General features: G+C 61.3%; 52 protein-coding genes and 1 riboswitch (1 of these 53 cut by a window edge). Of the genes, 29 read left to right on the top strand and 23 right to left on the bottom strand.

All coding sequences use genetic code 11. The features are described from left to right. The 5 genes from ACP2AV_RS03830 to ACP2AV_RS03810 form a co-directional block, all read right to left on the bottom strand. A partial coding sequence (locus tag ACP2AV_RS03830; protein WP_426371323.1) for a precorrin-8X methylmutase occupies positions 1–193 on the bottom strand: 193 nt, incomplete at its 3' end. Continuing rightward, complete coding sequence (locus ACP2AV_RS03825; RefSeq protein ID WP_426371322.1) at positions 194–1,339, bottom strand: cobalamin biosynthesis protein CobG; 1,146 nt, start codon at positions 1,337–1,339, stop codon at positions 194–196. It lies immediately after the preceding gene. Further along, positions 1,336–4,635, bottom strand: a complete 3,300-nt coding sequence (cobN, locus tag ACP2AV_RS03820; protein WP_426371321.1) for a cobaltochelatase subunit CobN — start codon at positions 4,633–4,635, stop codon at positions 1,336–1,338. The genes ACP2AV_RS03825 and cobN overlap by 4 nt, the downstream gene beginning before the upstream one ends. A gap of 15 nt (positions 4,636–4,650) precedes the next feature. Further along, positions 4,651–5,706 carry a cobalamin biosynthesis protein CobW gene (cobW, locus tag ACP2AV_RS03815; RefSeq protein ID WP_426371320.1) on the bottom strand — a complete coding sequence of 352 codons (1,056 nt, stop codon included), beginning with the start codon at positions 5,704–5,706 and terminating at the stop codon, positions 4,651–4,653. Between the two features lies 1 nt (position 5,707). Next, positions 5,708–6,106 carry a DUF1636 family protein gene (locus ACP2AV_RS03810; protein WP_426371319.1) on the bottom strand — a complete coding sequence of 133 codons (399 nt, stop codon included), beginning with the start codon at positions 6,104–6,106 and terminating at the stop codon, positions 5,708–5,710. 92 nt (positions 6,107–6,198) lie between these two features. Continuing rightward, positions 6,199–6,405: riboswitch (cobalamin riboswitch) on the bottom strand. Positions 6,406–6,443: 38 nt separating this feature from the next. On the opposite strand from ACP2AV_RS03810, the gene cobO reads away from it, so the two are divergent. Further along, positions 6,444–7,055: a cob(I)yrinic acid a,c-diamide adenosyltransferase gene (gene cobO, locus ACP2AV_RS03805; RefSeq protein WP_426371318.1), complete on the top strand. Its 612-nt coding sequence runs from the start codon at positions 6,444–6,446 to the stop codon at positions 7,053–7,055. 3 nt (positions 7,056–7,058) lie between these two features. Then, complete coding sequence (locus tag ACP2AV_RS03800; RefSeq protein WP_426371317.1) at positions 7,059–8,507, top strand: cobyric acid synthase; 1,449 nt, start codon at positions 7,059–7,061, stop codon at positions 8,505–8,507. A gap of 3 nt (positions 8,508–8,510) precedes the next feature. Here the strand turns inward: ACP2AV_RS03800 and bluB are convergent, their stop codons facing one another. From bluB to ACP2AV_RS03775, 5 genes are read right to left on the bottom strand one after another with little or no spacing between them, the layout of a single operon-like run. Further along, a complete protein-coding gene (gene bluB, locus ACP2AV_RS03795; protein WP_426371316.1) occupies positions 8,511–9,134 on the bottom strand; it encodes a 5,6-dimethylbenzimidazole synthase in 624 nt (207 codons plus the stop codon). Next, positions 9,131–10,102 (bottom strand): threonine-phosphate decarboxylase CobD, encoded by a 972-nt coding sequence (cobD, locus tag ACP2AV_RS03790; protein ID WP_426371363.1) that lies wholly within the window; start codon positions 10,100–10,102, stop codon positions 9,131–9,133. The genes bluB and cobD overlap by 4 nt, the downstream gene beginning before the upstream one ends. 16 nt (positions 10,103–10,118) lie before the next feature. Beyond that, positions 10,119–11,054 carry an adenosylcobinamide-phosphate synthase CbiB gene (gene cbiB / locus ACP2AV_RS03785; RefSeq protein WP_426371315.1) on the bottom strand — a complete coding sequence of 312 codons (936 nt, stop codon included), beginning with the start codon at positions 11,052–11,054 and terminating at the stop codon, positions 10,119–10,121. Beyond that, positions 11,051–11,827, bottom strand: coding sequence for a hypothetical protein (locus ACP2AV_RS03780; protein WP_426371314.1), 777 nt, complete (start codon positions 11,825–11,827; stop codon positions 11,051–11,053). The genes cbiB and ACP2AV_RS03780 overlap by 4 nt, the downstream gene beginning before the upstream one ends. Beyond that, positions 11,824–12,390, bottom strand: a complete 567-nt coding sequence (locus ACP2AV_RS03775) for a histidine phosphatase family protein (protein WP_426371313.1) — start codon at positions 12,388–12,390, stop codon at positions 11,824–11,826. Before ACP2AV_RS03775 ends, ACP2AV_RS03780 begins: the two co-directional genes overlap by 4 nt. Before the next feature lie 65 nt (positions 12,391–12,455). On the opposite strand from ACP2AV_RS03775, the gene cobU reads away from it, so the two are divergent. From cobU to ACP2AV_RS03760, 3 genes are read left to right on the top strand one after another with little or no spacing between them, the layout of a single operon-like run. After that, positions 12,456–12,989 (top strand): bifunctional adenosylcobinamide kinase/adenosylcobinamide-phosphate guanylyltransferase, encoded by a 534-nt coding sequence (gene cobU, locus ACP2AV_RS03770; RefSeq protein WP_426371312.1) that lies wholly within the window; start codon positions 12,456–12,458, stop codon positions 12,987–12,989. Continuing rightward, positions 12,973–13,989: a nicotinate-nucleotide--dimethylbenzimidazole phosphoribosyltransferase gene (gene cobT / locus ACP2AV_RS03765; protein WP_426371311.1), complete on the top strand. Its 1,017-nt coding sequence runs from the start codon at positions 12,973–12,975 to the stop codon at positions 13,987–13,989. Before cobU ends, cobT begins: the two co-directional genes overlap by 17 nt. Next, entirely contained in the window at positions 13,986–14,720 is a 735-nt protein-coding gene (locus ACP2AV_RS03760; protein WP_426371310.1) for an adenosylcobinamide-GDP ribazoletransferase, read from the top strand. Before cobT ends, ACP2AV_RS03760 begins: the two co-directional genes overlap by 4 nt. Before the next feature lie 584 nt (positions 14,721–15,304). On the opposite strand, the gene ACP2AV_RS03755 is transcribed toward ACP2AV_RS03760, so the two are convergent. The 3 genes from ACP2AV_RS03755 to ACP2AV_RS03745 all read right to left on the bottom strand — a co-directional run bounded on the left by ACP2AV_RS03755 (position 15,305) and on the right by ACP2AV_RS03745 (position 16,994). Continuing rightward, positions 15,305–15,565, bottom strand: coding sequence for a DUF6455 family protein (locus ACP2AV_RS03755; protein WP_426371309.1), 261 nt, complete (start codon positions 15,563–15,565; stop codon positions 15,305–15,307). A 1-nt stretch (position 15,566) separates the two neighbouring features. Beyond that, positions 15,567–15,869 carry a DUF6455 family protein gene (locus tag ACP2AV_RS03750; RefSeq protein ID WP_426371308.1) on the bottom strand — a complete coding sequence of 101 codons (303 nt, stop codon included), beginning with the start codon at positions 15,867–15,869 and terminating at the stop codon, positions 15,567–15,569. A 429-nt stretch (positions 15,870–16,298) separates the two neighbouring features. Further along, positions 16,299–16,994, bottom strand: coding sequence for a M48 family metallopeptidase (locus tag ACP2AV_RS03745; RefSeq protein WP_426371307.1), 696 nt, complete (start codon positions 16,992–16,994; stop codon positions 16,299–16,301). Between the two features lie 111 nt (positions 16,995–17,105). On the opposite strand from ACP2AV_RS03745, the gene ACP2AV_RS03740 reads away from it, so the two are divergent. Then, positions 17,106–17,348, top strand: a complete 243-nt coding sequence (locus ACP2AV_RS03740; RefSeq protein WP_426371306.1) for a hypothetical protein — start codon at positions 17,106–17,108, stop codon at positions 17,346–17,348. A gap of 3 nt (positions 17,349–17,351) precedes the next feature. On the opposite strand, the gene ACP2AV_RS03735 is transcribed toward ACP2AV_RS03740, so the two are convergent. Then, positions 17,352–17,612, bottom strand: a complete 261-nt coding sequence (locus ACP2AV_RS03735; protein WP_426371305.1) for a DUF167 domain-containing protein — start codon at positions 17,610–17,612, stop codon at positions 17,352–17,354. Positions 17,613–17,741: 129 nt separating this feature from the next. Here ACP2AV_RS03735 and ACP2AV_RS03730 point away from each other — a divergent pair, with 129 nt between their 5' ends. Continuing rightward, entirely contained in the window at positions 17,742–18,320 is a 579-nt protein-coding gene (locus tag ACP2AV_RS03730) for a nitroreductase family protein (protein ID WP_426371304.1), read from the top strand. Further along, the gene (locus tag ACP2AV_RS03725; protein WP_426371303.1) at positions 18,317–19,015 is read left to right on the top strand and encodes an EI24 domain-containing protein; all 699 of its coding nucleotides are present in this window, start codon (positions 18,317–18,319) and stop codon (positions 19,013–19,015) included. Before ACP2AV_RS03730 ends, ACP2AV_RS03725 begins: the two co-directional genes overlap by 4 nt. On the opposite strand, the gene ACP2AV_RS03720 is transcribed toward ACP2AV_RS03725, so the two are convergent. Continuing rightward, positions 19,012–19,296, bottom strand: a complete 285-nt coding sequence (locus ACP2AV_RS03720; RefSeq protein WP_426371302.1) for a DUF1467 family protein — start codon at positions 19,294–19,296, stop codon at positions 19,012–19,014. The genes ACP2AV_RS03725 and ACP2AV_RS03720 overlap by 4 nt on opposite strands. Further along, positions 19,296–19,700 carry a methylmalonyl-CoA epimerase gene (gene mce, locus ACP2AV_RS03715; RefSeq protein ID WP_426371301.1) on the bottom strand — a complete coding sequence of 135 codons (405 nt, stop codon included), beginning with the start codon at positions 19,698–19,700 and terminating at the stop codon, positions 19,296–19,298. Before mce ends, ACP2AV_RS03720 begins: the two co-directional genes overlap by 1 nt. Positions 19,701–19,842: 142 nt before the next feature. Here mce and ACP2AV_RS03710 point away from each other — a divergent pair, with 142 nt between their 5' ends. From ACP2AV_RS03710 to ACP2AV_RS03700, 3 genes are all read left to right on the top strand, one after another. Continuing rightward, on the top strand, positions 19,843–20,562 hold the full coding sequence (locus ACP2AV_RS03710; RefSeq protein ID WP_426371300.1) for a response regulator: 720 nt from the start codon (positions 19,843–19,845) through the stop codon (positions 20,560–20,562). 140 nt (positions 20,563–20,702) lie between these two features. Further along, positions 20,703–20,882 carry a Flp family type IVb pilin gene (locus ACP2AV_RS03705; protein ID WP_426371299.1) on the top strand — a complete coding sequence of 60 codons (180 nt, stop codon included), beginning with the start codon at positions 20,703–20,705 and terminating at the stop codon, positions 20,880–20,882. 451 nt (positions 20,883–21,333) lie between these two features. Continuing rightward, positions 21,334–21,483, top strand: a complete 150-nt coding sequence (locus ACP2AV_RS03700) for a hypothetical protein (protein ID WP_426371298.1) — start codon at positions 21,334–21,336, stop codon at positions 21,481–21,483. Between the two features lie 136 nt (positions 21,484–21,619). On the opposite strand, the gene ACP2AV_RS03695 is transcribed toward ACP2AV_RS03700, so the two are convergent. Beyond that, positions 21,620–21,898: a GNAT family N-acetyltransferase gene (locus tag ACP2AV_RS03695; RefSeq protein ID WP_426371297.1), complete on the bottom strand. Its 279-nt coding sequence runs from the start codon at positions 21,896–21,898 to the stop codon at positions 21,620–21,622. Positions 21,899–22,140: 242 nt separating this feature from the next. Then, complete coding sequence (gene aspS, locus ACP2AV_RS03690) at positions 22,141–23,919, bottom strand: aspartate--tRNA ligase (RefSeq protein WP_426371296.1); 1,779 nt, start codon at positions 23,917–23,919, stop codon at positions 22,141–22,143. Positions 23,920–24,222: 303 nt separating this feature from the next. Between aspS and ACP2AV_RS03685 the strand changes: the two genes are divergently transcribed. From ACP2AV_RS03685 to ACP2AV_RS03675, 3 genes are all read left to right on the top strand, one after another. Further along, entirely contained in the window at positions 24,223–25,455 is a 1,233-nt protein-coding gene (locus tag ACP2AV_RS03685) for a class I SAM-dependent methyltransferase (protein WP_426371362.1), read from the top strand. Between the two features lie 190 nt (positions 25,456–25,645). Then, positions 25,646–28,921 (top strand): carbamoyl-phosphate synthase large subunit, encoded by a 3,276-nt coding sequence (gene carB / locus ACP2AV_RS03680; protein WP_426371295.1) that lies wholly within the window; start codon positions 25,646–25,648, stop codon positions 28,919–28,921. Between the two features lie 309 nt (positions 28,922–29,230). Further along, positions 29,231–30,535, top strand: a complete 1,305-nt coding sequence (locus ACP2AV_RS03675) for a DEAD/DEAH box helicase (protein ID WP_426371294.1) — start codon at positions 29,231–29,233, stop codon at positions 30,533–30,535. On the opposite strand, the gene ACP2AV_RS03670 is transcribed toward ACP2AV_RS03675, so the two are convergent. Further along, the gene (locus ACP2AV_RS03670; RefSeq protein ID WP_426371293.1) at positions 30,532–31,332 is read right to left on the bottom strand and encodes a DUF4198 domain-containing protein; all 801 of its coding nucleotides are present in this window, start codon (positions 31,330–31,332) and stop codon (positions 30,532–30,534) included. The genes ACP2AV_RS03675 and ACP2AV_RS03670 overlap by 4 nt on opposite strands. 28 nt (positions 31,333–31,360) lie before the next feature. Here ACP2AV_RS03670 and ACP2AV_RS03665 point away from each other — a divergent pair, with 28 nt between their 5' ends. Further along, a complete protein-coding gene (locus ACP2AV_RS03665; RefSeq protein ID WP_426371292.1) occupies positions 31,361–32,479 on the top strand; it encodes a HupE/UreJ family protein in 1,119 nt (372 codons plus the stop codon). Positions 32,480–32,483: 4 nt separating this feature from the next. Here ACP2AV_RS03665 and ACP2AV_RS03660 read toward each other — a convergent pair whose 3' ends face one another. Next, positions 32,484–32,939, bottom strand: coding sequence for a hypothetical protein (locus ACP2AV_RS03660; protein ID WP_426371361.1), 456 nt, complete (start codon positions 32,937–32,939; stop codon positions 32,484–32,486). Between the two features lie 372 nt (positions 32,940–33,311). Between ACP2AV_RS03660 and ACP2AV_RS03655 the strand changes: the two genes are divergently transcribed. After that, a complete protein-coding gene (locus ACP2AV_RS03655) occupies positions 33,312–33,947 on the top strand; it encodes a thymidine kinase (protein WP_426371291.1) in 636 nt (211 codons plus the stop codon). Positions 33,948–34,144: 197 nt separating this feature from the next. On the opposite strand, the gene ACP2AV_RS03650 is transcribed toward ACP2AV_RS03655, so the two are convergent. Next, positions 34,145–34,810 carry an SDR family NAD(P)-dependent oxidoreductase gene (locus ACP2AV_RS03650; protein ID WP_426371290.1) on the bottom strand — a complete coding sequence of 222 codons (666 nt, stop codon included), beginning with the start codon at positions 34,808–34,810 and terminating at the stop codon, positions 34,145–34,147. Positions 34,811–35,062: 252 nt separating this feature from the next. Here ACP2AV_RS03650 and ACP2AV_RS03645 point away from each other — a divergent pair, with 252 nt between their 5' ends. The 7 genes from ACP2AV_RS03645 to ACP2AV_RS03615 all read left to right on the top strand — a co-directional run bounded on the left by ACP2AV_RS03645 (position 35,063) and on the right by ACP2AV_RS03615 (position 43,425). Next, positions 35,063–36,643 (top strand): 2-isopropylmalate synthase, encoded by a 1,581-nt coding sequence (locus ACP2AV_RS03645; RefSeq protein ID WP_426371289.1) that lies wholly within the window; start codon positions 35,063–35,065, stop codon positions 36,641–36,643. A 301-nt stretch (positions 36,644–36,944) separates the two neighbouring features. Further along, a complete protein-coding gene (locus ACP2AV_RS03640) occupies positions 36,945–37,982 on the top strand; it encodes a rod shape-determining protein (protein WP_426371288.1) in 1,038 nt (345 codons plus the stop codon). A 33-nt stretch (positions 37,983–38,015) separates the two neighbouring features. Further along, positions 38,016–38,906: a rod shape-determining protein MreC gene (mreC, locus tag ACP2AV_RS03635; protein ID WP_426371287.1), complete on the top strand. Its 891-nt coding sequence runs from the start codon at positions 38,016–38,018 to the stop codon at positions 38,904–38,906. Next, complete coding sequence (locus ACP2AV_RS03630) at positions 38,899–39,438, top strand: rod shape-determining protein MreD (RefSeq protein ID WP_426371286.1); 540 nt, start codon at positions 38,899–38,901, stop codon at positions 39,436–39,438. Before mreC ends, ACP2AV_RS03630 begins: the two co-directional genes overlap by 8 nt. Next, the gene (gene mrdA, locus ACP2AV_RS03625) at positions 39,435–41,354 is read left to right on the top strand and encodes a penicillin-binding protein 2 (RefSeq protein WP_426371285.1); all 1,920 of its coding nucleotides are present in this window, start codon (positions 39,435–39,437) and stop codon (positions 41,352–41,354) included. The genes ACP2AV_RS03630 and mrdA overlap by 4 nt, the downstream gene beginning before the upstream one ends. Then, a complete protein-coding gene (gene rodA, locus ACP2AV_RS03620) occupies positions 41,351–42,499 on the top strand; it encodes a rod shape-determining protein RodA (protein ID WP_426371284.1) in 1,149 nt (382 codons plus the stop codon). The genes mrdA and rodA overlap by 4 nt, the downstream gene beginning before the upstream one ends. Continuing rightward, complete coding sequence (locus ACP2AV_RS03615) at positions 42,496–43,425, top strand: 2-hydroxyacid dehydrogenase (protein WP_426371283.1); 930 nt, start codon at positions 42,496–42,498, stop codon at positions 43,423–43,425. Before rodA ends, ACP2AV_RS03615 begins: the two co-directional genes overlap by 4 nt. Here ACP2AV_RS03615 and ACP2AV_RS03610 read toward each other — a convergent pair. Together ACP2AV_RS03610 and ACP2AV_RS03605 are read right to left on the bottom strand one after the other, a co-directional pair. Continuing rightward, positions 43,422–44,198 carry an SseB family protein gene (locus ACP2AV_RS03610; protein ID WP_426371282.1) on the bottom strand — a complete coding sequence of 259 codons (777 nt, stop codon included), beginning with the start codon at positions 44,196–44,198 and terminating at the stop codon, positions 43,422–43,424. The two genes, ACP2AV_RS03615 and ACP2AV_RS03610, sit on opposite strands and share 4 nt — an antisense overlap. A 1-nt stretch (position 44,199) precedes the next feature. Beyond that, on the bottom strand, positions 44,200–44,778 hold the full coding sequence (locus tag ACP2AV_RS03605) for a uracil-DNA glycosylase family protein (protein ID WP_426371281.1): 579 nt from the start codon (positions 44,776–44,778) through the stop codon (positions 44,200–44,202). A 72-nt stretch (positions 44,779–44,850) separates the two neighbouring features. Between ACP2AV_RS03605 and ACP2AV_RS03600 the strand changes: the two genes are divergently transcribed. The 6 genes from ACP2AV_RS03600 to ACP2AV_RS03575 all read left to right on the top strand — a co-directional run. Continuing rightward, positions 44,851–45,195 carry an ArsR/SmtB family transcription factor gene (locus ACP2AV_RS03600; RefSeq protein WP_426371280.1) on the top strand — a complete coding sequence of 115 codons (345 nt, stop codon included), beginning with the start codon at positions 44,851–44,853 and terminating at the stop codon, positions 45,193–45,195. Then, entirely contained in the window at positions 45,188–46,213 is a 1,026-nt protein-coding gene (locus ACP2AV_RS03595; RefSeq protein ID WP_426371279.1) for a permease, read from the top strand. Before ACP2AV_RS03600 ends, ACP2AV_RS03595 begins: the two co-directional genes overlap by 8 nt. A 312-nt stretch (positions 46,214–46,525) precedes the next feature. Beyond that, on the top strand, positions 46,526–47,185 hold the full coding sequence (locus ACP2AV_RS03590; RefSeq protein WP_426371278.1) for an ABC transporter ATP-binding protein: 660 nt from the start codon (positions 46,526–46,528) through the stop codon (positions 47,183–47,185). Between the two features lie 136 nt (positions 47,186–47,321). After that, a complete protein-coding gene (locus ACP2AV_RS03585) occupies positions 47,322–48,851 on the top strand; it encodes a capsule biosynthesis protein (protein ID WP_426371277.1) in 1,530 nt (509 codons plus the stop codon). Further along, positions 48,851–49,684, top strand: a complete 834-nt coding sequence (gene kdsA / locus ACP2AV_RS03580) for a 3-deoxy-8-phosphooctulonate synthase (protein ID WP_426371360.1) — start codon at positions 48,851–48,853, stop codon at positions 49,682–49,684. Before ACP2AV_RS03585 ends, kdsA begins: the two co-directional genes overlap by 1 nt. A gap of 18 nt (positions 49,685–49,702) precedes the next feature. Beyond that, positions 49,703–50,434, top strand: partial view of a phosphomannomutase/phosphoglucomutase gene (locus tag ACP2AV_RS03575; RefSeq protein WP_426371276.1) — the start only. The gene runs 771 nt beyond the window's last position; the window shows 732 of its 1,503 coding nt (coding positions 1–732); it begins with the start codon at positions 49,703–49,705; its stop codon lies off the right edge, out of view.

Below are 50,434 nucleotides of genomic sequence, written 5' to 3'. Positions count from 1 at the left end.
CCCGGGCCGCGCGGGCAAAGCCGGGTGAAAAGCGGATGTGCTCCTCTAGCCCTACCAGCCCGGCGGCGTGGATCATGCGCACGGCGATCTGCTCTTCATCCGGATCGAAGCGTGACAGGTTGGCTTCGGCGCGGATGGTGGCAAAGCTTTCGGCATAGATGGCCGCGCCGTCTTTTTCGTATTGGTATGGCATTCAGGCGATTCCGCTCAGGTCATGAAGGTCGTGGGGGGCCAACCCTGTGGCTGTAGGCTCTTCCCACGGAGCGCCGTTTGTCACAAGATCAAAGCGCCCGTTTCGCCCCGTCAGGGTCACATCTGCGCGCCGGGGCAAGGCGCAGCCCTTGGCACAGCCCGACACATGCAGGGTTCCGGGCACCTGATCTGCCAGCCGCTCAGCCAGCGCGCGCGTTTCCACCGTGGCTTGCGGGCACAGCGGCGCGCCGGGGCAGGCATGGGCGGTCAACAGCGCCGATCCGGGTGTTGCGATGAACCCTTGCACATCCGCGGCGCGGGCGCCGCGCAGCCAGAAAAGCCGCCCCAGCATGAGCCGCATTTCAGTGACACCGGGGGCCTGCATCGCTTGGTCCAGAGCTTCGGCGGAAAGGCTGCCAAAAGGCGCGCCAAGAATTACGCCGTCATGCGTCGGGCCGGGCGTTGGTGGCGGTGCGCATGTGCGCGGCGCGGTGACTTGCCACGCCTGCGGAAGCGGGGTGTTGCGCAGATGCCGGGCCATCCGACCGGCCGCTGGCCCGCCGGTCGCGACAAACCACGCCACCATGTCCGACAAGGCCGCGATCGCAGAGGATTCGTCGATGCGAAGGCCTGTGACCGCGCCATCAGCGCGCAGCAGCAGCCCGCCGTCAGCATCCAGTTCAAAGCGGAAATCTGCCGATCCGCCCGCCAGCCACGGCGCGGCACCGGTGTCGATCGCATAGCCCATCTTTTCTGGCAGCTCGGGCAAGGTCGGCAAGGTGTCCTGCAGCGCCCCGTAGAGCCTGTCGGTCAACCCGCCCGCAACCCAGTCCGGGGCCATAAGGATGTTGCGATGGCCTTCGACAGCGGGATCAGCGTCCAGCAGGCCCAACGCCCCCAGCGCCGCCAGAACAGCGGGAAAATCGGGTTCGGCCACAGCACGGATCTGCAGATTTGCCCGCGAGGTCAGATCCAGCGTGCCATTTCCATAGCGTCGCGCCAGATCGCAGAGCCCGCCCACCTGGGCCGGCGACAGCGTCGCGCGAAATGGGCGCACCCGCACCACCAGCCCGTCGCCCGACATCATCGGGCGATGCGCGCCGGGACACCAGCCTTGCACGATGGGGGGCGCTGCAGTGCTGCTCATGTGTGTGTCCTGTCCTGAAGTTCGGCCAGAATGGAATTGCGCCGCGTCTGCCACAGACCGGACTCATGCAAAGCGCGAAACGTATCGCGCATTGCGGCGTGGGCCTCGGGGTTGGCGTCTTGCAGAAAGGCGTCTGTCTCTGGATCGCCCAGTGTGGCTTCGTGATAGGCATCAAACAAATGGGGGCCAACCGCATCGGCAAGATGCGCAAAACTGGCCAGGTGATCGAGCGTGGCGGCAATTTCTGCCGCGCCGCGAAAGCCATGCGCGCGCATGCCGGCAATCCAGCGCGGGTTCGACGCACGCGCCTGCACCACCCGGGCGATCTCTTCGGGCAGCAGGCGGGCGCGGGGCGTATCCGGGTTCGTCACGTCCAGATGATACAGCGTGGCGCGACCGCCCGTGATCGCCTGGGCCGCGGCAAAGCCCGCCTCATGCGCGGCATAGTCCGAAGCCAGCAGCAGATCGGTTTCGGGCAGATCCTGCAAATGCACAAAGCTGTCCGCCTGAGCCACGCGTGCGCGCAGCCCGCGCATGTCATGGGTCGCGTTGTCGCCGTCCAGCGCCCAGGCCGACGCATCCAGCCAGGCCTGCCCGGCCTGCGCGCGGGCCTCGGGGGTGAAACTGTCCAACGCGGCGCCCATGCCAAGGCCGAACTGGCCCGGCGCCGGCCCATAGACCCGCGCCGCCGGGGCCTGGCCGACATAGGGGTTCCAGTCGGGGGCTTCATCGCGCATGGCCAGCGCGCGGATGGCCTGGGCAAAAAGCGACGAAAGTGCCGGGAACACATCGCGAAACAAGCCCGAGACCCGCAGCGTCACGTCGATGCGGGGCCGGTCCAGTTCGGCGATCGGCAGCACCTCTACCCCCGACACCCGCTCAGACCCCTTGTCCCAAACCGGGCGCACCCCCAGCAGATGCAGCGCCATGGCAAATTCTTCGCCCGCGGTGCGCATGGTGGCAGAGCCCCACAGATCAACGATCAACCCGCGCGGCCAGTCGCCTTCTTCTTGCAGATGCCGGCGCACCAGTTCTTCGGCCAGCTTCACCCCCTGGGCATAGGCGGCGCGGGTGGGCACGGCGCGCGGATCCGTGGTGAACAGGTTGCGCCCGGTGGGAAGCACGTCGCGCCGCCCGCGATAGGGCGAACCTGCGGGCCCAGCCGCAATGCGACGCCCGTCCAGCGCGGCCAGCAAGGCGCGGCGCTCGGCCCCGGCCGACTCGGTTGCATCAAACGCCCCGACCGTTTGCGGGGCACGGCCCCAGATATGCAGCCCTTCGCCGAACTGGCTTTCCTTGATGTCGCAAACAAAGCGATCGATCCGTGCGATCGCCTCAGCTGTGGACGCGGCGCGGTCAAGCCCCAGGTCATCCTCGACCCCCAGCACTTGCGCTTCGGTTCGGATATCCGCCTGGAGCCGGTCGCGGCGCTTTGGGTCCAGCCCATCGGCGTTCGAAAATTCGTCGAGCAGCGCCTCAAGACGGGACAGCCTGTCAGGCGTCTGGCTCTGGCGCATCGGCGGGGGCACATGCCCCAGGGTCACAGCGCCGATGCGGCGTTTGGCCTGTGCGGCTTCGCCCGGGTCGTTGACGATAAAGGGATAGATCACCGGCAATGCGCCGGTCAGCACTTCGGGCCAGCAATCGCCGGACAGCGCCACGGATTTGCCCGGCAGCCATTCCAACGTGCCATGTGCGCCGATATGCACCAGCGCGTCCGCCTGACGCTGTAGCCACAGGTAGAAGGCCACATAGGCGTGGCGCGGGGTGCGCGACAGGTCATGATATTCATCGTCACGCAGCTTTGGCGTGCCGCGCTCGGGCTGAAGCGCCACAATCGTGCGTGCAAGGCGCAGCGCAGCAAAGTGAAAGGCACCGTCAGTGACACTGTCATCGTCTTCCGGCGCGCCCCACGCCGCGTGCAAATCATCAATTAGACGTTCGGGCAGCTGGGTCAGATAGCGCTGGTATGTTTCAACAGGCAGGGTCATCTCACGCGCCAGCAGCCGTGTTTCAAGATCGGGCACGGCCGGGTCCACATCATATCCGGCCTGCGCCAGATCCGACAGGATCGCACGGGCCGACGCCGGGGCATCCAGCCCAACCGCGTGACCCATATTCCAATCCTTGCCGGGATAGGTCGAGAGCATCAGCGCCACGCGCCGCTCACGCGCCGGTTTTGCCGCCAGATCCAGCCAGCCGCGCACACGGGCCACCACGGCGCTGATACGCTCGGCATCGGCGATATGCGCGAAACGCGAGAATTGCAGATCCGGGTCGCGTGGGCCTGGCTCTTTGAAGGACACGACACCGCCCATCAGCCGGCCGTCAACCTCGGGCAGGACGACATGCATCGCCAGATCAGCGGGCGACAGGCCCCGTTCCGCTTCGCGCCAGGCCGCGCGCGTCGAGGTGGCCAACGCGACCTGAAACACCGGCGCATCACCCGCATCCAGCGGAGAGTTCACCGCCGCGCCCTTGCCGCTGAAGGCGGTGGCGTTCACGATGGCATCGGGCGCATAGGCGCGCGCCTGCCGGGCCAGCCACCCCCCGACATCGGGGGCTTTCAGCGACGGCACGAAAAGCGCGCGCACGTGATAGCCCTGCGCACGAAAGGCATCAACCAAGGCTGTGACCGGCGCAAGATCTGCCGCCACCAGATAGGACCGGTAAAAAACGATCAGGACGCGCGGATCGTCACTGACGGGCATGTCCGCCAGCGGGCAGGCCACACCATCGTGCGGGGTCCAGGCGCCAACAGGCGGGACAGACTTGGCCCCGCGCACCGGCGCGCCATAGAGCCCCGCCGCCAGCGCCATTTGCGCCAGCGCGGCCTGCGCTGCGACCGCCCCGCCCGCATCACACAAATCTGCCAAGCGGCGCAGGGTCGACACGGGCAAGGTTGAAAACGCGTCAAGCCGCGTGTCTTCCCGCCCGTCTGCGGGCAGCACGGCCACGGCAATCGCGTTACGCCGCGCCAGCGCAAGGACCTGCTGCACGCCGTATTCCCAATAGGATACCCCGCCGATCAGCCGGATCAGGATCCCCTTGGCCCCGACCAGTGTATTTTCGACATAGGTATCGACGGACAGCGGATGGCGCAGCGCGGCCAGGTTCGCCAGACGCAAGGACGGCAGCCGCCCCTCGGGCCCGCCACCCCGCCGCCACCCTTCCGCGAACGCGCCAAGGTCACTGTCGGAAAAGGACAGAACCACCAGATCCGCCGGGTCCTGGCCCAGGTCGGTCGGGGTGTCTAGCTCTTCCAGACCGTGGCTTTCGCGGAACACGACATGCATGGCAGGTGTTTCCGCTTACTCGGCGGCCTGCGCGGCGGGATTGAGTACCGCAAGGATGGCATCGCGGTCGATGTCGTCATGTTCGCCAATGACCACCAGCCGCCCGGTGCGCGGCTCTTCTACCTTCCATGGGCGATCATATTGATGGCGCACCCGCGCGCCCACGGCTTGCACCAGAAGACGCATCGGCTTGCCGGACACGCTTGCATAGCCCTTGACGCGCAGAATGTTGTTCGCCTTGGCCAAGGTCTCGATGGCCCGCACCAGGTCTGCCGGATCGGTCAGTTCGGGAATGTCCACGACAATGGATTCGAAATCGTCGTGTTCATGGTCATCGTGATCATCGTGATGTGACGGGCGGGCGTCCATGTCATCCTCGGCTGCGGCTTCCAGCCCCAGGATCACGCGGGGGTCGACCACGCCTTCGGCCACTTCCACGACGGGCAACGGGCGGGGCGCCTCGGCGGCAATGATCTCTTTGGCCTTGGCCACGCCGTCGGGGCCGGCCAGATCGGGTTTGGTCAATAGAATGATATCGGCGCAGGATATCTGGTCTTCGAACACTTCCGAGAGCGGCGTTTCATGGTCCAGGCTGTCATCGGCGGCGCGCTGCGCATCCACCGCCGCCACGTTGGGCGCAAAGCGGCCCGCCGCCACCGCTTCGGCATCGGCCAGCGCGATCACGCCGTCCACGGTGATTTTCGAACGGATATCGGGCCAATCGAACGCCTTCAGCAGGGGCTTGGGCAGGGCAAGGCCAGATGTTTCGATCAGGATGTGGTCCGGGCGCGGATCAAGCGCCATCAGCGCCTCGATCGTAGGGATGAATTCGTCCGCGACGGTGCAGCAGATGCAGCCATTGGCCAGTTCCATGATGTTTTCCGCCGGGCAATCGGGGATGGCGCAGCCCTTGAGGATCTCTCCGTCAACGCCCACGTCGCCGAATTCATTGACCACCACGGCCAGCCGTTTGCCACCGGGGTTTTGCATCAGATGCGAGATCAACGTGGTCTTGCCCGACCCGAGAAAGCCCGTGATCACCGTGACCGGCAGTTTCGCAAGATTGGTCATGTCAGGACTCCTGGGATTGGGTGACTGGGGGAATGCGCGCAACGCAGTTGCGTTTGAAATGTTCGGGGCGCTCGCGCCAGGGAATGACACCATCGGCGCTGTCGTGATACTGGGTCGCCCCCATAAGTATCATTTCGGGATGCGACATTTCATCGACGTTTGCAAAGACATATGTCCATTTCGCATCGCCGCCGCGCAGCGCAACCGTGCAACCGTGATCGCAGTTCTGCAGGCATTCGACAGGGGTGATGCGCAGGTCTTCGATGCGATCGAGCCCGGTGAGCCCGTCATAAAGTGCCTGCCCCGGCCGACGCGCATCTGACGGGATTTCTTGCCCGCGCCGGCATTTGACACAAACGAGCAATTCGGTCTGTGGCTGGCTTTTCGCCTTGGCTTCCATATCCTCGGTCCCATGGTCATGGGACGCGGGTAAGATGGCGGAACAGACCCGAACACCGGGCAGCATCCCGTCACCGAAACACCCCGTCCGGTTTCAAGCGGTTCGTGCTGGCAGGTCTCCCGGCTTCCGGATCTCGGGCGATTGCCCAGTGGCGGCTCATCCTTCCCGGCCTTTGCCAGTGGTTCTGAGCTGCCGTCTCCGGTCACGGTCGCGGGGGCGGCTGTGCTTGACCGCAAATATCGCGGCTGCACATTCCCTATTCACCTGTTTACACAGGCACCAACACCGCGCCAGATGGTCCGAATCCCCGGGGCTTGTCAAGAAAGAGGATGTCAAAATGAGCAAAGACGAAAACGCCCGCCACACCGAGAAGATGCGCAAAATCAAGGCCGCGCGCGACAAGATGATGGAAACCAAGACCGAGGAAAAAGGACTGATCATCGTCCATACCGGAACGGGCAAAGGGAAATCATCCGCTGGGTTTGGCATGATCATGCGCTGCATCGCCCACGGGATGCCCGCCGCTGTCGTTCAGTTCATCAAGGCGAACTGGGACACAGGTGAAAAGACCTTTCTGCGGGAACGATTTGCGGACGAATGCCGTTTTTTCGTATCCGGCGAAGGCTTTACCTGGGAAACGCAGGATCGCGAGCGCGACATCGCAGCGGCACAAAACGGCTGGAAGATCGCCAAGGAACAGATCCTGGATCCGCAAATCCGGTTTGTACTGCTGGACGAGATCAATATCGCTTTGCGCTATGATTATCTCGATATCGACGAGGTCGTGGATTTCCTGCTGCATGAAAAACCTGACATGACACATGTCTGCCTGACAGGGCGCAACGCCAAGCCCGAGTTGATCGAAGCCGCAGATCTGGTGACCGAGATGTCGTTGATCAAACATCCGTTCCGCGACGGGATAAAGGCACAGGCGGGCGTGGAGTTCTGAGTCATGGCGCGCGCGTTGATGGTCCAGGGCACCGGGTCCAATGTGGGCAAGTCCATGCTTGTCGCTGGGCTGTGCCGGGCGGCGCGGCGGCGCGGTATTTCTGTTGCGCCGTTCAAGCCGCAGAACATGTCCAACAACGCCGCTGTGGCGCAAGAGGGCCATGAAATCGGGCGGGCGCAGGCGCTGCAGGCGCGGGCCTGCGGGCTGGCCCCGCATACGGACATGAACCCGGTACTTCTCAAGCCCGAAACAGACACTGGTGCCCAGGTCATTGTTCAGGGCAAGCGGCTGACAACGGCGCGCGCGCGCGATTATGCCCGGCTGAAACCGCAGCTTTTGAATGCGGTTCTGGACAGCTTCCACCGGTTGCGCGCCGCCCATGATCTGGTGATCGTCGAAGGCGCAGGCAGCCCTGCCGAGGTGAATCTGCGCAAGGGCGACATCGCCAACATGGGTTTTGCCGAGGCGGCAGAGGTGCCGGTCGTACTGTGCGGCGATATCGACCGTGGCGGCGTCATTGCCCAAATCGTCGGAACACAAGCGGTGATGGCGCCCCAAGATGCGGGCCGCGTCCAGGGGTTTCTGGTCAACAAGTTTCGCGGCGATCCAAGCCTGTTCGACGATGGCTATGCCATGATTGAACAGCATACCGGCTGGCGGGGGTTTGGTGTGGTCCCGTGGTTTAGCGACGCCTGGAAACTGCCGGCCGAAGACGCGCTCGACATCGGCGCGCCAGTTCGGGCCAACGGGTTTCACATCGCGTGTCTGCGCCTCAGCCGGATTGCCAATTTCGATGATATTGATCCGCTCACGCAGGAACCGGACATGCGGATGACAATGCTGCCCCCTGGTCAGCCGATTCCCGCAGATGCGGATCTGGTAATCCTGCCCGGCACGAAATCAACACGCGGCGATCTGGCTTTTCTGCGGGCACAGGGGTGGGATATCGATCTGATCGCCCATTATCGGCGCGGCGGACATGTGCTGGGCATCTGCGGCGGATACCAGATGCTGGGCCATGAGGTGGCCGATCCGGACGGTATCGAAGGCCCGCCCGGCGCGACGCGCGGACTGGGTCTGCTGGACATCCGAACCCGGATGGGCGGGGACAAAAACCTGCGCGAGGTCTGCGCGCGCCATACGGACACGGATTTGCCGTTTCGCGGATACGAAATCCACATCGGGCAGTCCGAAGGGCCCGATCGCGCGCGCCCCTTTGCCGATGTGGACGGCGAACCCGAAGGCGCGGTCGCGCCTGATGGGCGCGTGTCCGGCAGTTACCTGCATGGAATGTTCGCCGATGATGCCTTTCGGGCCGCATGGCTGCGCCGGTTGGGCGCCACGCCGTCCGGCGTCAACTATGAAGAGACGCTGGAGCAAACGCTGGATGCGCTGGCCGATCATCTGGAAACACACCTGGATGTTGCGGGGCTGCTGGCCCTTGGGCGATGAGCGTTAGCGTATTTGCCAGCGGGTCGGCGTGTTCTCTTGCCAGCCCACCCGATGCAACAACGGGGTGTCATCGTCGAACTCAGGGTAACCGATACAAAGATAGGCCGTAAAACGCCAGGTTTCGGGCACCTCGAACAATGCCGCGATACGATCGGGGTCGATGATCGACACCATGCCGACGCCGACATTGCAGGCCCGCGCCATGAGCCAGAGCGCGTGGATCGCCATCGCCGTCGATTGCTCTAATGTTTGCGGCATGGTTTGCCGCCCCAAACCCCGGCCTTCGATCGGCGCGGTTTCGGTGAAAATGGCCAGATGCTCGGGGGCTTGGTTCAGCCCGGCAAGTTTCAGCGCCATGTAGGCCTCGCGCGAAGCGTCCTCATAGCCTTGGGCAGCCGCTGCATTGCTGCGCTCAAAATCTGCGCTGACCTTGGCCCGCAGGGTCTTGTCCACGACGCGCAGAACACGCCAGGGCCTTGAATTGCCGACCGAGGGCGCGCTGTCCATCGCCTGGCGCAGGGTATCCAGCACTGTGGGCGCAAGCGGATCGGTGCGGAAATGGCGTGTGTCGCGCCGCCATGCCAGGATCGTCTGCAGGGTGTCCTGATGGGCTTGGGTCAGTTTCATCCTTCGGCCGCCATCGCCTTGGCCAGCTGGTCCCATTGCCTATCCCCGTCGGGCAGACCCAAGCGTATCCAGCTGTCTGAATAGGGAAAGATCCGGCTCCAGACCCGGTGCGCGGCCAGTGCTTGCTGCGCTGCTGCGGCGTTGCCGGTCTGATAGGTGCGAAACAGCGTGGTTCCGCCAACCAAGCGCCATCCAGCACGGCTGGCCAATGTGTCGAGTCTGCTTGCCCCCGATTGCAGCAACGCGATTGTCCGGTCCTTCCAGGCGCGGTCCATCAGGGCGCGGCTGGCGATCTGGATCGCTGGGCCGGAAACCGGCCAGGGACCCGCGTGTTCAGCCAAACGGTCTGCCAGACCGCCGTTGGCAAGCGCAAATCCCAACCGCAGCCCCGCCAGACCATAGAATTTCCCGAAAGAGCGCAGCACCACGATGTTGTCTTCCACAAGCTGCGGCGCAAAGGACAATTCCGGTTCAGGATCGGCAAAGCTTTCGTCAATGATCAGCACGCCGACCTGGCCCGCAAGCTGGCGCAGGGTCTCGGGTGCGGTCCGGCGACCATCGGGGTTGTTGGGATTGACCACCACCGCCAGATCCGCCCCGGCCAGCGCCGTGTACTCGCCCACCTCATCCACTTGCCAGCCACAGGCGCGCAATGTCGCAGCATGTTCGTTATAGGTTGGGGCCAGAACGCGCGCGCGCCCCGGCGCACGCAGCCATGGCACGATCTGAATTGCGCCTTGCGCGCCGTTCATCGCAATGACTCGGGCCGACGTGCGATAGGCGTGCGCCGCGGCCTGGCACAGGCGGGCCATGTCGGCTTTGCGCGGCAGCACCGCCCAGGACTCGGCGGCAATCGCGGGCAGCGGGTATGGCGCCGGATTGATCCCGGTAGAAAGGTCCAGCCAGTCTTCAGGCGCGCCGCCCAGACGGGCCATCGCCGCATCAAGATTGCCGCCGTGATCTCGTATCTCATCCATGCGCGTCTTAGAGCAGCGCCAGGCCGGCCAGCGCAACCCCGCAAAGACCCATGACCCTGCGATAGAGCGAAAGCGCGCGCTGCAGGTCGTGCGGCTGCGGGTCGGGGGCGCCTTCGTTCAACCACGGTTCGTGCGCGACGTCACCGTCATACATCCGCGGGCCTGACAGGCGAACGCCCAGCGCGCCAGCCATGGCGCTTTCGGGCCAGCCGGCATTGGGCGACCGATGCTTGGGCGCGTCCCGGAACATGACCAAAAGGGCGCGCCGAAGATGGCGGGACACGCAGGCGAACGCAAGCCCCGTCAGTCGCGCGGGCAACCAGTTCACCAGATCATCCAGCCGCGCTGCCGTCTTGCCGAAGGCTTCGTAACGGTCGTTACGGTGAGCGATCATCGAATCCATCGTGTTGATCGCCTTGTAGGCATAAATCCCCGGCAGCCCCAGAAGGGCGCCCCAGAAAAGCGGGGCGACGATCCCGTCTGATGTGTTTTCCGCCAGGCTTTCGGTCGCGGCGCGCGCAACTGCGGCGCTGTCCATCCGGTCCGGGTTGCGCCCGACGATCATGCTGACCGCGCGGCGCGCTTCGGTCAGATCGCCCCCAGCCAAGGGGCGCGCGACGGCGACAACATGATCGTGCATCGAACGCATCGCGATCAGTGGCCATGCCAGCACTGACCCGATCACGACGCCGATCCACCCGCCGGGCAGCATCCCCTGGACCGCCCAGGCCGGACCCACGGCAAGCGCTATGACCACAAATGCCGTCAGCGCCCCGGTGCTTAACCTACGCTGACGTGGCCCCCGGTTCAGCCGTCCTTCACAAGCCGAGATCACCCGCGCCAGCCAGGTCACAGGGTGACCCACCAGCGCATAGAGCCTGCCCGGCCAGCCAAATGCCAGGTCCAGCGCCAGACCCCCCAGCATCATCAGAGCAAAAGTCATGCGCCCCCCGTCTCGAAGGTCAGCACATCCGTCAGGCCGGCCTCGCGCAGCGCATCCGCGCCCCGTACCGGAACCGCGCCGGGGGCAAAGACCAACCCCCTGGCCGAGCCGGTATGAGCACGCACTACCGCAAGCGCGCCCAGATCCTGCGCCAGGTCCGCCATTGGGTCCGGCGGCCCCCGTCGCGCGCTGCAACGGCGGGCGGATTCGCTGGCGACCGCGCCCAGTCGCGCCAGATCGCCGTGCGCGGCGGCTTGCGCCCAATCTTCGACAAGGTCGCTCACGTCGTCGAACGCCTCGTCCTCGGCGTCCGTCTGAACGGGGTTGCCCCATAGCCCGCCCAGGATGGCCGCGCGGGGCGGTCCGGCCATGGCGCGCACAACCCGCCCCTGACGCGAGGCCCAAAGAAGCCGATCCGGGTTTGGGAACATGAGCGGATCGCTGGCCTTTTCAGCACAAAGACACGCCCGCGCCAATTGCTCGGGCGGGCCGTCGTAGCCTGCCGCCCTGGCCATTGCCACCAGCGCCGCAGTCGAGGCCCCTGCCCCGATCCCAAGCGGGAAGTTGCGCGTAATTCCCGCTGGCAACGCGCCCAGTCCCAACTGCGCGGCAAAGCGGTTCAGAACGTCCGCAGTAAAAGGCGCGGCGACTGCGCCAGGCGCGGATACGTGCAGCTTTGGACAGACCATCGTCACCAGCACGACCGGGCCATTTGGGCCAAGCCGCCCCTGCACCCATTCCCCGAAATGCGCGGTGACAGTCGCGCAATTCATGTGCGGTTGACCTCGATCACCGACAAGGGGCCATCGGGTCCGCAGCGCAGCCGGGTCACCGACAGGTTCGCAACTTCAAACGCCAATCCGCCCGGCACATGTCCACTGACCAGCGCCAGCGCGGCGCGGATCACACCGGCGTGGACCACCAAGGTCACAGGGCCGCTGGCCCATGCTTTCCGCCCGTATTCCGTCAGCACGGGGGCCAGGCGATCGCACAGTTCGGCAAAGCTTTCACCGCCCGGCGCGGCATGTTGTGCAAGGTCTTCGCTGGCCAGAACCCCAAGGTCTGGCAATTGGTCAAAGGCCAGACCATCGTGGTCGCCGAAGTCCTGCTCCCAGAGGCGCGCATCCAACGTGTGGCCGTCAAACAATGCTTCGGCGGTCTGCTGACAGCGCAGGGCGGGGCTGCTGATGACCTGCGAAACCGGGCTGAGCTGCGCCCTGAGCGCAGAGATGGCGGCGGGGTCTATGCGCGCCATGACATCGGTCCGTCCAAACAGGCGGCCTGGGATCGCTACCGGCGCGTGACGGATCAGGATCAACTCCGCGCTGGAATTCATTTTGGTGCCCAAGATGTCGGCTTTCGGCTTTCTTTTCGTGTCGGAAAATGCTTTCCCACAAGACCATGCAAAAGTCGATACTGATCACCGGCGGCGCCCGTTCGGGCAAATCCACATTGGCCGAACGCAAGGCGCTGCAGCCCTGCGGGCGCGCCATCTATATCGCGACGGCGCGGATTTATGACGGGGACAGCGAAATGGCCGCGCGCATCGCGGCGCACAAGGCCCGGCGCAGTCCGGATGCCTGGGACGATGTGGATGCCCCGACCGATCTGGTCGCGGCGCTGCGCAAGACCGATGGAGACGTACCGCGGCTGGTGGATTGCCTGACACTGTGGCTCACCAATCTGATGCTCGATGATGCCGATTGGCACGCCGAAACCGATGCGCTGATCCAGACGGTGGCCGAACAGAGCGCGCCGATTGTCTTCGTGTCCAATGAGGTCGGTCTGGGCATCGTCCCCGAAAACAGGCTGGCCCGCGCGTTTCGCGACGCGGCCGGTCACGTCAATCAGGCCGTGGCTGGGGCCTGCGATGAAGTCTGGCTTGCCGTGGCAGGCTATCCGATGAAGGTGAAACCCAATGACGATCTTTTCTGACCTCAGGACGCTGAACGACGTTGCTGCGCTTGTCGACAGTTTGCCTGCGCACGATTCTGATGCAGCCCGCGCCGCCACTGACCGGCAGAACAAGCTGACCAAGCCCCCCGGCGCATTGGGCCGGCTCGAGGCGCTGGCGATTTTCATGGCCGGCTGGCAGGGCACGGACCGCCCGACAGTTGAACGGGCGCAGGCATTGATATTCGCGGGAAATCACGGGGTCTGTGCGCAGGGGGTAAATCCGTTTCCCCAAGAGGTCACGGCGCAGATGGTCGTCAATTTCGAACAGGGCGGCGCGGCCATCAATCAGCTTTGCCGGGCAAATGGCGCCGCGCTGTCTGTGATCGCACTGGATCTTGATCGACCCACCGGCGACATCACCCAAGGCGTCGCGATGTCCCAGGATGAAACACTGGCGGCGATGCGGCGCGGCGCCGAGGCAGTCGATCCGGGCGCAAGCGTGTTGATCCTGGGGGAAATGGGGATCGGCAATTCAACAATCGCCGCGGCGATGGCGCAGGCCGGGTTTGGCGGTGAGCCGGCGGATTGGGTCGGACGCGGCACCGGATCTGACGATGCTGGACTGACGCGGAAGGTCGACGCAGTGTCCCGGGCCTGCGCGCGCAATGGCGACGCGGTCGGGTTGGGCATTCTTGCCGCTCTGGGCGGGCGCGAACAGGCCGCGATCTGTGGGGCCGTCGTGCAGGCGCGGGCGTTGCGGATCCCGGTCATACTTGACGGGTTCATCTGCACCGCCGCCACGGTGCCTTTGTATGTAGCCGACCCGCGGTTCCTTGGTCATTGCGTCGTGGGCCATGCCAGCCGCGAACCGGGCCATAGAAAGCTGCTGGAAGCGATGAACCAAGAGCCAATATTGTCGCTGGACATGGCACTTGGCGAAGGGTCGGGCGCGGCGCTGGCACTGGGCCTGCTGCGCGCCGCGCTCGAATGTCACAACGGCATGGCGACCTTCGACGAAGCCGGTGTGTCAGACGGATGAACCTGCGTCGTCGCCTGTCTGAACTGCAAGTGGCGGTGATGCTGCTGACCAGGCTACCGGTCGGGCGCATCAATGGTGCAGCGCCGGGGCTGGCCCAAGCCCGGTGGGCCTTCCCGATTGCAGGCGCGCTGGTCGGTCTGTTGACTTGGGCCGCGCATGCCGGCGCACTGGCGTTGGGCGCGCCCTCTGGGGTTGCCGCCTTGCTGGCGCTGGCGTGGCTGGCCCTTTTGACAGGCGCGCTGCATTTTGACGGGCTGGCAGATTATGCCGACGGCATCGGTGGCGGACGCGACAAGAGCCACGCTCTTGAAATCATGCGCGACAGCCGCATCGGCAGTTACGGTGTGCTTGCGATTGTCGTTGTGTCCGGGCTTTGGGCCGCTTCGGTCATGGCGGTCGCCCCCGGCCCCATGGCCTTCGTCGGGGCGGCAATGATTAGTCGCGGAGGTATGATGACCGTTCAGGACATTTTGCCCCCGGCCCGGGCTGATGGCATGGCGACGATGGCAGCAGGGCCATCAAGGGCGGCGCGCGGTGTTCTGGCGCTGATGGTAGGTGCGGCGCTTCTTTTCTGGCCGATCCCACTTGTTGTCTGCATCGTCGCGGTCGCCCTGGTGGGCTACCAAGCGCGGCGCAAGATCGGCGGCCAGACGGGCGATGTGCTCGGGGCGGCACAACTTCTTTCAGAGACAGCGATTTGGGTCGCGCTTGCCTGCCAAACAGGGCAATGACGCGAACGCACGCAATGAATTGAGCCATTTGCGTTTGCGTGTCCGGCGGCTGGCGGGCGCGGGTGCGACGTGCCGGCAGCTTCTTGTGGCGCACGTGATGTCTGCAAACGCCAAAGGTTACCCTTGGAAGATGTCAGAAGACACCACAGGCAAAATGGCGGGCCAACACCTGCTTATTCTACACGCCCGCGCCCATCGTGGCACCGGATCAAGAGGGAATCGGGCCGCTTGATCGAATCGCGGCTCGCGCGAACCACTATCGCAGAAGGCAGTGTTTCATCCTATGCGTGAGCTGGTTTCCGTTTTGGAAACAAATATTTGTAATTTCCCAAGTTTGAACCCAAACGAAGCCCTTACGCGAAGGTTAAAAAAGTGCTAACAAAGCTATAGGCGTTTGCAAGCTGTTGTTGCATCCGTGAGTGGACCAAAAAAAAACACTACCTAGTATTTGATTACCTAACCTTACTCGAACGCCTACTTATTGTTTTCCAACGCGCGCAGGGATGACGCGCAGGGGATACAACGCGAAACGCCGGCGGTTGGTCCCGTCGGCGTTTGCTTATTGGGCCGGGTCAGATGCGTGGTCAGCCGTTCATGGCCAAGAAATCAAGCGTTTCTGCATTCAGGCAGAACGGCGGTGCCTTGGCCGCCCCGCCGTCATGATTCACCAACCACATGATGCAGTCGTCGCGTTTGGTGCACTGTTTGCAGCGTTCGGCCATTTCGGTAGCCGCCGCCTGTGTCAACGTGCGGTCAGCGCGGGCGTAGACAAGATCGGCGTCCAACTTGTCGGCCATACCATCCAACAACAGCGCATCTCGCTTGGGTGCTTTCATACCCGTCATCTCACACCCCCTTGCGCGCGGCCAGATCCGCGAACATTTTCCCGTTCCGGCAAAATTCGGGTGCGCCATCCGTCCCGTCAGGGTGCGCGCGCAGCCAGTCTGCACAGGCATCCGCGCTGTCACATCCGACGCAGCGAAAGACACGGTTTCGCAATTCAGAGGGCGCAAGATTACCGCGCTGGACCTCTTCGACCAGATCAACGCCCAAGGTATCGGCCATTTTGTTGACCAGTCGTTCGTGTTTTTCAAGCCGTTCGAAACCGATCATCGTCCTACTCCATGCTGATACGTTGGTGTCTTTCATGAACCAATCAAGCACCGGCCGCAGGACTTGACCTTGATCCGGATCAACCGGACGAATGCAAGGTAAGGCGTCGCTACGCCTACGCCAGGGAAACTAGCGCGCCATTTGGAAGACCTGATCGGTTGAAAAAGGCGCCAGCGGTTGGGTCAGATGTTCAACATTTCCGGGTAGGATTCGCCCGGCCGCTTGGAGGTCACGCTTTGCACGAGTAACCGAGCCGTGCTGACGCTGGATGCCGTCGCCCTCTGCGCCGTGCTGCGACTTTTCCATCCACGTGGGGCTGGCAGAATGGCCATCGTCAGCCAGACAACAACTGTCTGCGCCGCCGTCAGCTGCGGCGCAGGGTTTCGGGATCGGAATGTCGATTTGCAGCCTGTCGTTGCGCGCCGTTCAATGATTGAAACAGCGCCATGCCGGCCAGCGGGCCAACTATCGTAACGACGCCATCGTCCGGCGCACGGTTTCGATCCGCTGACCGTTCGGCGGGTGGGTGCCAAGGAAACGGTCGCCCGGATCGGGGATGCGCGTAAAGAACTGTGCGCCGCGTTCCGGGTTGTAGCCCGCGCGAAAGGCAATGACCGTCCCCAACTGGTCCGCCTCAAGCTCATAGCTCTTGGAATACGCCCGCGCGCCCACGCTTGCGCCGATATCCGTGGTCATGTCCACAAGATCCGCCCCCCCGCCCACGGCAATTCCCAAGACGATCCCAGCGATCCCGCCCAGCACGGCAGACTGCTGCGTCCTGTCCAAGTGGCCCGAGATGTGGTGCGCGGCTTCGTGGCCCATGACAAAGGCAAGTTCATCCGCGTTTTGCACCTGGCGGATCAGCGGCTCCGTAAAGGTCAGAACCGGGCGGCCTGTGCTATCAACCGACTGATACGCGTTGGGGGGCTGGTTTTCGCGCGAATCGACGACGACTTTGAAATCGCAATTCGCACCCGGTTTCGCTTCGGCCTTGCAGACGCTTTCGGCCAAGGGTTCGACCCGGCTCACCACATCGCGAAACATGGCAATGGTGCCACTGCCGGTGTTGGCACGGGCCACTGGTGCGCTGACATCCGCAGATGGTTCAGTCGTTACACAGGCACAAAGCGCCAGAGCAGCCAGCCACAAGGGTGCTTTCATCGGGGTTCCCTTTGTTTTATCGACCGGGACGTTAGCGCGCAGTTCTTGACAGGTCCAGTCTGCTCAACAAGCCTGCTTTTCAAATTCTTGCGCGCGCCTTAGGCTGACACCATGTTTACCATCGAACACGACTTCGACGCGACCGTCATCACCCTTGTTGATGAAGGCAGCCCGCATCTTCAAGAAGACATCATTATTTCAGCCTTTGAGGATTGCGTGACAATCGAACAGGTCGACCCGCGCACGGATCGGGTTCAGAAAATCACGCTGTCGCTTGCCCAGCTGCGCGACATCAGTGCTGCGCTGGACCTGCCCGAAGGCATTTATCGTCTGGTTGACCCCAAATCGCGCTGACTTTCAGGCATTGATCACAAAGACCTTGTCGCGCGCGCGTCCCCCGCGCTTTAGCGAAATGCGGCTTTTGGCAATGCCCAGCCCCTTGGACAGCAGGGCGATTGCGGCGGTATTGGCTTGTCCGCCTGCCGGCAGCGCAGTGACATAGACACGGATCGCATCGCCGTCCCGCGTCAGCCGGTTGCGCGATGCCTTGGGCGTCACCCGCACAGCGATTTCGGCCCCAGACACCGCAAGATCACTCAAATCGGCTATGTCCGCCATACGCTGCTCCCCTGCCTGACCGTGGCGCCTGCGCAGCAGGCCATCGCCATGAATCGATAGTAAAGGCTTGATCCATGCATTGGAAACGCCGACATGTGCATTATCAAGAAAAGAAGGTGATTTACGTTGATGCCACACGCCAACCCCGCGGCCCTCGAATTCCTGCTCAATCGCCGATCCCGTCCGGCCAAGACGCTGACAACGCCGGTCCCGACGCGCGATGAGTTAATCCCGATCCTGACTGCGGCGGCCCGCACCCCCGATCATGGCAAACTGGAACCGTGGCGTTTCATCGTGTTGGGGCACGGCGCGCTGCAGGAGATTGCCGCGAAAATCCCGGCGCGGGGCGCGGCCTTGGGGATCGAAGACGAAAAAATTGAAAAGGCGCAACGCCAATATGCCGACGCGCATTTGGCGGTAGTTGTCGTGGCCGCGCCCAAGGAGAACCCGAAAATTCCCTTGATCGAACAACTTTATTCCGCCGGCGCAGTGTGCCTTGCCCTTTTGAACGCAGCCTTGGCGGCAGGCTGGGGCGCGAATTGGCTGTCCGGATGGGCCAGCCATGACCCCGACTTTTGCCGCGACGCGCTGAATCTGGGCGAAGGCGAAACCGTTGCCGGGCTGATCCATATCGGCTCGCAAACCAACACGCCGCCGGAACGCCCGCGCCCTGATCTGGACGCGATCACCGATTGGTCGCGCGCATGATTGTTTCTATTCTTTCGGATTTCCTGAAGGCGATCGGCCAACTTGGGGATCGACGCTTTCAGCGGGTGCTGTTGCTGGGCGTCGGGCTGACGATTCTGTTGCTGTTTGCGGTCTACGCGGTATTTTTCTGGTTTGTCGGGTGGATAACCCCGGACAGTTTCACCCTGCCCTGGATCGGGGAAATCACCTGGGTCGACAATTTGCTGTCCGGCGCATCGATCCTGCTGATGATGGTGGCGTCCGTGTTCCTGATGGTGCCGGTTGCGTCAATGTTCACCGGGTTTTTTCTGGAAGACGTGGCCGACGCGGTCGAAGATCGACACTACCCCACCCTTCCTGCGGCCACCCCGATCAGCTTTACCGAAACGCTGGTCGACAGCCTGTCTTTTCTGGGGGTGATCGTCGCCGCCAATATCGCGGCGCTTCTGATCTATCTGCTGACCAATATCGCCGCCCCCCTGGTATTCTGGGCGATGAACGGGTTTCTTTTGGGGCGTGAGTATTTCCAGATGGTGGCCATGCGCCATCTGGGCCGTGCCGGAGCCAAGAGCGCCCGCCGACGCCACGCGATGGAGATCTGGATCGCGGGGGCCCTCATGGCAATCCCGCTGACCGTACCCGTCCTCAACCTGCTCGTCCCGGTTTTGGGCGTGGCAACCTTCACCCATATCTTCCACCGGCTCGCACGGGTCTAACGTTTTTCGCCTACGGGCGGCAGGCTTTCTGTCCAGTCCAGATCGTGCCACGTCAGGTCGGTGGTCGATATCGCCGTGACCTCGACCACCCAGATTACCAAGGCAATCAGCGTCACCTTTTTCACAGTTCGTTTGAGCTGGAAGTTCGCTGGCGCCCCGGCATGGGTTCCTTTGAGGCGTTTTTTTTCATCCCCTTGGGTGCGCAGCCCGAACGGCAGGGTCACGAACATGACCATGAACCATGTCACGGCCAACAGGACGAGGGCGGATGTAACCGCCATCAGACCTGCTCAAGTTCGATCAGGCAGCCGTTGAAGTCCTTGGGGTGCAGGAACAGGACCGGCTTGCCATGCGCGCCGATCTTTGGCTCGCCGTTGCCCAATACGCGCGCGCCTTCGGATTTCAGCTTGTCGCGCGCGGCGATGATATCGGCGACCTCGTAGCACATGTGATGAATGCCGCCCGACGGGTTCTTGTCCAGAAACCCCTGGATGGGCGACGCGTCGCCCAGAGGGTAGAGCAATTCGATCTTGGTGTTCGGCAATTCAATGAAAACCACGGTGACCCCATGATCGGGTTCATCTTGCGGCGGGTTCACCTTGGCCCCCAAGGTGTCGCGATACTGCGCGCTGGCCGCCTCCAGGTCCGGTACTGCGATGGCCACATGGTTGAGACGTCCGATCATATTCATTCCTCCTGCGTTTGGCGCGTGTAATGCCAGAGCCGCCCACCGCTGCCAAGCGACGCATTGGCGCAGGTTGGTGGGCATTAACGTGGGATTCACCAAAACGCCTGTTTAATCCGACTCACACAGCCGGAGAAAGACGATGGCAGATGATCTAGACCCGTTCATGATGATGCAACACCCTACAGCCGAACGTCCCCTGTTGGGCCTGACCGTTCTGGTCGTCGAAGACAGTCGGTTCGCCTGCGAAGCGCTGCGCCTGCTCTGCTTGCGATCGGGCGCAAGGATTCGCCGCGCAGCATCGTTGACCGCTGCGCGCCGCCATCTGAAAGTGTACCGACCCAGCGCGGTGATCATCGATCTGGGCCTGCCGGACGGATCGGGCGCGGACCTGATCAACGAGTTGGCAAATGCCCACCCGCGCGCCCAAGGCATCATTGGCATGTCAGGTGATCCAGACGGCGAAGCAGCAGCGCTCAAGGCAGGCGCTGACCGGTTCCTTGATAAACCGATTGGGTCGCTGGCAGAATTCCAGAGCTTGATTCTGTCCGTCATGCCGGAAGATGCGCAGCCTGTGGGCCTGCGCCAATTGTCAGATGACATTGTCCACCCCGACCCGCTGGCCCTGATGGATGATCTGGCCCATGTCGCAGACATCCTGACAGCGGGTTCAGATGACAATACGCTGGACTATGTGGCCCAGTTTCTGGCCGGCGTTGCACGCAGTGCCGGCGACGAACCCCTTGAAAAAGCGGCGTCTTCTTTGGCCACGCGCCGCATGACCGGCACACCCTATCAGTCTGACGTCGCGCGTATTGCCGGATTGGTCCAGGATAGACTGGGCGCGCGGCAAGCCATCTGACGCGATCGATGCTCGTCAAATTGCGCTGAAACCACCCATGTTTCGGCGCGCCTGTTCCCAATTCCTGCCCCAATTGGCCGCCATCTTGCCTCCAACGACGCCGCAACTGCCGCTGCGTATCCTGGTTGGAGGGACCGGTTTTGGAAAAATTGTTTCAACGCTTTGCCAGCGAAGAAGAAGGTTCGGTAACTATTGACTGGATTGTTCTCACGGCCGGGCTCGTCGGTCTCGCGGTCGCAATCATGGCTTCGGCCGGCGGCGCGACGACCGATCTGGCGACCCGCACGAACGATCGGATCGAAACCTACGCAAGTAGCTGATCTTTCCCTAAAGACTACGAAAAAGGCCCCTGTTTCCGACTGGGGCCTTAGGTGTTTTCAGGCGTTAAAACGGAACCATGCAGGCTTGATCGCGTTCGCCCTGTAGCACATGGGGAGACGCGCAATGACCGATATCTATTCAGCCATCAAGCGAGACCACGTCCACCACCGGACCCTGCTTGACGCCATTGCCGAAACCACCGGCGACAGTCAGAAACGCCGCGATGCCTGAACCGAATGCTACCGCCACGTCAAATCGCACGCAGCGGCAGAAGAACAAACGTTCTATTCCAAATTGGCTTCAAAGACCTGGGGTGAGGACGCAGCGCGTCATTCTGTGCAAGGACACGCTGAAATCGACGAAATCCCGCAATAATTGAACGAATTGGACATGTCATCTCCCGGATGGATGACGCGTTTCAAGACGCTCAAGCATGATTAGGTCCACCACATGGACGAAGAAGACGACGAGGTATTTTCGCGTGCCAGGGATGTTGTCGACGAAAGCGAAATCCAAGGCTATGGCACCCAGTTCACAACCAAAAAGGAAAACGAACTGCGCCTGATCGAAAAGAAAAAGGAAGATCACCTGGCGGACTGAAGCGCCAGATCCTTTGCGGCCAAAACGGGCGCGATCAGGTCACTGAGCCGTGCCTCTTGATGCTTATCCGTTGCGGGTGATCCGCAGCGAAATCATTTGGCGCCAACCCTGTATCGCAAGCCGCACGCGGCCGGTGTCATTCGCCATCAATCGCCGCGAACCACGACATATCGCCATTGCGTCCCTTGATGGGCGCGGCTTGGCGGAAAACACCTCCGCAGCTGAACCACAGCCGCTGGGCCGCCCGGCGCGAGGCCAGGTTCGCCGCACTGCATTCCCATTCGAACCGCCAATAGCCAACCTCAAATGCCCATCGGGTCAACAGAGTGAATTCTTCGCTGGCATCGCGAATGCGCTGAAGGCGCGAGGCAAACACGAGATAGTCTAATTTGAACGACCTTGTGGGAGGAGCCATCCGCGTCATCGTCCCGCCCAGATGCCCGTCCGCCATGCGCGCACCGCCCGGTGCATCTGGTCGTGTGCTATGCGCTGCGTCACGATCTGATCGCGCAAAGCCGCGGCATCGGCAAAAGGATGGCTCGGCGTACGTACCCTCATACCCCGATGGTCCGTAAACGGACCTTCGGCGTGGAACGGGTTTATCGCCCACCCATCACCACATGTGGCGGCAGGGGGGCGGTGACCAGTCGGGTGGCCTCAATCTTCGGGCGGCAACACGCGCAGTCTCAGTTCACGCAACTGCTCATTTGTTGGCTCGCTCGGCGCATCCATCATCAGGTCTTCAGCACGCTGGTTCATTGGGAACATGATGACTTCGCGGATATTTGCTTCGTCCGCCAGAAGCATCACGATACGGTCGATACCCGCTGCGCAACCCCCGTGCGGCGGTGCGCCGTACTGAAACGCGGTGAACAACCCGCCGAAACGCTTCTTGACCTCATCCTCGCCATAACCTGCGATCTCGAAAGCGCGCAGCATGATGTCCGGGCGGTGGTTCCGGATGGCGCCCGACACCAGTTCATAGCCGTTGCATGCCAGGTCGTACTGATAGCCCTTGACGGCCAAAGGATCGCCGTTCAGCGCCTCGAGCCCGCCTTGCGGCATGGAAAACGGGTTGTGTTCAAAGTCGATCTCGCCGGTTTCGTCGTCTTTCTCGTAGATCGGGAAATCGACAATCCAAGCAAAAGCAAACCGGTTCTGTTCGGTCAGACCCAATTCGTCGCCGATAACCGTACGGGCCTTGCCGGCAACGGTTTGAAACGCCTCGGGTTTGCCGCCGAGGAAGAAAGCCGCATCGCCCACGCCCAGGCCCAGTTGCTGGCGGATCGCCTCGGTGCGCTCGGGTCCGATGTTCTTGGCCAGCGGGCCGGCAGCTTCCATGCCCTCGCCCTGGTCGCGCCAGAAGATGTAGCCCATGCCGGGCAAACCTTCTTGCTGCGCGAACTTGTTCATCCGGTCGCAGAACTTGCGGCTACCACCCTTGGGCGCGGGAATGGCACGAATTTCGGTCCCCTCTTGTTCAAGAAGCTTGGCAAAGATCGCAAAGCCCGAACCGCGGAAATGCTCGGACACGACTTGCATCTTGATCGGGTTGCGCAGGTCGGGCTTGTCCGTGCCATACCAAAGCGCCGCGTCCTTGTAGGAAATCTGTGGCCAGTCCTGATCGACCTTGGCCCCGCCGCCGAACTCTTCGAAAATGCCGGCCAGCACGGGTTGGATCGTGTCGAACACGTCCTGCTGTTCAACAAAAGACATTTCCAGGTCCAACTGGTAGAAGTCGGTCGGCGAGCGGTCGGCACGCGGGTCTTCGTCGCGGAAACACGGCGCGATCTGAAAATATTTGTCATATCCCGACACCATGATCAGCTGCTTGAACAGCTGCGGGGCCTGAGGCAGAGCATAGAACTTGCCCGGATGCAGGCGCGAAGGCACCAAGAAGTCGCGGGCGCCTTCGGGGCTGGACGCGGTGATGATCGGCGTCTGGTATTCGCGAAAGCCGCGATCCCACATCCGACGGCGCATCGAGGCCACAACATCGCTGCGCAGCTTCATGTTATCTTGCATGGCCTCGCGCCGCAGATCAAGATAGCGATAGCGCAGGCGCGTTTCCTCGGGATATTCCTGATCACCGAAGACGATCAGAGGCAGTTCGTCAGAGCGGCTCAACACTTCGATGTCACGGATGAACACTTCCACTTCGCCAGTCGGGATCTTGGCGTTGATCAGGCTTTCATCGCGCGCTTTGACGTTGCCGTCGATACGAATGCACCATTCGCTGCGAACCTTTTCGACCTCGGAAAACACCGGGCTGTCGGGATCGCACAAGACCTGAGTGATACCGTAGTGGTCACGCAAATCGATGAACAGTACGCCGCCGTGGTCACGGATGCGGTGCACCCAGCCAGACAAGCGGACAGTCTCGCCCACGTTCGAGGCGTTGAGTTCGGCGCAGGTATGGCTGCGGTAGGCGTGCATGGTCTGTCCCTTCGGGCGCGTGTCAGATCAGGCGCCGATACAACGGTTTGGGCGCGCGGAGTCAAGTCCGGCAGGGGACAAATCCAGCCTCGCTGCTCATTTGGCGGGCAAATCGGCGCCAGCCCAGCGCCAGATTTTCCCAAAGGGATTGCCAGAAAGTTTAACGAAGCTAGTATTTCCACAGCATCACGCTGTGTGGGTCGGCAAAAAAAGGGTGGCCATACGCGCAGTTTGGTCTGAGCACACGGGGTCATCATTTTGACCGGCATAGGTCCGGACAGGGGGATGAAACAGGGGGTGAAAATGTGGGAAGAGCTTTTCGATCGAATGTGCCGAACACTGATCCGGCACGGCAGCCTTGATGTAACCCCGCCCGGTGGGCGCAAGCGCCGCTACGGCGATGGTCAGGGCGAGGCGATCAGCGTAACCATGCATGATCCGTCCATGCTGCGCGGTATGGTCCTGGCCCCCGACATGACCCTCGGAGAAGGGTACATGAACGGCGACTTTACGATCGAAGGCGATGATCTGCGCGGTTTTCTGAGCCTGGTGATCAAGAGCATTGCCGATGCGCCCACGCCTTGGTTTCAACGCCCTTTGCAGGCCCTTCACCACGGCGCGCGGTTTCTGGCGCAGTACAATCCAGTCGGAAAGGCGCAACAAAACGTCGCCCACCACTATGACCTGTCTGAAGAGCTCTATGATCTTTTTCTGGACGAGGATCGCCAGTATTCCTGCGCCTACTTCAGGCGCCCGGATCTAACCTTGGAAGACGCGCAGGCCGCAAAAAAGCAACACATAGCGCGCAAGCTGCGGATCGAACCGGGTATGCGGGTTCTGGATATCGGCTGCGGATGGGGCGGAATGGCCCTGACACTGGCGCGCGACTACGGCGCCGAAGTGGTTGGCGTGACATTGTCGCGCGAACAGCACGCCTATGCCGTGCGCCGCGCCAAAGAGGCCGGGCTGGATGATCGCGTCGACTTTCGCCTGACCGACTACCGGAACCTGACGGAACGCTTTGACCGCATCGTTTCGGTCGGCATGTTCGAGCACGTCGGCGTGCCGCACTATCGCCAATACTTCCGCAACGTCCATGATATGCTGGCAGAAGACGGCGTGGCCCTGATTCACACGATCGGGCGTGCGTCCCCACCGGGGGTCACCTCGCCTTGGATAAACAAGTACATTTTCCCCGGTGGCTATTGCCCGGCCATGTCCGAAACCATGCAAGCCGTCGAAAAAGAGGGCCTGATCGCGACGGATATTGAAGTCTGGCGGCTGCATTATGCAGAAACTCTGGCGCGGTGGTATGATCGGTTCATGGCCAATATCGACAGGGCCGAGGCGATTTATGACGCGCGCTTTACCCGGATGTGGCGGTATTACCTTCTGGCATCAGAGCTGACGTTCCGGCACAACCGGCAAGTCGTATTCCAATTCCAGTTAACCCGGCGCCAGGACGCGGTGCCGTTGACGCGCGACTATATGTACACGCAGACAGTCGAGCAGGACCGAAAGCTGGCTGCCGAGTGATGTCGCTGCCCATCGGCGGCGTCTAGGCGACGGGCGCTACCCCTCGCGCTCGCCAGGAAAATTTTGAGAAAAAGAATGTGGAACGCGGGGGCAAGCGGCGGCGCTTGGAATAGTTGCCCCGACCCTCTTGCGCACCGGCGCGGCATGTCTATAAACCCGGACAATTTGCGCAACATGGGGACTCGCTGGCATGCCGAAAAGAACAGACATCTCTTCGATCATGATCATTGGGGCAGGCCCGATCATCATCGGCCAGGCCTGCGAGTTCGACTATTCCGGCGCGCAAGCATGCAAGGCGCTGCGCGAAGAAGGGTATCGCGTCATCCTGGTCAATTCGAACCCGGCCACCATCATGACCGACCCGGGCATGGCGGATGCGACATATATCGAGCCGATCACGCCCGAGATCGTGGCCAAGATCATCGCAAAGGAAAAGCCCGACGCACTGCTGCCAACCATGGGCGGGCAGACCGCTCTGAACACGGCGCTGGCCCTGGCCGATATGGGTGTGCTGGACGAACACGGGATCGAACTGATCGGCGCCAAGCGCGAAGCCATCGAGATGGCCGAAGACCGCAAACTGTTCCGCGAGGCCATGGACCGCCTGGGAATCGAAAACCCCAAGGCCACCATCGTGTCCAGCCCCAAGCGGGAAGACGGTAGTTTCGATATTCAAGCCGGTGTGTCCGAGGCGCTGGCGGCACTGGACGAGATCGGCCTGCCTGCGATCATCCGGCCCGCTTTCACGCTTGGTGGTACAGGCGGGGGCGTGGCATACAATCGGGACGATTACGAATTTTACTGCCGCAGCGGGCTCGAAGCGTCGCCCGTCAGCCAGATCCTGATCGACGAAAGCCTGTTGGGCTGGAAAGAATTCGAAATGGAGGTCGTCCGCGACAAGGCGGACAACGCGATCATCGTCTGTTCGATCGAAAACGTCGATCCTATGGGGGTACATACGGGCGACAGTATCACCGTGGCCCCGGCCCTGACGCTAACGGACAAGGAATACCAGTTGATGCGCACCCACAGCATCAACGTCCTGCGCGAGATCGGCGTTGAAACCGGTGGGTCGAACGTCCAGTGGGCGGTAAACCCCGAGGACGGGCGCATGGTGGTGATCGAGATGAACCCACGGGTGTCGCGGTCCTCGGCGCTGGCGTCGAAGGCCACGGGGTTTCCCATCGCCAAGATCGCGGCCAAACTGGCCGTCGGCTATACGCTGGACGAGCTGGACAATGACATCACCAAGGTCACACCTGCGTCCTTCGAGCCGACCATCGATTATGTCGTCACCAAGATCCCGCGCTTTGCCTTTGAAAAATTCCCCGGGTCAAAGCCCGAGCTGACAACGGCGATGAAATCCGTGGGCGAGGCGATGTCGATCGGCCGCACGTTCCACGAAAGCGTGCAGAAGGCTCTGACGTCGATGGAAACCGGGCTGACCGGGTTCGATGAGGTGGAAATAGAAGGCGCGCCAGAAAAGTCGGCCGTGATCAAGGCGCTGTCAAAGGCCACCCCGGACCGGATGCGGACCATCGCGCAGGCAATGCGCCATGGGCTGAGCGATGACGAAATCTTTGACGCCACCAAGTACGACCCCTGGTTCCTGGCCCGTATCCGCGAGATCGTCGAGATGGAAGACGTTGTGCGCAGGAACGGCCTTCCGATGTCCGAGGACGGGCTGCGCAAGCTCAAGATGATGGGGTTCACCGATGCGCGGCTGGCCAAGCTGACCGGCAGAGACGAAGCGAACGTGCGCCGCGCGCGGCGCAATCTGGGCGTCGATGCCGTATTCAAGCGGATCGACACATGTGCGGCCGAATTCGAAGCACAGACCCCTTACATGTATTCCACCTACGAGGCCCCCGCGATGGGCGACGTGGAATGCGAAGCGCGGCCGTCCGACCGCAAAAAGGTGGTCATTCTGGGCGGCGGGCCGAACCGGATCGGGCAAGGGATCGAATTTGACTATTGTTGCTGTCACGCCTGTTTCGCGCTGACCGAACAAGGCTATGAAACGATCATGGTCAACTGCAACCCCGAGACTGTCAGCACAGACTATGACACCTCGGACCGGCTGTATTTTGAACCGCTGACATTCGAACACGTCATGGAAATCCTGCGCGTTGAACAAGAGGCCGGTACGCTGCATGGCGTGATCGTGCAGTTCGGCGGGCAAACGCCGCTGAAACTTGCCAATGCGCTTGAAGCGGAAGGCATCCCGATCCTGGGCACCACGCCCGACGCGATCGACCTGGCCGAAGACCGCGAGCGGTTCCAGGATCTGGTCAATCGCCTGGACCTCAAGCAGCCCAAGAACGGCATCGCCCATTCAGACGCCGAGGCCATTGAAATCGCGGCGGATATTGGCTTTCCGCTGGTGATCCGGCCGTCCTACGTGCTGGGTGGCCGCGCAATGGAAATCGTGCGCGACATGGACGGGTTGAAACGCTACATCCGCGATGCCGTCGTGGTGTCGGGCGACAGCCCCGTGCTTTTGGACAGTTACCTGTCTGGTGCGATCGAAATCGACGTGGATGCCCTGAGCGACGGAACCGACGTTCATGTGGCCGGCATCATGCAACACATCGAAGAGGCGGGCGTGCACTCAGGCGACAGCGCCTGCTCTTTGCCGCCGTATTCGCTGGACGCCGACATCATAGACACCCTGCGCGAACAGACCCGTGCGCTGGCGCTGGCGCTGAACGTTGTGGGATTGATGAACGTGCAATACGCGGTCAAGGATAACGAGGTCTACTTGATCGAAGTGAACCCGCGCGCCTCGCGCACCGTGCCCTTTGTGGCCAAGGCCGTCCGCTCGCCGATCGCGTCGATCGCGGCGCGGGTCATGGCGGGCGAAAAGCTGTCCGAATTTGACCTGGTCGACCCGAACATCGACACGTTCGCGGTCAAGGAAGCGGTGCTGCCGTTTGCCCGTTTCCCCGGTGTCGACACGATATTGGGGCCGGAAATGCGTTCTACCGGCGAGGTGATGGGTGCGGACAAGACCTTTGAACGTGCCTTCCTGAAGGCCCAGTTGGGTGCAGGGACGGTTTTGCCCAGCAAGGGCAAGGTCTTTATGTCGATCAAGGACTACGACAAGACGGCCAAGATGGTTGATACTGCGCGCACCTTGGCCGATCTGGGGTTCAAGCTGATCACCACACGGGGGACCGGAGCGTTCCTGTCGGATAATGGCGTTGAAAGCACCGTGGTGAACAAGGTCTACGAAGGCCGCCCGAACATCGTCGATATGCTCAAGGATGGTGCCATCGCACTGGTTCTCAACACGACCGAGGGCACGCAAGCGGTTGAAGACAGCCGTGAAATCCGCTCGGTCGCGCTCTATGACAAAATCCCCTACTTCACGACGGCCGCCGCGGCCCATGCCGCAGCGCTGGCCATGAAATCGCGCAGTGAAGGCGAATTAGAGGTCATGGCCCTGCAGAGCGACGTGTCCTAGCCCACTTGTTCCCAGGCCACTTGAAAGAACGGCGTTTATCCGACGTCGTCTTTTGCTTGACTTATGGGCGGCGATACCCCATTTGCCACCCATCGACCGCCCAGAGCTGCCGCGTGAGCAGCCGCGCCGAAGCGCGCCCGGCGGCGATGATCGGGCGACAATGCCCACAGAGGTTCCCATTTTCACGCGAGGGGTCCGGCGGAATGACGGACAGCGCATGTGGCGCGGTTCGGAGACCTATTCCGCGACCAACCTGCAGCGCCCGCACCGGGCGCTCATTCGCGTGGGACGACCCCACGAAGGATTAATATGACTGATTTTTCCATGCTCGGCCTCAAGCCGCGCATCCTGACTACGCTTGAAGAGCTGGGCATCAACGCCCCTACCCCCATCCAGGCGCGCGCCATCCCCGAAGTGATGAATGGCCATGACGTGATGGGTCTGGCCCAGACCGGAACAGGCAAAACGCTGGCCTTTGGCTTGCCGCTCTTGCACCAGGCGATCGCCGCCGGTGAAAAGCCACAGCCGCGCAAGGTTCGCGCATTGGTGCTGGCCCCGACGCGCGAACTGGTGAACCAGATCGCCGACAACCTGTACCCCTTCACCAAGGGCACCCATCTGAAGGTGACCAAGGTGGTCGGCGGCGCGTCTATCAACGCGCAGGTCAAACGCCTTGAGCGCGGGGCTGATATCCTTGTTGCCACCCCCGGCCGCCTGATTGACCTGATCGAACGGCGCGCGGTCAGCCTGGACGAAACGACGTTCCTGGTTCTGGACGAAGCCGACCAGATGCTGGACATGGGCTTTATCCATGCGCTGCGCCAACTGGTGCCGATGCTGGCCGATGAACGCCAGACGATGCTGTTTTCGGCCACGATGAACAAACAGATGTCTGAAATCGCAGGGGCCTACCTGACCAACCCGGTGCGTATCGAAGTCAGCCCTCCGGGCAAGGCCGCCGACAAGGTGACACAAGAAGTGCATTTCGTGCCGCAAGCGGGCAAGACCGACAAGCTGGTCGAACATATCGCTGGCCACCGTCAAGAGATGTCACTTGTCTTTTGCCGCACCAAGCACGGCGCCGATCGGTTGACCAAAAACCTGGTCGCCGCCGGAATTGACGCCGCTGCGATCCACGGCAACAAGTCGCAAGGCCAGCGCGAACGCGCGCTCAAAGCCTTCCGCGACGGGAAAATCAACGTCCTGGTGGCCACGGATGTGGCTGCGCGGGGCATCGACATTCCCGGCGTGCAGTTCGTCTATAACTATGAACTGCCGAACGTACCGGAAAACTACGTGCACCGGATCGGTCGCACGGCACGCGCGGGTCGCGAAGGCCAGGCCGTAGCGTTGTGCGCCGCCAGCGAGTACGGCGAATTGAAAGCCATCGAAAAGGTGATGGGCATCAAGATCACCGTGGCTTCAGGCCGCCCGCCAGAAGGGGCCGAAATCGCAGATGCCCCGCGCAAAGGCGGTGGACGTCGTCGGTTCAACGGCGCCAAGTCCGGCGGTCACGGGAAACCAAACGGTCAACGCAAGCCGCAAGGCCAGTCGCAAGGCAAACCCGGCGGTGGCAAGCAACGCCGCCCTCGCCGCGCGAAGACCGCAGCCTAAGGCGTTTTAAACGTCAACGAGGCCCAGAGGCTCATCCAGACCGGGTCTTCGGGCGCGTGCGGTTCAAGCGGCAGCATTTTGACCGCATTGACCAGATATTCTGTATCGGGCGCGACCGTGATCACGGCGCGCCCGTTCGCATCTGTGCGGTAGGTTTCGACGGTGACCTTGCCGACGCTGCGTCCGAACACCTCGATTTGCGCGTCGGCGCGCGCAGCTTTGTCCAGGATCACCTGTACGGGGAAGCCATTCGTCAGATCGTCGATATAGGGATTCAACCCTGCAACAATTTCGGTGCGCAGGCCCACACGGCGGTCGGCACCTGCCCCGTCACCCACCGCGACCAACGCCTTGGCGTAACGACGGTAAAGTTCGACAAACCCGTCGTCGGGCAAGCCGCGGTCCTTGTGCTGTTGCAAGACCGCTGGGAACCCCTTGTGATTTGCAAAATTCCGGAACTTTTGGGGATCAGTGTAGCGCAGACGATGATCCGCGGTTTCGTGCACCACGATCCACAGCCCCGGTCTATCGACGCCCTGATTCAACGCGGGCCGGTCCCCAATTCGGGACGTGACCGGGACGGCGCGATCCCCTTGGACCAAATCGAACCGTGCGGTTTGCGGCGGCAGATAGGCAAAACTGGGGCCCTTGAAGTCTTCGCCGACGCGCAGCGCCGCCACGATCATCTTGTGTTGTGGTATCAGATACCGCTCAGGCGATATCCAGAATTCGTGGGCAGCGACGATCCGCGCGCTAAGTAGCAAAAATACGAGCGTGAAGGGGGGCAACTTGCGCATGGCGGGTCCTGCTATAACAATAAAAGATGTGGCCCGTGTGTTGGTCCTGTCAAGTATGCTGGCCTTTGCCCTGATTGCGGCGCCCAGCGCGCGCGCCCACGAGGTACGCCCGGCCGTAGCCGATATATCCGTCACTGCAGATCAGCTTGTGATCGAACTGGACCTGGCGTTGGAAACGCTGGTCGCGGGCATTGATTTGCGGGGCGTTGTCAATACCGATGCCGCGAACGGGGCCGCGCGGTACGATGCCTTGCGCGCCCAACCGCCTGAGGCGCTGCGCGATGCGTTGGTACAAGAGTTCCCGCGCATTGCATCCACACTGACGCTGATGGCGGGCCAGACTGAGCTGGCGCCACAACTGGTCGCGAGCATCATTCCCGATGGCATCGATAAGGATGTACCGCGCGACAGCCGAATAACCTTGCGCGCAGATTTGCCGGACGACGGGACCCCGGTTCGATTTGGCTGGGACGCACAAAACGGGCCGCTTATCGTACGGCAGGTTTCCGGCAGTCAGGAATATTCCGAGTATCTGACAAACGGCGCCATAAGCGCGCCCATGCCGCGTGACGGGATCGCCGCAAAACCCTGGCACCAGGTGTTTGCCCGCTATGTCGTTCTAGGTTTCGAACATATCATCCCGAAAGGGCTGGATCACATCCTGTTTGTGTTGGGGCTGTTTTTGTTTGCCGTCAGGCTGCGCCCGCTTCTTTACCAGGTCACGGCCTTTACCCTGGCGCACACCGCCACGCTGGCACTTGCGATCACCGGGATCGTCCGCGTCAACCCGGCAATCGTCGAGCCGCTGATCGCCGCATCAATCGTCTTTGTCGCTGTTGAAAACATTTTGTTCACCCGGATGACGCCGTGGCGCACCGCGAACGTGTTCACGTTCGGACTGTTGCATGGTCTGGGCTTTGCCAGCGTCCTGACCGAAATTGGTCTGGACAGCAGCAGCCTGGTCACCGGGTTGATCGGCTTCAATATCGGGGTTGAACTGGGCCAACTGGCCGTGATTCTGGCCGCCCTGTTGCTGGTCGGTTGGGCCGCACGAAAACCGTGGTATCGCACCTATATTTCGAACCCTGCTTCGGGTGCGATTGCCGTGGTCGGTGCGTGGTGGTTCGTGGAACGCGTGTTCCTATAAGCGCTCAGGTCGCCTCTTCTTCAAGGTGCAGCTTCATTGAAATCAGCACCTGTTGAAGCTCGGACGTTTCGCGCAAAAGGCGCTTGGCCTCGTTGATCGTGATGATCCCGTCTTCAATTGATTGGCTGTATTCGGCCATCAGCATCGCAAAACGCTGCGACAGCGCGACCACATCCGAATTCACACCGCCTTCGGTGGAATTCTTATGAGTCTTGTCATAGGACAGCGTGGTGCCGGACAATTCGGACAACGCAGCCGTGACGTGCGGGTAGCGGGCGACCTTTTCCAGCAGTGCCACGGCGTCGATCGGCATAAAGCGATCCGAATGATCATCCGAATCCGAATAATACCGCCCAAGCGTCGCCTTGGATTTGCCTGTCACCTCGCATGCAGCTTCCAGACCCACATCCTTGACCAGTGCTTCGGTATGCTTTTTCAGATAGCTGCCAATACCAGCCATAATAGCGCTCATCCCTTGTTTTCTTTCCGCGCCGTCAACTTCGACGGGGAAAATACCCGGTCCTTTCCCATTAATAGTAAAGCGAAAGTTTGTCATTCATAAAGTGCCACGCGATTTCGTGGCGTAGCGAGTGTCCGACGTCCCCAGCGTCGGTATTTTGTAGGGGTCTTGTTAAAAAGAGAGCGATGCCTCCAACCGCATCAATCGGGCTTTTGTGGCGCTTGAGAATGGTGTTCGGCTTCATCCCAAGGGCAGTTCCCGCCCTGCTGAACACATCAAATGGTCTGTCACGCCCCCCCTACCAATCGCGCTGCCACAGACCGCGCCATCGCGCCGGTTGATTTGGGACGCCCCAGCGGGATAGATCCCATCATGGCCAAGCTATATTTCAATTACTCGACCATGAACGCCGGCAAATCGACAATGCTTTTGCAGGCGGCCCACAATTACAACGAACGCGGGATGCAGACCTATCTGGTCACCGCGCAGTTGGATGATCGTGCGGGGCCGGGGCAGATCGCATCACGCATTGGTATTTCAGCGGCTGCCGACAAGTTTGCCCCGGACGAGGATTTGTTCGCGAAAATAAGCGCGCGGTTGGATCAGGCACCCGTGGCATGCGTATTTTTCGACGAAGCCCAATTCCTGAGCCATGATCAGGTCTGGCAATTGGCCCGCGTCGTGGATGATTTGGGGATACCGGTCATGTGTTATGGGTTGCGGTTGGATTTTCAGGGAAATCTGTTCCCGGGATCGGCTGCTCTTTTGGCCCTGGCTGATGAAATGCGCGAAGCAAGAACGATCTGTCATTGCGGCAAGAAGGCGACGATGGTTGTGCGCCAGGATGCAGACGGGAACGTCTTGACCGAAGGCGCGCAGGTCGAAATCGGCGGCAACGAGCGCTACGTGTCGCTCTGCCGGCGACATTGGCGTGAAGCTGTTGGCGACCGCACCATTCCGTCATGCTCTGCGCCATCCGATCAAGAAACCGGCACGCGTCGGCAGTGAAGGTTTTCCGCATGCCCGCCTCTGCCCAGACCCGATTTCCATAGATCGGCCCCATCCGGTGGTTGGCATTGAACCACCCGCGATCACAGTGCAGACACTACCAATTTGGCAGGCTTTTCGGGCGGGCTTGCGCCCTGCTGGCGCTCCTGGAGAAATGTAGAAACGTGGGGAATTCGGTGATCACAGGATCGGCGGCGTCACCAGGGCACGTTTTTGCCCGCCCAGTCAAAAAACTTGCCGGTATCCGACGCGCTCAGCCGGCCGATGACTGCCAATAGATTTTCTGCCGCCTCGTCCGGGGAAACCGCCGGATGCCGACCCTGGTATTTTTCGGTGAACGTCGTAGCCACGGTGCCGGGGTGCAGCGCCACCACGGCGGCCTGCGGATGCGTGCGGGCGATTTCGATAGATGCGGTACGCACGATCTGGTTCGCCGCAGCCTTGGCCGCACGATACCCGTACCATCCGCCCAGCCGATTGTCGCCGATGCTGCCGACACGGGCCGTCAGCGTGGCCCACACCGCCGGGCGATCCCGTGGCAGAAGCCGCAAGGCATGGCGCAATGCAAGCGCGGGGCCAATGGCGTTGATGGCAAACTGGTTCAACAGCGCCGGCGCTTCTATCGCATCCAGCGATTTTTCTGGCAGGGCACCGTCTATTTCAAGCGCACCCGTCGCCGTCACGACCAGATCGAAGGGCCCTTCCAATGCGCCCAAGATCTGCTGGGCCGCCCCCGGATCGGTCAAATCCAGCCCATCCGCGCTGCGCGACACACCGGTCACCGCAACGCCGCGCGCCGCAAGAGCCTCAGCAAGCGCCGATCCAATTCCACCTGACGCGCCGATGATCAAAGCTGTTTCCATACCCAGACTACGCGCCTGATGCGGTACAGGTTCACTGGCAGGGCGAAAAAAGGGGTTTCATGGCGCAAAATCCACGTTATAACCCTGCCTTATGACCACGCAGCCACATATCGCTCGGACGCGCATTTTGCGCAGCCCTGCCCTGCATGGTCTCCTTCTCCTTAGCAGCCTCTGAGCGTGCCCGCGGGCGCGACCGCTCGGAGGTGACCAGCGCCCGGAACCCACACGCTAAGGCATAAGAGAGATATTCCGATGACCGACACTACCAAACAGGACCGCGTCCTGATTTTCGACACCACCCTGCGCGACGGCGAACAATCACCCGGCGCTACGATGAGCCACAGCGAAAAACTGGAAATCGCCGAATTGCTCGACGACATGGGCGTCGATATCATCGAGGCCGGGTTTCCGATTGCGTCTGAAGGCGACTTTCAGGCCGTGTCCGAGATCGCCCAACGCTCGAAACGTTCCGTGATCTGCGGGCTGGCGCGTGCGCAGTTGCCCGATATCGACCGCGCATGGGAGGCCGTGAAACACGCTGAGCGGCCGCGCATTCACACGTTCATTGGAACCTCGCCGCTGCACCGTGCGATCCCGAATCTGACCATGGACGAAATGGCCAATCGCATTCACGAAACGGTCAGCCACGCCCGCAACCTGTGCGACAATGTGCAATGGTCGCCGATGGACGCGACACGGACCGAGCATGATTACCTGTGCCGTGTTGTGGAAATCGCGATCAAGGCGGGCGCCACAACGATCAACATTCCTGACACGGTGGGCTATACCGCCCCACGTGAAAGCGCAGACCTGATCCGCATGCTGATCGAAAAAGTACCCGGCGCGGACGACGTGGTGTTTTCGACCCACTGCCACAACGATCTGGGCATGGCGACGGCCAACAGCTTGGCCGCGGTAGAAGCGGGTGCGCGCCAGATCGAATGCACGATCAACGGCTTGGGCGAAAGGGCCGGCAACACAGCGCTGGAAGAAGTCGTCATGGCGCTCAAGGTGCGTCACGACATCATGCCCTATGACACCCGCATCGACACCACCAAAATCATGGGCATCTCGCGCCGTGTCAGCCAGGTGTCCGGGTTCCCGGTGCAGTTCAACAAGGCTATCGTCGGCAAGAACGCGTTCGCTCACGAAAGCGGCATCCACCAGGATGGGATGCTCAAGAACGCCGAAACGTTTGAGATCATGCGCCCCAAGGATGTGGGGCTGGCTGAGACATCTCTGGTACTGGGCAAGCATTCGGGCCGCGCCGCGCTGCGCGACAAGCTGAACCAATTGGGCTACGAATTGGGAGACAACCAGCTGAAGGACGTGTTCGTGCGGTTCAAGGCTCTGGCGGACCGCAAGAAGGAAGTCTACGAGGACGACCTGATCGCGTTGATGCGTGATGCTGCGGGCGACGAACAGAACGATCGCATTCAAGTGAAATCCCTGCGCGTGGTCTGCGGCACCGAAGGGCCGCAAACGGCAACGCTGACCATGGTGGTCGATGGGACAGAGAAGAGCGTCGAGACCACCGGCGACGGTCCAGTTGACGCGACATTCAAGGCGATCAAAGAGATTTTCCCGACGACGGCGCGCCTGCAGCTTTATCAGGTGCACGCGGTAACCGAAGGCACCGATGCGCAGGCCACCGTCTCCGTGAGGCTGGAAGAAGACGGGCGCATCGCGACCGGCCAGAGCAGCGATACAGACACGGTCGTCGCCAGCGCCAATGCCTATGTCAATGCACTGAACCGGCTGTTGGTGCGGCGCGAAAAATCGGCACCGGGTGACGATGTAAAAACCGTCAGCTATCGCGACGCCGGGCAGTAATGCGCGGGGGTCCGCCCTTTGGGGCGGGCCCTTAACGCCGGTGCACTGAAGGCACCGTATCACCCCGGATTTTGCACAAATCCCACCAATATGAATAGTTTTGACAGGGTTTGACGCGCCCGCGTTGCACTTTTCCGACATTTCGGTAGCGCACCCTGTTGCTGCGGCCGTGCAACGGCGCCGCCCCAATCCGGGGCACCCGTTTCTGGCCCCTTCCCCAAAACCCAGCATCGCCCTATAAGCGCCTCGAATGGGCAGTACAGATTCTGTGCGACAAGTTAGCTAGGAAAGCGAGAAACACATGGCGGGGCTGGGCGGTTTGTTTTCGTCAGACATGGCAATCGACTTGGGCACGGCGAACACGCTGGTCTACGTAAAGGGCAAGGGTGTTATCCTGAATGAACCCTCGGTGGTTGCCTATCACGTCAAAGATGGCAAAAAACAGGTTCTGGCTGTGGGCGAAGACGCCAAGCTGATGTTGGGTCGGACCCCCGGCAGTATCGAAGCCATACGCCCCATGCGCGAGGGGGTGATCGCCGATTTCGACACTGCCGAAGAGATGATCAAGCACTTCATCCGCAAAGTGCATAAGCGCACGACCTTTTCGAAACCCAAGATCATCGTCTGCGTGCCCCACGGCGCGACCCCGGTTGAAAAACGGGCGATCCGTCAGTCGGTTCTGTCGGCCGGCGCCCGCCGGGCCGGTCTGATCGCCGAGCCCATTGCCGCAGCTATCGGCGCAGGTATGCCGATTACCGATCCCACCGGCAACATGGTGGTCGATATCGGCGGCGGCACCACCGAAGTGGCCGTCTTGTCGCTTGGCGACATTGTATATGCGCGTTCGGTGCGGGTTGGCGGTGACCGGATGGACGAATCCATCATCAGTTACTTGCGACGCCAACAGAACCTGCTGATCGGCGAAAGCACCGCAGAACGGATCAAGACTTCGATCGGCACATCGCGGATGCCCGATGACGGGCGCGGGGCATCAATGCAGATCCGCGGGCGCGATCTGTTGAACGGCGTGCCCAAGGAAATCGAGATCAACCAGGCGCAGGTTGCCGAAGCACTGGCCGAACCTGTCCAGCAGATCTGCGAAGCTGTCATGACCGCACTGGAAGCCACTCCGCCGGATCTGGCCGCTGATATCGTGGACCGCGGCGTGATGCTGACCGGTGGGGGGGCCCTTTTGGGTGATCTGGACCTGGCGCTTCGCGAACAAACCGGCCTTGCGATCTCGGTCGCGGACGAGTCACTCAATTGTGTGGCGCTTGGGACTGGCAAAGCACTGGAGTATGAAAAGCAACTCCGGCATGTCATAGATTACGAAAGCTGATCCGCCCAAGGGCGGCGCAGCCCGGAGGCATATATGGCAGAACGGCACAGCAGCGACGATTTCGTTCGCCCGATCAGACGGATTCTGGTCGGCTTGTTGGTCCTGTTCCTGCTGGGCATGTTCGTTTTGTGGCGTATCGACAGCCCGCGCGTCGAGCGTTTCCGCGCCAATCTTGTCGATCGTTTCGTACCCAGTTTCGAATGGGCGCTGGTGCCCGTAACGAAACTGGCTGTCATGGTGCAGGGCTTTCAAAGCTATACCCAACTTTATGAACAAAACCAGGAGCTGCGGCGCGAACTGCGCCAGATGCAGGCCTGGAAAGAGGCCGCGTTGCAGCTGGAGCAGAAGAACGCCAAACTGCTCGATCTGAATAATGTCCGGCTGGATCCGAAATTGACCTATGTCACCGGCGTGGTTCTGGCCGACAATGGGTCGCCCTTTCGGCAATCGGTCTTGTTGAACGTAGGCTCGCGCGATGGAATCGTGGACGGCTGGGCGACGATGGACGGAATCGGCCTGGTCGGGCGCATTTCGGGTGTCGGGCAAAACACCAGCCGCGTCATCCTGCTGACAGACAGCAACAGCCATATTCCGGTGCAAATCCAGCCTTCGGGTCAACGGGCCATGTTGTCGGGCGACAACAGCGCCGCGCCGCCCTTGGAGTTCATCGAAAATCCCGAACTGGTCCGCCCCGGCGACCGCGTCGTCAGCTCTGGCGACGGGGGGCTGTTTCCGGCGGGGTTGCTTGTCGGTCAGGTTGCGCTCGGGCCGGATCGACGATTGCGCACGCGCCTTGCGGCTGACTATGAACGGTTGAACTTTCTGCGTGTGCTGCGCCGCCACACGGGTGAGTCAATCACCGATCCCGGAACCTTGGTTGTGCCGCCGCAACCCGCCACGACCGCCGAGATGCCGGATGGATGATTTTCTGCTGCCACGTCGCTGGGTTTACCGTCTGATGCTGGTGTTCATTTCGATGGTCATCGTTTTTGTCCACCTTTTGCCAATCAGCGTGGGAACGGGCGGATGGCCTGCACCAGACCTGGTTCTGGCCTTTGGCTATGCCTGGGTCCTGCGGCGCCCGGATTATGTCCCTGTGTTTTTGTTCGCGGCCATCATGTTGATGACCGACATGCTGTTCCTTCGCCCGCCGGGTTTATGGGCGGCGCTGGCCGTCATGGGGTTGGAGTTCCTACGCTCGCGCGAGCCCTTTCAACGTGACCTGCCCTTCCCCGTAGAGTGGGCAATGGTGGCAGCTGTGATGACCGGTTTGCTGGTCGCCAACCGTCTGATTCAAGCTATTTTCGTCGTGAACCAAGCCTCGCTGGGCTTGTCTGTCATGCAACTGATCGGCACAATCGTCACATATCCTTTGGTCGTTCTGATCTCGCAGAGCCTTTTGGGTGTCAGCAAGATCGCGCCGGGTGAATTGGATTCGACAGGGCACCGTGTATGAAGCGCAACAGCAAGGATACCGACCGATCGACGCGCCAGATTTCAAGACGTGCGTTGCTCTTGGGCGCCTCGCAGCTGGCGTTCATGGGGGGGCTCGCACTGCGCATGCGCTACCTTCAGGTCGATCAGGCCGACCAGTACCGTCTTTTGGCCGAAGAAAACCGCGTCAACATACGTCTTATCCCACCCGCGCGCGGACTGATCTATGATCGCAAAGGGCGTATCATTGGCGACAACGCGCAGAACTATCGCATCACGATGGTGCGCGAGGATGCCGGCGATTTCGAAACGACACTGGCCGCCGTGCGCAAGCTGGTCCCCATATCTGACGATGAAAACGAACGCATCTTGCGCGAATTGCGCAATCTGCCATCTTTCGTCCCTGTGACCATCGCCGATCGGCTCAGCTGGGAAGATGTCGCCGAAATCGCGGTCAACGCGCCCGCCCTGCCCGGCGTCACGCCCGAGGTCGGCTTGTCCCGGCATTACCCGTTCGAAGAAGATTTCGCCCACATCGTCGGCTACGTCGGCCCGGTGTCGGACTATGATCTATCCAAGATCGAAAACCCCGACCCGCTACTGCAAATTCCCAAATTCCAGATCGGCAAGGTCGGTGTCGAAGCCAAACTGGAAGCCGATCTGCGCGGCGCGGCGGGATCGCGCCGGATCGAGGTGAACGCGGTGGGCCGGGTCATGCGCGAGCTGGATCGCATACCGGGCACATCCGGTGCGGATATCCAGTTGACGATCGATGCGTCGCTCCAGAACTTTGTCCAACAGCGCATGGCCAACGAAAGCGCGGCCGCTGTTGTGATGAACCCACGCAATGGCGATCTTCTTGCGATGGGATCGACCCCCTCATTTGATCCCAACAAGTTCGTGCGCGGGATTTCCGTCGCCGATTATGCCGAGCTGACCGAAAACAAATACCGGCCACTGGCAAACAAATCAGTTCAGGGCACATATCCCCCCGGATCGACGTTCAAGATGATCACAGCCCTGGCCGCGCTGGATGCTGGTGTGGTTTCTACGGGCGAAACTGTGTACTGCCCCGGCCATACGACTGTCGCTGGGCGCCGGTTCCACTGCTGGAAACGGGCGGGCCACGGCTGGGTCGATCTGAACGGAAGCCTGAAACACAGCTGCGATGTGTATTACTACGAAATGGCACAGCGCGTTGGAATCGAACGCATCAGCGCCATGGCGCGCAAATTCGGACTTGGCGAAAAATTCGATATCCCGATGTCCGCTGTAGCCTCGGGGCTGGCGCCGACCAAGGAATGGAAGCAGGTCCGGCGTGGGCAGGACTGGCTGATTGGCGACAGCCTGAATGCCTCGATCGGACAAGGGTTTGTGCTGGCCTCTCCGTTGCAGTTGGCGGTCATGGCGGCGCGTCTCGCCAGCGGGACCGCTGTCGTTCCACGTTTGGTCCGCTCGGTTGATGGCGTTGAACAACCGGTTCCCGAGGCCCCGCCGCTGGACATCGACGAAAACCACCTGCGCGCCGTTCGCCGGGCCATGTACGCCGTGTCCAATGACAGGCGCGGCACGGCCTACAGATCACATATCGCCGAAGACCGGTTTCGGATGGCCGGCAAGACCGGCACCAGCCAGGTCCGTTCGGTCATTGTCAACAACAAGGAAGTGCCATGGGAGCAACGCGATCACGGGCTTTTCGTGGCCTTCGCCCCATTTGACACCCCCGACGTCGCTTGCTCGGTGGTCATCGAGCACGGCGGCGGCGGCTCGTCTGCGGCTGCGCCCGTGGCGCGGGACATTGTCCTGCAGGCGCTTTACGATGGGCTGCCCCCATTGTCGGCCTATCCTGCCAGCCAGCGCGGCACCATCGAAGCGCGGCAAAAAGACCTGAACCTGCGCAACTTCGATCAGGCGGGCAAAGTGCAGGACCGCGCATGAGTTATCTTGAATATAACGTCCAGACCATTCCCAGCGGCCCGCGCAAGATCCTGCATTTCAATTGGGCGCTGCTGGTGCTGATCACGGCTGTCGCCGCAGTTGGGTTCATCATGCTATATTCGGTCGCGGGCGGCAGCATGGATCGATGGGCCGAGCCACAAATGAAACGGTTCGGCATCGGCGTGGCGATGATGTTCATCATCGCCATGATTCCGATCTGGTTCTGGCGCAACATGGCCGCGCTCGGGTACCTTGTGTCGGTCGTCTTGCTGTTGGCGGTAGAGTTTTTCGGGACAGTGGGGATGGGCGCGCAGCGCTGGATCGACATCGGGTTCATGCAGCTTCAGCCGTCCGAACTGATGAAGATTACCTTGGTCATGATGCTGGCCGCCTATTACGACTGGCTGGATGTCAACAAGGTGTCACGACCGCTTTGGGTTATCTTGCCGATCATCGTCATCGCGATTCCAACTCTTCTTGTTTTGCGTCAACCCGATCTGGGCACTGCGATCCTGCTGGTCACGGGCGGGGGCATCGTGATGTTCCTTGCCGGCGTCAGCTGGCTGTATTTCGGTGCGGTCATGGCGATGGGCGTGGGTGTGGTCACGGCGGTGTTCGCCTCGCGCGGGACGCCGTGGCAGCTCTTGAAAGACTACCAGTATCGCCGGATCGACACGTTTCTTGACCCTTCGTCTGACCCTCTCGGGGCGGGGTATCACATCACTCAGTCAAAGATTGCCCTGGGATCGGGAGGCTGGACCGGGCGTGGGTTCATGCAAGGCACCCAGAGCCGCCTGAACTTCCTTCCCGAAAAACACACAGACTTCATTTTCACCACGCTGGCCGAAGAGTTCGGGTTCGTCGGTGGAATATCGCTGCTGGTCCTGTACGCGCTGATCCTGGCATTTTGCATCGCATCGGCCATTTCGAACCGCGATCGGTTCGGCAGCCTGCTGACGATCGGAATTTCGACCACGTTCTTTTTGTTCTTTGCCGTGAACATGTCGATGGTGATGGGCATGGCACCTGTTGTCGGTGTGCCGCTGCCGTTGGTCAGTTGGGGCGGATCAGCCATGTTGATCCTGATGATCGGCTTTGGGCTTGTGCAGTCGGCGCACGTTCACCGCCCGCGTGCCAAGTCATGACGTTAACCGTTCTTTTCGCTGGAACCGATGACAATTGGCAGACGTATCGTGACCAATTGCCGATTGCGCTTGCCGGGGCCGGGCTTGACGCGGCGGTCTTGCGCGACGCCACCCCCGAAACGGTTGATTACATCGTCTATTCGCCCAAATCCGGGCTGACCGATTTTACGCCTTTCACCCAGACGAAAGCGGTCCTCAGCCTCTGGGCCGGGGTTGAAACGATCATCGACAACAACAGCCTGACCCAGCCTCTGGCCCGCATGGTCGACGAAGGGCTTGCGTTGGGAATGCGTGATTGGGTTTGCGGGCACGTGCTGCGTCACCATCTGGGGATGGACGCGCAGATTGTGAACCCGCACCATCTTTGGCGCCCCCAGGCCCCGCCGCTGGCCCGTCAGCGACGTGTCGGAATACTCGGGCTGGGTGCACTTGGCCAAACATGCGCCATTGCTTTGGCCGGGCTGGGGTTTGACGTTGCGGGCTGGGCGCGTTCCGCCAAAAGCCTGAACGGGATCGCCTGCTACGATGGGCAGGACGGTTTGCGACAAATTTTGGAACGCTCCGAGATCCTTGTATTGCTGCTACCGCACACGGCCGAAACGGAAATCACGCTGAATTGCGACACATTTCCGCTTCTTCCGGATGGGGCGGTTGTCATTAACCCGGGACGCGGGGCGCTTATCGACGACGATGCGTTGCTGGCCGCGCTCGAGCGCAACGTGGCGCATGCGACGCTGGATACGTTCCGCATCGAACCTTTGCCGCACGACCATCCGTTCTGGCGCCACCAGCGCATCACGGTCACGCCCCATATCGCATCGGAAACCCGGCCGGAAACTGCGTCAGCCTTCATCGCCGAAAATATCCGGCGCGCCGAAGCCGGTGCGCCCTTGCTTGGCCTGGTTGACCGTCGCGCTGGTTACTAACGCAGACGCGGCGGTTTGTCGGGGTCGGTCCCCGGCGCGGCGGGGCCGTCAGGGACTTGGGGTTTGGGCAGATCGAAACGCAGTGCGACCTTGGCCAGTTGGGCGCAGATTGGATGCGACGGCGCAAAGAACCCCACGTCCAGCTCGCCCGCATCGATGGCCGAAAAGGTCAGCGCTTCACCCACCAGCGCAGCAAGGCTGTCTTCGGCCCCCGGCACCACATCGACAAACCCCAGCAGATGCCCTGTCCGCCCGCCTTCATAGGTTACGCCGGACAGGTAGGCCATTCGCGCCAAGCCACCCGCCATGGCCAGCTTCGCATCCAAAGACGGCAAAAGCGCTTCGGGCAGGTTCGCAGGCGGGTGCAGTTCCTGCGGCTTGGCTTCGATTTCGGCCGGGGTGTTGCCCAGGGTGCGGGTCAACCAGTCCAGAGTTTCCGCGGGGATCAGCGTTTCGGATGGCGCGTTGAAATTCAGACCCAGCCCCACAGATTGCCCCGCCATCATACCTGCCAAAGCCCGGCCCGACATCGCGACATAGGCAACCTCGCCCGCGAAGTCAGCCAAACGTTCTTCGCGGTCAAACGCCAGTGCCACGGCCCCACCTTCGACCTGAAACAACCGGGGGCTGATCTGGTCGCCCACGGGCGCAGAATCCAGCAATAAAAAAAGTTCGGCATCTGCCAGACGTTCGTGAAACCGCAACCGGGCGGCATCATCGTCGGGTGCGGCGCACATCGCGGCATAGGCGGCGTCAATCGGTGTTTGGGTCACGTCACAGTACCTCGGCAATTCGGGCGCGCAGCGCAGGTAAAAGGTCTTGCGCGAACCACGGGTGTTTCTTCAGCCATCCGGTATTGCGCCACGACGGATGTGGCAAGGGGAAGCGCGCCGGCGCATGGTCGCGCCATGCAGCGACAGTGTCGGTGACGCGACCCGCGCCCAGATGCCACTTTTGCGCATACCCCCCAATCAACAGCGTGGTTTGGACATTCGGCAAGCTCTCGAGAACGCGGCTGCGCCAGGTTGCCGCGCAAATCGGCGGCGGCGGCAGATCGGACCCCTTGGCGTTGTAGCCTGGAAAGCAGAACGCCATCGGTACGATCGCAATGCGCGCACGGTCGTAGAACGCCGCGCGATCGACACCCATCCAGCTTCGCAACCTCTCGCCCGAGGCGTCGTTGAACGGCACCCCTGTTTCGTGCACCCGCAGCCCCGGCGCCTGCCCTACGATCAGCAGCCTGGCACGCGAATCGAACCATGGAACTGGGCGTGGGGTGTGGCCCGTAGCAGTGGCGGCAAACCGCGTTGCGCACAGGCGGCAGGCCGAAATGTCATCGATCAGGGCGGTCATGATGTTCAATATAGGCGGACGGGGCGAAAATGGCACCTTGCTTTATTTCGTTATTTCTAGAACAATAGAATAATGAACATGAAGCACGATGACTGTCTAACACTGGCGCAGGCCGCGTCGACCTTTTCGGCCCTCGGATCCGAGCAGCGCCTGCATGTCTTGCGCGTTCTTGTCCGGGCCGGTCCGAGTGGGCTGACGATTGGCGAACTCGGACGGCGCAGCGGTGTCACTGGATCGACCTTGACGCACCACATGAAACTTTTGTCAGCGGCGGGGCTGGTACGGCAGGAACGCCAAGGCCGCTCCATCATCTGCGCAGCCGCAGCCTATGAGGAAATGCAAGGTCTGGTCGACTTCTTGCTTTCCGAATGCTGCGCCGATTGCGCGGCGCCCCAACAGGGATATGACAATGACTGACCTCACACGTTCCCCGCCCCGTTTTCAGCGTATGTGGAAAGGTACGGACAAAGCGATTTTGTCGCTGGCTCTGATCTTGATGGCCGTCGCGATCCTGGACCTGCCCGCCTTTGGCCCAACGGTACGCGACATGCTGGCAAACCTGGCCGCGACCGCTCCGTTCATCGGCGTTGCTGTGATCGCGGTGGGGTTCGTCAAAGCTTCGGGCGCCGAAGCACTGCTCGCCCGTGCGTTTGAAGGGCGCGAGGTGCGAATGATCATTCTGGCAGCCGTCATTGGGGGGATATCCCCCTTCTGCTCGTGCCAGGTGATCCCGTTTATCGCGGCGCTTCTGGCGGTGGGCGCGCCGCTGTCGGCGGTCATGGCGTTCTGGCTGGCCTCGCCTTTGATGGATCCGGCCATGTTCCTGATCACGACCTCGGGATTGGGGCTGGATTTTGCCATAGCCAAGACGATCGCTGCCGTGACCATCGGGGTTGCCGGCGGGTTTATCACGTCTGGTCTGGCCAAGAACGCCTTCGCAGACCCGCTGAAACCACGCGCCGCGCCGTCGGCCTGCGCGACCGCGCGGTTCGGCAAGGCGCCGCAGTGGCGCTTTTGGACCGATGCAGACCGAACGGCAACATTCCGGGCAACGGTTTGGGAACAAGTGTTTTTCTTGGGTAAATGGCTGGCTCTTGCCTATGCGTTGGAGGCATTGATGATCCGCTACGTGCCCGCGGAATGGATCGGGCAGCTGCTGGGCGGTGACGGTCTGGGACCGGTCCTGCTGGGCGCGCTGGTCGGGGCGCCAGCCTATCTGAACGGCTATGCTGCCGTACCGCTGGTGTCCGGCATGATCGACCAGGGCATGGCGCCGGGCGCCGGTATGTCTTTCATGATCGCTGGCGGAATGACCTGCATTCCCGCCGCCATTGCCGTCTGGGCACTGGTCAAACCCCGCGTCTTTGCCGCCTATGTGGGCTTTGCCATCGCTGGCGCCATGGCTTCGGGGCTTGTTTGGCAAGCTATCACCTGAGCGTCCGCGCAAACGCTTGGCCTTGGGGACCCTGTAGGTCGCCAGCCATTCCGTTGGGGGCGTAGGAATCCGGTCAAACTGTTGCGTGTTCTGAAACAAAGCCCCCGTAACTGGGGCCGAATCCGCAATACTGTTGCCATTCAAGCGCCAGAATTTGTCCGATTTCGCCCAATTTTCCACCGCAAATTTGGGATTCGTTGTAATATGGCCATGGCAAAAGCCATAATGCCGCCAAAATAGGGGTATAAAACACCCGTTAACCAAAATGCGTCTAGAACGCTGAGCACACACGGCAGGCACCGGAGCAGGTAAATGCTCGAATTTGATTTAGTCTCCAAGTCCTTCTGGACAGGCACACAGCGCAAGGTCATCCTGGATCAGGCGTCGTTTCGCGTGGAACTGGGGAATTCGGTCGGTATCCTGGCCCCCAACGGCACCGGAAAGACGACGATCATCAACATGATGGCCGGGCTGGAAAAGCCAGACGAAGGGGAAATCCATCGCGGGTGCCGGATTTCGTTCCCGCTTGGGTTCATGGGGGGGCTGGTCTCCAAGCATACAGCGCGTGAAAACGTGCGCTACATTGCACGGCTCTATGCGCTCGACCCCGATTACGTCGAGGCTTTCTGTCGCTGGCTGGTCAATATCGGCGAATATTTCGACATGCCCGTCGGCACCTATTCGGCAGGGATGCGCGCACGCCTGAATTTCTCACTACTATTGGCACTGGATTTCGATATTTACCTGATCGACGAGGGCATGCCATCGACTGCGGATGTAGAATTCAACAAAAAGGCGGGAACGATCCTGCGCGAACGGCTGGAACGGGCAACGATCGTGATCGTGTCGCACCAAGCCTCAACGCTGGAAAAATTCTGCCGTTCAGCGGCGGTCTTGCGGGACGGCAAGCTGCACATGTTCGACACTTTGGAAGAGGCGAAAGTGCTGTATGACTACGAAACCCAAAGCTAAGAAGTTTCGCATACGGCGCACCACGCCGCTTGTCGAAAACGCCGGTCGATCTGTTCAAGACGCGGATACGCAATTTGAAGATGTGCCCAATGTGGCATCTTCGCGACCTGCGAAACCAGCGCGCCCCGCACGCGGGATGCCCGAAGCCGACACGCTGTTTGATAATGACGACGACGGGTTTGGCGCGATGGCCCCTGCCGCCACGAAACCCGCCGTTGAGAAGGTTGATCGTGAGTCGGGGATGAGCGTCGATCAGGAAATCGACGCCATTCGCAAAGAAGGGCTGACCGGCCGCCAGTTGCGCATGGCCCGGCGGGTGGCCCAGAAACACGGCATTGCCCCAACATCTGACTTTGACGCGGTCCGCCTGCTGCGCAAACAAGGGGTCGACCCGTTCAGCCGCGCCACCATGCTGGAACTTGTGCAGCCAGCTGGCGGAGCGCCGTCCGGGCAAGCCGGCCTGCCGCAGACCGTTTCCAAACCCAAACTGCCGGCGACCCCGGTCAACTATGACCCTGCAACGCGCGAAGCTGAAATCGGCCGCATCCAGCGCGACATCGTCAAGCGGCGACGCCGCAAAATGGGATTTTTGGGCGCCCGCCTGGGCGTGTTCGTCCTGCTGCCAACACTATTTGCCGGTTACTATTTCTATTTCGTCGCGACGCCGATGTACGCGACGCAGTCTGAATTCGTGATTCAACAGGCCGAGCCCGCCTCGGCAGGCGGAATGGGCGGGCTGTTTTCCGGAACCGGGTTTGCCACGTCACAGGATTCAATCGCGGTACAAAGCTATCTAGAGAGCCGCGACGCCATGTTGCGTCTCAACGAGGACCATGGCTTCAAGGCGCATTTTTCCGCAAAATCCATCGACCCGATCCAACGGTTGACTGAAGATGCCTCGAACGAAGCGGCCTACAAGCTTTTCCAAGACAACGTCACCATTGGGTATGATCCGACCGAAGGTATCATCAAGATGGAGGTGGTTGCCGCCGACCCTGAAATATCCGCACAGTTCAATCGGGCGCTGATCACCTATGCCGAAGAACGCGTGGATAAATTGACCCAGAGATTGCGCGAAGACCAGATGCAAGGCGCGCGCGAGAGTTTCGATGAAGCCGAAGCCAAGATGATCGCCGCCCAAGAGCGCGTATTGGAGCTTCAGGAACAACTCGGGGTGCTTGATCCTGTGTCCGAAAGCACCGCGCTGATGGCGCAGATCGGCAACTTCGAAACCCAGCTTCAGGAAAAGAAACTGCAGTTGGACCAACTGCTCGACAACGCGCGCCCCAACCAAGCGCGCGTCGATGGTGTTCGCGGGGACATCGGGCGCCTGGAAAACGTGATCGAAAGCCTGCGCAGCCAACTGACTCAGGGAGGGACGGGAAATTCATTGGCTAGGACCACCAGTCAGTTGCGCGTCGCCGAAGTTGATCTGCAGACGCGCCAGATGATGATGCAGCAGGCGCTCCAGCAGCTGGAATCCGCCCGCAGCGAAGCCAACCGCCAGGTGCGCTACCTGTCCGAAGGCGTAAGCCCCGTTGCCCCGGACGAACCGACATATCCGCGCAAGTTCGAAAACACTGTCCTGACCTTCCTGATCTTTTCGGGAATCTACTTGATGGTGTCGTTGACAGCGTCGGTCCTGCGTGAACAAGTATCGGCATGATGAAAACAGTATCGATCGGCGACCTGATCACAGGCAACGACCGCCCGCTCACAATTCTTGCTGGCCCCTGCCAATTGGAAAGCACCGACCACGCCCTGATGATCGCAGGAACCTTGAAAGAGGCCTGCGAAGCCCACGGCGCGCAGTTCGTGTTCAAAGGATCCTTCGACAAGGCAAATCGAACATCTTTGAACGGACAACGCGGCCTTGGTATCGACGAAGGGCTAAAGGTCATGCAGGCGGTCAAAGACCAGCTTGGCGTGCCCACACTGACCGATATTCACAATATCGAGCAATGCCAGACAGCCGCGCAGGTCGTCGACATCATCCAAGTTCCCGCGTTTTTGTGCCGCCAGACCGATCTGCTGCTGGCCGCCGGCGAAACCGGCGCGGTCGTGAACATAAAAAAGGGACAGTTTCTGGCCCCGTGGGACATGGCCAATGTGGTCAAAAAGGTCGAAAGCACGGGCAATACCCGCATCCTGCTGACTGAGCGCGGCGTCAGTTTCGGATACAACACGCTGGTCGCCGACATGCGATCCCTGCCCGAGATGATGAAGACGGGCTACCCGGTCGTCATGGATGCCACCCACTCGGTGCAACAACCGGGCGGACAGGGGGGCAGCTCGGGCGGCCAACGCGAATTTGCACCTGTGATGGCGCGTGCGGCTGTTTCTCTGGGGATCGCCAGCGTCTTTGTCGAAACCCACGAAGACCCCGACAACGCACCGTCTGATGGTCCGAACATGATCCCGCTGGATCAGATGGCGAAACTTATCGACACTCTTATGGCCTTTGATCGATTGGCCAAGACTGACCCCATTCGTATATAAACTGTTCAAGGACGAAACATGACGATCAAGACGCCCGCGCCGAAATCCACTCCCAACACGTGGGAATTCCTGCGCGACCCTATGATCGCCCCCACTGGATTTCGCGAATATGACGCGCGGTGGAAATACCCCGATGACGTTAACTTGCCGGGCATCACCGCCCTTGGTCTGGGGATCGGAACCCAGATGCACAAACACGGCTTGAAGCCGGTGATGTGCGTTGGAAACGACTATCGCGACTATTCGCTGACCATCAAGAATGCGCTGATCATCGGCCTTATGCAAGCGGGTGTCCACGTCAAGGATATCGGCCCCTGCATTACGCCAATGTGCTATTTCAGCGCGTTCCACCTGGATACGCCCGCCGTTGCCATGGTCACCGCCTCACACAACCCGAACGGCTGGACCGGCGTCAAGATGGGCTTTGACATGCCCCTGACCCACGGTCCGGATGAAATGGCCGAACTCAAGGACATCGTGCTGAACGGCCGGGGCGAGCCCCGCGGAGGCGGTTTTTACGAATTCGTAGACGGCGTCTGGGACGCCTACCTGGACGATCTGGTGGGCGACTTCAAAATGACACGCAAGCTCAAGGTGGTCTGCGCAACCGGCAATGGCACCGCTGCTGCCTATGGCCCTGCGCTGTTCGAACGTCTGGGCGTTGAGGTTGTGGAAAGCCACAATACGCTCGACTACACCTTCCCCAATTACAACCCCAACCCAGAAGCCATGGAAATGCTCCATGACATG

This window comes from Aliiroseovarius sp. PTFE2010 (genome assembly GCF_049943335.1).
In the GTDB taxonomy this organism is placed as follows: Bacteria; Pseudomonadota; Alphaproteobacteria; order Rhodobacterales; family Rhodobacteraceae; genus JBNFVY01.
The sequence above is the reverse complement of the archived record's forward strand: the minus strand, read 5'-3'. Positions and strand labels throughout refer to the sequence as shown.

Excerpts from the sequence above, each read along its gene's own strand:
- cobT (WP_426371311.1), top strand. The coding sequence starts at position 12,973 with ATGACGATCTTTTCTGACCTCAGGACGCTGAACGACGTTGCTGCGCTT.
- ACP2AV_RS03700 (WP_426371298.1), top strand. The coding sequence starts at position 21,334 with ATGGACGAAGAAGACGACGAGGTATTTTCGCGTGCCAGGGATGTTGTC.
- ACP2AV_RS03710 (WP_426371300.1), top strand. The coding sequence starts at position 19,843 with ATGGCAGATGATCTAGACCCGTTCATGATGATGCAACACCCTACAGCC.
- ACP2AV_RS03740 (WP_426371306.1), top strand. The coding sequence starts at position 17,106 with ATGTTTACCATCGAACACGACTTCGACGCGACCGTCATCACCCTTGTT.
- cobO (WP_426371318.1), top strand. The coding sequence starts at position 6,444 with ATGAGCAAAGACGAAAACGCCCGCCACACCGAGAAGATGCGCAAAATC.
- ACP2AV_RS03675 (WP_426371294.1), top strand. The coding sequence starts at position 29,231 with ATGACTGATTTTTCCATGCTCGGCCTCAAGCCGCGCATCCTGACTACG.
- mce (WP_426371301.1), bottom strand. The coding sequence starts at position 19,700 with ATGATCGGACGTCTCAACCATGTGGCCATCGCAGTACCGGACCTGGAG.
- cobU (WP_426371312.1), top strand. The coding sequence starts at position 12,456 with ATGCAAAAGTCGATACTGATCACCGGCGGCGCCCGTTCGGGCAAATCC.
- ACP2AV_RS03655 (WP_426371291.1), top strand. The coding sequence starts at position 33,312 with ATGGCCAAGCTATATTTCAATTACTCGACCATGAACGCCGGCAAATCG.
- ACP2AV_RS03645 (WP_426371289.1), top strand. The coding sequence starts at position 35,063 with ATGACCGACACTACCAAACAGGACCGCGTCCTGATTTTCGACACCACC.
- mrdA (WP_426371285.1), top strand. The coding sequence starts at position 39,435 with ATGAAGCGCAACAGCAAGGATACCGACCGATCGACGCGCCAGATTTCA.
- aspS (WP_426371296.1), bottom strand. The coding sequence starts at position 23,919 with ATGCACGCCTACCGCAGCCATACCTGCGCCGAACTCAACGCCTCGAAC.
- ACP2AV_RS03585 (WP_426371277.1), top strand. The coding sequence starts at position 47,322 with ATGCCCGAAGCCGACACGCTGTTTGATAATGACGACGACGGGTTTGGC.
- ACP2AV_RS03730 (WP_426371304.1), top strand. The coding sequence starts at position 17,742 with ATGCCACACGCCAACCCCGCGGCCCTCGAATTCCTGCTCAATCGCCGA.
- cobW (WP_426371320.1), bottom strand. The coding sequence starts at position 5,706 with ATGACCAATCTTGCGAAACTGCCGGTCACGGTGATCACGGGCTTTCTC.
- ACP2AV_RS03660 (WP_426371361.1), bottom strand. The coding sequence starts at position 32,939 with ATGGCTGGTATTGGCAGCTATCTGAAAAAGCATACCGAAGCACTGGTC.
- ACP2AV_RS03800 (WP_426371317.1), top strand. The coding sequence starts at position 7,059 with ATGGCGCGCGCGTTGATGGTCCAGGGCACCGGGTCCAATGTGGGCAAG.
- ACP2AV_RS03745 (WP_426371307.1), bottom strand. The coding sequence starts at position 16,994 with ATGAAAGCACCCTTGTGGCTGGCTGCTCTGGCGCTTTGTGCCTGTGTA.
- ACP2AV_RS03650 (WP_426371290.1), bottom strand. The coding sequence starts at position 34,810 with ATGGAAACAGCTTTGATCATCGGCGCGTCAGGTGGAATTGGATCGGCG.
- ACP2AV_RS03595 (WP_426371279.1), top strand. The coding sequence starts at position 45,188 with ATGACTGACCTCACACGTTCCCCGCCCCGTTTTCAGCGTATGTGGAAA.
- ACP2AV_RS03720 (WP_426371302.1), bottom strand. The coding sequence starts at position 19,296 with ATGGCGGTTACATCCGCCCTCGTCCTGTTGGCCGTGACATGGTTCATG.
- ACP2AV_RS03590 (WP_426371278.1), top strand. The coding sequence starts at position 46,526 with ATGCTCGAATTTGATTTAGTCTCCAAGTCCTTCTGGACAGGCACACAG.
- cbiB (WP_426371315.1), bottom strand. The coding sequence starts at position 11,054 with ATGACTTTTGCTCTGATGATGCTGGGGGGTCTGGCGCTGGACCTGGCA.
- ACP2AV_RS03600 (WP_426371280.1), top strand. The coding sequence starts at position 44,851 with ATGAACATGAAGCACGATGACTGTCTAACACTGGCGCAGGCCGCGTCG.
- rodA (WP_426371284.1), top strand. The coding sequence starts at position 41,351 with ATGAGTTATCTTGAATATAACGTCCAGACCATTCCCAGCGGCCCGCGC.
- ACP2AV_RS03825 (WP_426371322.1), bottom strand. The coding sequence starts at position 1,339 with ATGAGCAGCACTGCAGCGCCCCCCATCGTGCAAGGCTGGTGTCCCGGC.
- ACP2AV_RS03630 (WP_426371286.1), top strand. The coding sequence starts at position 38,899 with ATGGATGATTTTCTGCTGCCACGTCGCTGGGTTTACCGTCTGATGCTG.
- ACP2AV_RS03685 (WP_426371362.1), top strand. The coding sequence starts at position 24,223 with ATGTGGGAAGAGCTTTTCGATCGAATGTGCCGAACACTGATCCGGCAC.
- ACP2AV_RS03725 (WP_426371303.1), top strand. The coding sequence starts at position 18,317 with ATGATTGTTTCTATTCTTTCGGATTTCCTGAAGGCGATCGGCCAACTT.
- ACP2AV_RS03735 (WP_426371305.1), bottom strand. The coding sequence starts at position 17,612 with ATGGCGGACATAGCCGATTTGAGTGATCTTGCGGTGTCTGGGGCCGAA.
- ACP2AV_RS03605 (WP_426371281.1), bottom strand. The coding sequence starts at position 44,778 with ATGACCGCCCTGATCGATGACATTTCGGCCTGCCGCCTGTGCGCAACG.
- mreC (WP_426371287.1), top strand. The coding sequence starts at position 38,016 with ATGGCAGAACGGCACAGCAGCGACGATTTCGTTCGCCCGATCAGACGG.
- ACP2AV_RS03670 (WP_426371293.1), bottom strand. The coding sequence starts at position 31,332 with ATGCGCAAGTTGCCCCCCTTCACGCTCGTATTTTTGCTACTTAGCGCG.
- kdsA (WP_426371360.1), top strand. The coding sequence starts at position 48,851 with ATGAAAACAGTATCGATCGGCGACCTGATCACAGGCAACGACCGCCCG.
- carB (WP_426371295.1), top strand. The coding sequence starts at position 25,646 with ATGCCGAAAAGAACAGACATCTCTTCGATCATGATCATTGGGGCAGGC.
- cobN (WP_426371321.1), bottom strand. The coding sequence starts at position 4,635 with ATGCATGTCGTGTTCCGCGAAAGCCACGGTCTGGAAGAGCTAGACACC.
- ACP2AV_RS03775 (WP_426371313.1), bottom strand. The coding sequence starts at position 12,390 with ATGAATTCCAGCGCGGAGTTGATCCTGATCCGTCACGCGCCGGTAGCG.
- ACP2AV_RS03750 (WP_426371308.1), bottom strand. The coding sequence starts at position 15,869 with ATGAAAGACACCAACGTATCAGCATGGAGTAGGACGATGATCGGTTTC.
- ACP2AV_RS03760 (WP_426371310.1), top strand. The coding sequence starts at position 13,986 with ATGAACCTGCGTCGTCGCCTGTCTGAACTGCAAGTGGCGGTGATGCTG.
- ACP2AV_RS03640 (WP_426371288.1), top strand. The coding sequence starts at position 36,945 with ATGGCGGGGCTGGGCGGTTTGTTTTCGTCAGACATGGCAATCGACTTG.
- ACP2AV_RS03810 (WP_426371319.1), bottom strand. The coding sequence starts at position 6,106 with ATGGAAGCCAAGGCGAAAAGCCAGCCACAGACCGAATTGCTCGTTTGT.
- ACP2AV_RS03780 (WP_426371314.1), bottom strand. The coding sequence starts at position 11,827 with ATGAATTGCGCGACTGTCACCGCGCATTTCGGGGAATGGGTGCAGGGG.
- ACP2AV_RS03615 (WP_426371283.1), top strand. The coding sequence starts at position 42,496 with ATGACGTTAACCGTTCTTTTCGCTGGAACCGATGACAATTGGCAGACG.
- ACP2AV_RS03755 (WP_426371309.1), bottom strand. The coding sequence starts at position 15,565 with ATGACGGGTATGAAAGCACCCAAGCGAGATGCGCTGTTGTTGGATGGT.
- ACP2AV_RS03695 (WP_426371297.1), bottom strand. The coding sequence starts at position 21,898 with ATGGCTCCTCCCACAAGGTCGTTCAAATTAGACTATCTCGTGTTTGCC.
- bluB (WP_426371316.1), bottom strand. The coding sequence starts at position 9,134 with ATGAAACTGACCCAAGCCCATCAGGACACCCTGCAGACGATCCTGGCA.